We start from the raw sequence: 57,671 nt of genomic DNA, 5'->3' as shown, positions 1-57,671 counted from the left end.
CCGCTTCGATTGCTTTGATTGTCGGCTCAAGCATACCACTATGTCCAACCATATCAGGGTTAGCAAAGTTTAAAATAATTAAGTCCAAGTCACCTTTATTTAACTCTTCTAATAATGCATCTTTAACTTCATAAGCACTCATTTCTGGTTTCAAGTCATACGTTGCAACTTTAGGTGAATCAATTAAACGACGGCGTTCACCTTTAAATTCCTCGTTACGTCCACCACTCATAAAGTAAGTAACGTGAGGGTATTTTTCAGTTTCTGCAATACGTAATTGAGTTAAATTGTTATTTTGTGCAATTTCACCAATTGTATTATTTAAATCAACTTTTTCGAAGACGATAGCCGCATCGATATTGTCATTATACTTAGTGAATGTTGCATAGAATAAGTCTTTAATTTGTTCAACTTTAAAGCCTTCGAATGCTCTGTTCGCAAAAATTTCCGATAATTGCGCTGCTCTATCAGGTCGGAAATTATAGAAGATCACTGCATCTCCATCATTAACACCGTCATTTTGATTCTCAACGATGAATGGTACTACGAATTCGTCAGTTAAGCCCTCATTATAGCTTGCTTCTACACCTTCTTTGGCAGTTGCATAAGTTGGGGCATCAAAATTACGAATAGCATTGTAAGCTTTTTCTTCACGTTCCCAACGTTTGTCACGGTCCATTGCATAATAACGACCAGACACAGATGCAAATTGACCAATGCCTAATTCATTGAATTTAGCTTCAGTCTCTTCGATGTATTTCAAAGCGGATTTTTGATCTACGTCACGACCATCTAAAAATGCGTGTACGTAAACTTTTTCAACACCTTGTTTTTTAGCAAGTTCTAACAAAGCAAATAAATGTTTGTAATGACTGTGCACACCACCGTCAGACAATAAACCAAAGATGTGTAACGCTGAATCATGTGAATTCACGTGTGCAATTGCATTATTTAAAACATCATTTTCAAAGAAATCACCGTCTTCAATTGATTTATTGATTCGAGTTAAACTTTGATAAACGATACGTCCTGCACCGATATTCATATGACCAACTTCTGAGTTACCCATTTGTCCTTCAGGTAGTCCAACATCTAAGCCACTCGCTTCGATTTGAGTCGTTGGATATTTGTTGTAATAACGATCAAAATTAGGCTTGTTTGCTAATTTTACCGCATTACCATGTTCGCTTTCGCGGTTCGCAAAACCATCTAAAATAATTAACGCAGTTGGTTTCTTAGCCATGATTATTTTGCACCTTCTAACAATTGTACGAAATCTTCAACTTTAAGTGATGCGCCACCTACTAATGCCCCATCAATATCAGTTTGTGCCATGTATTCTTTAATGTTGTTAGGTTTAACACTACCACCATATTGAATACGAGTTGCTTCTGATACTTCTTTGCTTGATAAGTCAGCAATAGTTTGACGTACAAATGCACACATTTCATTCGCATCTTCAGATGTTGATGATTTACCAGTTCCGATTGCCCAGATTGGTTCATAAGCAATTACAACTGATTTTAGTTGATTTTCAGATAAACCTGCAACAGCTTTCTTAACTTGCTCACCTACAACATCGTTAGCTTTACCACTTTCACGCTCTTCGTCTGTTTCACCAACACATATAATTGGAGTCATTCCATGTTTGAAAATAGCGTGCGCTTTTTTGTTAATTTCTTCATCTGTTTCGTGGAATAATTCACGACGTTCAGAATGACCGATAACAACGTATTTAACGCCTAAATCTGCTAATGCAACTGGAGACGTTTCACCTGTGAACGCACCATTATCTTCGAAATACGTATTTTGAGCACCGATTTCTAAACCTTGTGCTTTTCCTTCTTTAACTACAGTAGTTAATGCATCTAATTGAATTGCTGGTGCACAAATTACTGATTCTACTTCTTTTGAATCTGGTAATGTTGGCAATGCATTGACGAAGTCTTTTGCTTCTTGTACTGTTTTGTTCATTTTCCAGTTACCAGCTATAATTGGTGTTCTCATTAAAGACACTCCTTGTTTTGTAAATATTTTTGAAAAGTGATGAAACACGATGTCATCTTGTGACTGTTTTCCCGTAACAATTTTAAACAAACATGCCACATCACTTTAAACTATCACTTTATTATTTATTATTGATTGCTTTGATACCAGGCAATTCTTTACCTTCTAGGTACTCTAATGACGCACCGCCACCAGTTGAAATATGAGTGAAGTCATTTTCAAAACCTAAAGAGATTGCTGCTGCAGCTGAATCACCGCCACCGATAATCGTAATTGCATCTTTAAGGTTTGCAATTGCTTTACATACACCAATTGTACCTTGTGCAAAGTTACTGAACTCGAATACACCCATAGGTCCATTCCATACAACAGTGTGCGCACCTTCTAATTCATCTGCAAATAATTTTACAGTGTTTGGTCCAATATCCATACCTTCTTGGTCTGCTGGAATTGAATCAGATGGTACTACAGTAATTTTGGCATCATTAGAAAATTCTTTAGCAACTTTAGTGTCTACTGGTAATACAATTTTATCACCATGTTTTTCTAATAAATCTTTTGCGAAGTCGATTTTATCTTCTTCTAATAATGAAATACCAATTTCTTTACCTTGCGCTTTTAAGAAAGTATAAGCCATACCTCCGCCGATGATAATTTTATCAGCTATGTTAACTAAGTTTTTGATGACATTAATTTTGTCAGATACTTTTGCTCCACCTAAAATAGCAACAACTGGTTTATGTGGATCGTTAACTACGCCACCGATAAACTTAATTTCTTTATCCATTAAGAATCCAGCTGCAGTTTCTAAATGTGTAGAAATACCAACATTAGATGCATGCTCACGATGCGCAGTACCAAAAGCATCATTTACAAACACATCACCTAAAGATGCCCAGTATTTACCTAATTCTGGATCATTTTTAGATTCTTTTTTACCGTCTAAATCTTCATAACGTGTATTTTCAACTAATAATACGTCGCCTTCTTTAAGGTCTTTAATAGCAGCTTCAAGTTTTTCGCCGCGTGTTTCTGGTACGAAAACAACTTCTTTATCTAATTTCTTAGATAAGTCTTCAGCAACTGGGCGTAAAGTTAATTTTGCTTTATCACTTTCTTCTTTTACTTTACCTAAATGTGAAAATAGTACGATTTTACCACCTTGTTCGATGATGTATTGAATTGTAGGTAAAGCTTGAACGATACGGTTGTCATTAGTAATTTCACCGTCTTTTAAAGGTACGTTAAAATCAGCACGTACTAGGACTGTTTTACCTTTAAGATTTAAATCAGAAACAATTTTTTTAGCCATGGTGTTTCCTCCTTGTAATTAGGAAATTTTATATAAAAATAAGCGGAGAAGCGTTTGTGCTCCCCGCTTACTCATAAGCTTTAATTAATGCTAAATAGTTCTGAGCACTAGCGTATTTGAATAAAAACTATACTAAAATTATTTAGAAAGTTCAGCTAAGTATGCTAATGTACGAACTAATTGTGCAGTATATGACATTTCGTTATCATACCAAGCTGCAACTTTAACTAATTGACGGTCGCCAACTGACATTACACGAGTTTGTGTAGCGTCGAATAATGAACCGTAAGTCATACCTACAACGTCTGAAGAAACGATTTCGTCTTCAGTGTAACCGAATGATTCGTTTGAAGCATTTTTCATAGCTTCGTTAACTTGTTCAACTGTTACGTCTTGTTTTTCTAATACTACTGTTAATTCAGTTAATGAACCTGTAGCTACAGGAACACGTTGTGCACCACCATCTAATTTACCATCGATTTCAGGAATAACTTTACCGATAGCTTTAGCAGCACCTGTTGAGTTAGGGATGATGTTTTCTGCCGCTGCACGAGCACGACGTTTGTCACCTTTTCTGTGAGGTGCGTCTTGTGTATTTTGATCACCTGTGTAAGCGTGAATTGTAGTCATTAAACCTTCAACTAAACCAAAGTCATCGTTTAAAACTTTAGCAACTGGTGCTAATGAGTTTGTAGTACATGAAGCACCTGAAACAACTGTTTCAGAACCGTCTAACTCTTGGTGGTTAGTGTTGAATACGATTGTTTTTAAGTCACCAGTAGCTGGTGCTGAGATTAATACTTTTTTAGCGCCTGCTTCAATATGAGCTTGTGCTTTATCTTTATCAGTGTAGAAACCAGTACATTCTAATACTACATCGATATTTAAGTCTTTCCAAGGTAATTTGCTTGCATCTGGTTCACTGAATGATTTAACTTCTTTACCATTTACGCGGAAACCACCATCAACTACCTCTACTTCACCTGTGAAACGACCTTGCATAGTGTCATATTTTAATAAATGCGCTAACATGTCGTCATCTGTTAAGTCGTTTACTGCTACAACTTCAAGACCTTCTACTTCTTGAATTCTTCTGAATGCTAAACGACCAATTCTACCAAAACCATTAATTGCTACTTTTACTGCCATTATAATGGCCTCCTTTAAAATGATATTTAAAAAGTATTAAACTTTTTATCTCTTATTCAAGTATTATCTTTGCTGCGGCTTCATCAGTGATTAACACTGTATTCTTGGGTGCAATCGTCAAGTATGCTTTAATTGCTTCACCTTTCGATTTGCCTCCTGCAACTGCAAAAATAAAGTCTTTTGATTCAAGGTCTTCTAATTGAAGTCCAATTGTTTTAACCTTATGGACAATTTGACCTTGTGTATCAAAATAATAACCAAATGCCTCTCCGACAGCTTGATGATGTTGAAGTTGTTCAATGACCTTTTCAGGTGATTGACGTCGATGCGCCATCTTCAGCGCATCACCAATGCCGTGTAATATAACGTTTGCTTGTTTAATTTTGTCTAAAGTGTTTATGACTGATGGCTCTAACAACAATGTGTTATATGTTGTTTCACTGACATTATCAGGTACATACATCGTCGTATAATAACCGCCAGCTTGTTGTGCCATACTGGCTGCAATTGTGTTTGCCTGAAAGACAACATTTTCGCCTAGTCCACCTCTGGCTGGTACGAAGAATACATTATATGGTAATAAATGAATTGCTTCACTAACACATGCCATCGTGGATCCGCCAGTTACAGCAACTATCGCGTCTTCTTGTAATATGCCTTCAAGTAATTGACCTGCTTGTCTACCTAATTCTGTTTTAACAGATTGACTATTATCAGCATCACCAGGAACAACATGAACTTCCTTAATTTGAAATTTATTCTTAATACCTTCTGACAGACGATTATCATCTGCATAGATATCAAAGTAACCTTTCAATTGCGAAATCAGTTGCTCACCTTCAGCTGTAATTTCCATTCCGGTAGGCTTAACTTTTATCAAATCTTGTTTCTTAAGCATATCTGTTTCAGAACGCAGTACACGTTCAGTCATATCCATATGTTCGCTTAAACTTCGACGTCCGACAGGCTGATTTTTTGAGATAGTAGTAAGAATAGAAAAACGTTTATACATTTTATCTATGAGATCCGGTATAAGCTTTTGCTGTGCTTGCAATAAGTCTTTCACTACTACCTCCTCCTTATATTTATAAATGTAAATAAGGATATGTCACAACCAGTGGTTGCCTTTTTAAGTCCCGCGTGGGACAAAAATTAACCTCTTTACACTTGCAATAGTACTATTCTATTTCAAAAATTGCAAGCATAAAACTTAAATTTTCTAAATAATTTGATAAAGCGCTTGCAATACATTTTTCGATTTGTTATTCAACAAAACGTTTTATTTTATTCGCTGTAGTCAAATGTATACCCTTATACTGACTCGCTAATCATTTGCTTATTATTTGAACTAAGACATAAATCAATGCTCTAGAATCCAAAAAGTTACATTAGTAGTAGTTGACCGAACAAAAATGCACTTGTAACAAGCTTTTTCCAATTAAAGTCAGGGGCCCCAACACAGAAGCTGACGAAAAGTCAGCTTACAATAATGTGCAAGTTGGGGTGTGGGCCCCAACATAGTGAAATTGGCTCCTCCCAATTTCTACAGGCAATGGAAGTTGGGGTGGGACGACGAAATAAATTTTGCGAAAATATCATTTCTGTCCCACCTCACTCAAAATAAATTTCACTATCCGTAAAATAAACAACTAACTATTTAAGTATCATCTCTCCCCTAATTAACAATTATAAAAATAAGAACCAATATTCGAGACAACCTAATTAATTGTGTTGTCTGTCATACTGGTTCATTTTTGTTTGACTAAATACTACTTATCATTAGCATTATTTTGTTTATTTGTTGTTGATTGGCTATTTTGTTGTGGTGCTTGTGGTTTTGCTTGCTGATTTGATTGATTATTTTGTTGATTATTATTTGGCTTTGGTGTTGGTTGTTGCGGCTGTGGTTTAGGCTGAGCTGGTTGTTTATTATCATCAGTTTTCTTCTGATTATCATCTGATTTATCTTGAGATGCATTGTCATCCTTATCTTTCGACTCATCCTTTGATGCTTTATCATCATTCTCTTCTTTAGCAGGACGTTGCTTTGTAGGTGCTTGTTGCTGAGGTGGCACATATTGATATTGATTCTGCTGTGGCAATTGCTGATATTGGTTTGCTTGTGAATCTAGCTCATTCTGCTCTTTTTCCTCTTGTTGCTTTTTCTTTCTCTCTTTTTCTGCATTTTCTTTTTGACGCTTTTCTTTTTGTTCCTGCTTTTGTTCGTTCAACATACGTTCTTTAGCTTTATTCGAATGATCTACATATGCAAAAATTGCAAATACTAATCCTCCGAGTAATAGCAATACCGTCGCAATGCTAACTACTTTCGCTGTTGTACTCATTTTCTTCTTACTTCCATCTTCATTTTTATTGTAGTCGTAATTTTGATTCGACATACTCTCCCTCACTTCAAACTAATTTAAATATAGAAATTATCACGCAACCATTAACATTTTCACAACTAATTTGCTTACCTAGTTTCTACAAATATTAATAAACATTTACTCTTTTTGCCTTCTTCAACTTAAAACTGCCTTCACTATTACTCACTCGTAAATCGGATTCATTTTTACAAAGAAATAGTAGTCTTATATATCTTAACATTTAATAACTAAATCAAACATATTTTGAGCCTTTTTTTGAAAATTAACATTTTAACCTTTTTGATTTTACAACAAATTATAGCTACGTATTGAAAATTAAAGCATTGGTTTAAGTGTTGTGTTAAAAGTTTTTATGTTTAGATTGTTATATTACTATGTATTCTTAAATTTGTTTAAAAAATTAATGCTTTAAATTGATGTATAATGGGAATAAGAAATAAATAAAAACGACCCGCACGATTAACGTACGGGTCCACTACTAAAGGGAGTCAAATTTTTACCTTCGTTTGTATCATGCAGCGTTTTACACATACTTTTAAGAGATGTTTATTCGTTATCGAAGGTACACCTTTATTATAACTTATATCATTTTTATTAAAATACAATTCAAAAAAAGTTATTGACATATTATTGTCTAAATAATGTATAACCTTTGAACAACAATAATGATTATTAAATAGTAACTAAATACAAAATTACATGGGGTGAATGATAATGAAACAATACTTAATTACTGGTGGGACTGGTATGGTTGGATCTCAATTAGTTAATGAAATTAAAAAATCAGATTCACACATCACGATATTAACGCGACACGACCAAATTTCAAATGATAAGAAAATTTCATATGTCAACTGGGCTAAATCTGGGTGGGAACACAAAGTTCCTCAAAATATCGATGTGGTCATCAACTTAGCAGGTGCTACACTGAATAAACGATGGACACCGGAATATAAACAAACGCTAATGCTAAGTAGAATTCAATCTACGCAAGCTTTATATGAATTGTTTAAATCACGTAATAAAGCACCTAAAGTTTTATTTAATGCTAGTGCCACTGGTTACTATCCTCCTGATTTATTTATGAGTTACACAGAAGTTTATAAAACTTTACCATTTGATTTCTTATCAGATATTGTGTATCAATGGGAACGTTTCGCACAACAATTTGAACAATTAGGTACGCGAGTTGTCATCGGTCGTTTCGGTATGATTTTATCGAATGAAGGCGGTGCGTTACAAACAATGAAACTACCATACAAATATTACATTGGTGGTAAATTAGGTTCTGGTCAACAATGGTATTCATGGATTCATATCAATGATTTAATTCAAGCTATTTTATTTTTAATAAATAACGAGTCAGCTAGTGGTCCGTTTAATTTAACTGCACCTATACCTGAGCGTCAAAATTTATTTGGCTACACTTTAGCAAGAGCTATGCATAAGCCCCATGAAACTTGGGCACCAAGTCTTGCAATGCGTCTCATACTTGGTCAAATGTCAACAGTAGTATTGGATACTCAAAAAGTATTACCTAATAAAATTCAAGCATTGGGATTCCAATTTAAATATAGTAATTTAAAAATGGCACTTGAAGATTTAATCAAAGAATAATCAATACCATTAATGAGCATTAGAAACAACATATGTACTAAATGTAATGTCTAGAGCGACTTACAAACAAAGGATTGAAATGTTCCTTTCAATGTCTACTTTGAAGGGAACATTTCATATAGTTACGGTTCAACTAGCTTCATTCAATCATATTTCCGCTCAAAGTATAGTAAACAATTTATTGACACCTCGGTTTACTCATACAAAAAGAGCAGACTGCTTAGTCTACTCTTTACTTTGAATTATTTTGTTTCAGGTACCATCACTTCATCAATTAAGCCATATTCTTTAGCTTCTTCTGCAGTTAAGAAGTTATCACGATCTGTGTCTTTTTGTATTTTTTCAATACTTTGACCAGTACGCTCTGATAAAATGCGGTTTAATTTTTCACGTGTTTTTAAAATGTGATTTGCAGCAATTTCGATTTCAGTTGCTTGTCCTTGAGCACCACCTAATGGTTGGTGAATCATTACTTCTGCATTTGGTAACGCGAAACGTTTACCTTTTGCACCAGCTGCTAATAAGAATGATCCCATTGATGCAGCCATACCGATACAAATTGTTTGAACATCAGGTTTAATGTGTTGAATTGTATCATAAATCGCAAAACCAGCTGTTACACTTCCACCTGGTGAATTAATGTATAAATAAATATCTTTCTCTGAGTCTTGCGCTTGTAAGAATAATAACTGTGATACGATTGAATTTGCTACGTTGTCATCAATTTGTGAACCTAACATAATAATACGGTCTTTTAATAAACGTGAGTATATATCATATGCACGTTCACCGCGGTTTGTTGTTTCAATAACTGTAGGAATTAAATTCATCTATATTTCCTCCTTGTAATAACTGTTACTCATTATTTTACATATTAAGTCAAATTTGGTCAAACACTTTGACTTTAAATAGTTACATTGTTTGACGCTTTTCTCTTTCCTTTGTAAACTGATAATATCTATTTTAGATTGTACTTATTTTACTTCTCATAGTACAGAGATATGATTACATATTTGCTCCTTGTGGTGTAATGGATAACACGTAAGATTCCGGTTCTTAAGATAGGGGTTCAATTCCCTTCAAGGAGGCTGTTTTAATAAAATACAATACTTTTCAATACTGAGAATCCCGCAATGTCGGGATTCTTATTTATGCTGATTTTGTTTTTGTCTATGATCAGGGACTTTCAGGGACTCAATTAATTATCACATTCATATTTTCTTATGACCAAATTGATACATATGATGCTATTTAATGAGAAAATTAGGCATCACTTGGTTATTGAATTTCCTTCATTAAACTTTCCAGCTCAATTTAATAGTTAGTCGACTATTATTCATTAAACACTTTTTAATCATAAAAAAGTGTTTTTGATAATTCACTACCAAAAACACCTTCTTACTTATAATTCTATTTGTTCACCATTTCTAATCTTATCGGCTAAATCATTCAGTTTTCTTAATCGGTGATTTACACCTGATTTTGAAATTGGACCAGTTGATACCATTTCTCCAAGCTCTTTCAACGAAATTTCTTGATGTTCTACTCGAATTCTAGCAATCTCTCTCAACCTGTCTGGTAAATTTTCAATACCAATTTCTTTATCAATCAATTTAATGCTCTCAACTTGTTTCATCGCAGCACTAACTGTTTTATTTAGATTGGCCGTTTCACAATTAACGAGTCGGTTAACAGAATTACGCATATCTCTTACAATACGTACGTCTTCAAATTTTAATAACGCTTGATAGCCACCTATCAAACTAAGAAAATCCGAAATCTTTTCCGCTTCTTTTAAATACGTAATACTTCCTTTTTTTCGCTCTAAATGTTTGGCATTCAACTCATAACTATTCATTAGTTTCGTTAAGCCTTCTGCATGACTCTCATTTTGAGAAAAAATTTCCAAATGGTACGAAGATGTTTCAGGGTTATTCACTGAGCCACCTGCCAGAAAAGCTCCTCTCAAGTAACTGCGTCTCATTTCGTCATCTTGAATCATTGAATGATCAATTTCATGCGTAAAAATGCCGTCTTTTAAAATTCCTAATTCATCAAGAATTTCTTTCGCTTTCATCTTTGTACGACAAATATAAATATTATTTTTTTTAAGTTTCATTTTTTTACGGACTAATATTTCAACTTCCACATTAAAGACACGTTTAATCAACGAATAAATACGTCTTGCCGTTGTTGCATTTTCCGTTTGAACATTTATAACAAATTGTTGATTTGAAAGACTAAGTGCACCATTCATTCGAATCAGTGCACTGAGCTCTGCTTTTGCATTCATTTCATCGACGTCTATTCTAGTTAATTCATTTTTCATTTCTGATGCAAAGCTCATCGTACAGTCATTCCTTTCTTATTTAAAACATGATTCACCTTAGAACCACTGTCTATTTTCATTTTTTTACACAGCTCTATTATCATATCATAATATGATTACGTTCTATATTATTTACGTTTATCACTTGGTACGAAAGGAATAGTACTAATTAATTCTAAAGCTATGTCATAAATCATTGTCGATAACACTTTAGTATTATGTCTTACTAAATGATTTTCAGAAATTTCAACTAAATTTGAAGATGTTTTTACATTTATGCTTTCTTTTTCAAGTTCAGCCTTATTAACTTCAACTGGTTTAGAATGTTTTTCTTCATATTTTTTCAAAACTTGAGCATTGAAAGTTTGTGTACTACAAATGACATAATCAATAAACGGTTGTCCAGCTTGTCTATGAATCGCGTCGATATGATCTTTCACGCTATAACCATCTGTTTCCCCAGGTTGCGTCATCACATTAGAAACATATAGCTTAGGCGCATCAGAATGAATTAACGCATCTGAAATACCATTCACACATAAGTTAGAAATAACGCTCGTATATAATGACCCTGGTCCAAGAACGATTAAATCTGCTTCCCTTAAAGCATCGATTGCTTCTTCCATTGGTTGCACATCGTTAGGTTCTAAAAACACACGATCAATTTTTTTATGTTTTTTAGGAATATTTGTTTCTCCAAAAACAATTTCTCCATCTTCCATAACAGCATTTAATTGCACACTTGTATTTGTAGATGGAATGACTCTACCTTTAATATTTAAAATTTTACTTAATGCTTTAATGGCATGTCCGAAATCATTCGTAATATTAGTCATACCTGCGATTAATAAATTACCTAATGAGTGACCGCTAATTTGATTTTCTTCAAAGCGATACTGAAAAAGTTGGCTTAAAACTGACTCAGAATCACTTAAAGCTGCAATCACATTTCTGATGTCTCCTGGTGCTGGTATATCCATTTCATCTCTGATTTTCCCTGTACTCCCACCATTATCAGCAACTGTTACAATCGCCGTAATATCAATTGGGAATTCTCTTAATCCCCTAGCCATAACTGATAAGCCAGTGCCACCACCGATAAGTACAACTTTTATTTGTCTCATTTTTTCTCGCCACTTTCAATATGTGCGTCCCTATGATGCACATAAACATTATATTCAAATACTTCATTTAGATAATTACCTAGTCGTTCTGCTAATGCTACAGATCGATGTTGTCCACCCGTACAACCGATGGCAATTACTAATTGAGATTTCCCTTCTTTTTTATACCCGGGTATCATAAAATCTAACAAATCAGTTAATTTTTCAAAGAAAATCTCCGTCTCTTTCCATTTCATAACATAATTATAAACGTCTTTATCTAATCCTGTTAAAGGTCTTAAATCTACTACATAATATGGATTTGGTAAAAATCGTACATCAAATACTAAATCTGCATCCATCTGAATCCCATGTTTAAAACCGAAACTTGTGACATTAATTGTAAAAGTTTCAAACTCTTCATCTTCATAGTATCGACGAATGCGTTCTTTTAATTCTTTAGGTGATAACTTTGTAGTATCTATAACAAAATTAGCTATACTTCTAATTTGAGACAAATGCTCTCGCTCATCATTAATTGCATTAATTAAGGATCTTTTACCTTGTTCCATCAAAGGATGTGCACGACGCGTTTCCTTATATCTTGAAATTAATTTTTCAGTACTTGCTTCTAAAAACATAACATCAATGATGACGTCACTTTCACTTTTAACTTTATCCACTACTGCAACTAATGAATTAAATAGTTCCTTACCTCTTAAATCAATTGCAATTGCCACTTTTCTTAAGGATGGATTTCCTTGTTCCATCAACTCTACAAATTTAGGTAATAACACTGGTGGTAGATTATCTACACAAAAATATCCCATGTCTTCTAAACATTGAATAACCAAAGATTTACCTGCGCCAGATAAACCTGTTACAACTAATAGTTCACTTTTACTTTTTTCTTTTTCATTATTATCCATTATTTTTTCACCGCCAAAACGAATTTCATGATGTTAATTTAAATGTTCTATGACAAAATTAAGCAACGATGTTTTATATTTATTTCCAACTATGTCTAGATTAAATTTCTAAAATTATACATCATTTAAAAGGAGCTTGGGACATAAATCAATGTCCTAGGGTCTATAATATTATATTGCTAGTAGTTGACTGAATGAAAACGCGCTTGCAACAAGCTTTTTTCAACTCTAGTCAGGGGCCCCAACACAGAGAAATTGGATTTCCAATTTCTACAGACAATGCAAGTTGGGGTGTGGGCCCCAACACAGAGAAATTGGATTTCCAATTTCTACAGACAATGCAAGTTGGCGGGGCCCCAACACAGAAGCTTACGAAAAGTCAGCTTACGATAATGTGCGAGTTGGGGTGGGACAACGATAAAGAAATACTTTTTCTATAGAAATTAGTATTTCTTATGCATGAGTTTTACTCATGTATTCCTATTTTTAAGTACACATTAGCTGTGGCTAATGTGTAAGAACCACTACATAATAAATCATTAGTGGCTCTTTATCATTTCTGTCTCACTCCCATAAAGTTATAAGTTTAATATAACATATAAAAAAACTAGAACTCATTGAAACGCACAAATGATACGTACTAAGTTCTAGTTTTCTATATAATTTGCTTTAATTTAAAAGTAAGACATTATTTTAACAATGTGATGACACTATTAAAATAAATATCCAAATAACTTACAACTCAACATCTTAATTCGACCTCGAATTAAGCTTGATCGTTTAAATGTTCAATATATTCCGCTGCACTTTGCGCTGCAATACTACCATCGCCAGTAGCAGTGACAATTTGGCGTAAACCTTTGTCACGAACATCTCCTGCTGCAAAAATACCTGGTACTGATGTTGTCATATCATCTTTTGTCACAATATAACCAACATCATTCGTAATACCTAAGTCTTTAAATGGCGCTGTTAATGGTTTCATACCAATATAGATGAATACACCATCAGCCTCGTGTGTTTCTTCTGAACCATCTTTTGTAGACGTTAATGTCACAGAACCCACTTTGCCGTCTTTTTCATTAATTGATTTCAAAGTATGACTCCAAATAAAGTCGATTTTATCATTTTTGAATGCTCTATCTTGTAAAATACGTTGTGCACGTAACTCATCACGACGGTGAACGATTGTTACTTTGTCAGCAAATTTAGTTAAGAATGTTCCCTCTTCTACTGCTGAGTCACCACCACCGATAACGAATAGGCGTTTATTTTTAAAGAATGCACCATCACATACTGCACAATAACTTACACCGCGTCCACCAAGTTCTTGTTCACCCGGAACACCAATTTTCTTGTATTCTGCACCTGTAGCAATAATGACCGCTTTCGCTGTTAATTCTTTATTACCAAAGTTAATCACTTTATATTCGCCTTTATCTTCTACAGATTTAATATCTCCATATTGATAAACTGCACCAAACTTTTTAGCGTGTTCAAACATTTTTGTAGATAAATCTGGACCTGTAATCATTTCGAAACCAGGGAAGTTCTCTACTTCTTCTGTATTAGCCATTTGACCGCCTGGAATACCTCTTTCAATCATAACTGTTTTTAAATTAGCACGTGATGCGTATACTGCAGCAGTCATACCAGCTGGACCTGCACCGATAATTGCTATATCAAAATCTATTTCAGTCATTTTATTAACGCCTCCTCATTATTAATCATTATGCGCATTATATAATAAATCTAACTTTTCATAAATCTATATGCTCAAGAGAAATTCAATCATTTTGTTCAGTTTATATTGTGTTATGCCTAACCATGTTGTAATTTGCTTCTTTGTAACGTTTCGAGGTTGATTTTTAAAATACAAATAAATAAACGCACCGATATATGGCTCAACATCAGTTAAATCTACTTTTTCAGCAATTATGAGTTCACCTTGATTAATCCATGCAACCATTAAATCATTTTCACTTACAAATAATTCATTTTGGTAAAGCGTTAACAAGCCGCGATGAATGAAGTCTAATTTATTGAGCGTTAAACCTTGAACTAAATACGTTAAATACAATTTCTCATAATTATTTAGATTTTCCAGAACCTGCCAAATACTTTCCGTCATCACAATTTCTTTACCATTTAATTGATCCAATAAAAAAATACCATATAAACGATAATGACTGTCATCACTTTGAAGTAATGGCAAAATATGTTGGTCAAAAACTTCTTTGCTATTTTCAATTACCCAAGGCGCATGTCCAATTTCCACTTTAGAAATTTGCTTCAATTTATCCCAGTAGTAATGACTTTCGTCTTCTTCACCTAAATAATAATAATTATATGCTAAAGCATTGTACATTTGAATTGATAAAAATTTCCCTTTTTTATATAAAGGGTACAACAATTGTTGTGATGCACGATACTGCTTTAAATAACTTAATACAATACCTAATTTAAAACTTTCATCGTCATTCATAGGTACAACTTTGTTTAATATTTTTAAATATTTTTGATATTGTTCATTTTCCTTAGTGTTATAAAGTAGCAAAGTATAATGGCATAATGCATATATATCTGTACTATCCTCTTGTAATAGTGCTTCGTACAATGCTTTAGCCGTATCATATTCACCGAGATATAAATAACACATTGCCAATAAATTACGTACGACACGATGATCTTGAACTTCTTGTGGTTGATGTAAGACATAATTCTTTGCATCTTTTAATCGACCTTGAGAAAAAAGATATTGGAATAGTATTTGAACTACAAACAATTGAGCTTCAAGTTCAATTTGTTCTTCGCTTTGATATTTCACATCAAACATTTGATCTAATTCATCTCTATAATCTTGGTCGTCGCTAACAATAACATAATTAATACCAAACAAGAATGCCTTGTTTGGTTCGTTAACTTCAATGTTGAGCTGACTCAATTCATAAAAGCTATCTTCTAGATGCCTATTATAAATAATATTGTCATAAAATAAATGTTCTGCTTTTTTAGCAATACCAAGTTGCACTAGACATTGTGCATAATCAATTTGAATTTCCAGATCATCAGGTGACAATTCTAACACTTTTTCAAAGTATTCAGCAGCTCGTTTATATTCTCTTTGTTTAAACTTCTGTTTAGCCATTTTACGATAAAATGCATCATCAAAAGTCATTGGAATTACATTATTATTCTTTTGCGCCATAAAATTGTCACCTCCTAATCATTTTTATATACATAGGGTTGCCATATGCAAATCCATTATCCGGTATATCTTTTGAAACAACCGTACCAGCTGCAACTTTTACATTGTCACCAATCGTTATACCGGGTAAAATGGTAGCATTTGCACCAATCAAAGTGTTAGATCCTATCGTCACTGGTCCATAACGAAATTCATCAACTAATGCTTCATGCGTCAAAATTGTTACATTGTAACCAATAACACTGTTACTACCAATCGTAATCAGTTCTGGGTAAAAAATATCTAACATTACTTTATAAGCTATCGACGATTGATTACCGATATTAATATTTAAAAGTTGTTTATATATATGTCTTTTCAGTACCATACTTGGAATAAATTTCGAAAATTCAATGATAATTACATTCTTAAAAACTTTCGAAAATTTAACAAGACGGTATACACGCCATAAAGGGTTTGTATGATGATGTGTTTTTGATAAAAATTTTCTCAAAATATCACTACTTCACTTTTTTTGTTGGCCATGGAAGCGCCCCAACTTTGCTATACAACGGTGGATTATACTTAATCCTTCTATATACAATTAAACTTATACTTATTAAAATTAAAAGAATTGATACTAATTGTGCAACTCTAATATTACTTGTGAGCATTAAGCTATCTGTACGTAATCCTTCTATAAAGAATCGACCAATTGAATACCAAGTTAAATATAAAAAGAATGTTTCTCCTAATTTTAAATGTTTACGAATATTAACTAAGATAATAAATCCAGCGACATCCCAAATGGATTCATATAAGAATGTTGGATGATAATATTGGCCGTTAATATACATATTTTCTATTATAAAATTTGGCAAATGTAATTTTTCTAAAAAAGCGCGTGACACAGGTCCACCATGTGCCTCGTGATTCATAAAGTTACCCCAGCGTCCAATTCCTTGCGCTAAAATTATACTTGGCGCAACGATATCACCAATTTGAAATGGGTTTAAATTTTTCACTTTACATACAATAACACCAGCAATAAAGCCACCTATTAAACCACCATGTATTGCTATTCCACCATGCCATATTTTAATAATTTCACTTGGATTTTCCACGTAATATGGCCATTGGAAAATCACAAAATAGATTCGTGCCGCGATAAATCCAAATAGTGCACTATAAAAAATAATATCTACTAAAGTATCTTTATGTAATCCTGCTTTAACTAGTGCACGTTGTGCAACAAAGTAACCAAGTAATATTCCGACAGCAATGATAATTCCATACCATCGTACACTCAGTGGTCCTAAGTTAAATGCCACAGGATCTATATAGTTAAATACAATACCCATTCAACCTACTCCTCACTCTTATGACTGTTCTTGATAATTTCTTCATTTAATCTTTCACTAAATTCTTCGGCAGTGTTAATGCCCATGATATTTAATCGATAGTTCATTGCAGCGACCTCAATAATTACCGCAACATTTCTACCAGGTCTTACAGGTATTGTTTTTTTAGTGATTTCAGTATCTAAAATACTTAGCGTCTCTTCATTAAGACCTACGCGGTCATATAACTTTTGCTTGTTCCAGTTTTCCAAATTAATATTTAATCTAATTCGTTTTTCAGTTAATATTGAACCCGCGCCAAATAAAGTCATAACATTGATAATACCTAGTCCACGTATTTCTAATAGATGTTCTATTAACTTTGGTGGTTTCCCTATTAGTTCATCTTTATTAATTTGACGTATTTCTACATTATCATCTGCTACTAATCTATGCCCACGTTTAACTAATTCCAACGCAGTCTCACTTTTACCTATTCCTGAATCACCGGTAATTAGTACACCAACACCGTAAACATCTACTAAAACACCATGTAAAGATGTCGTCTTTGCAAGTGCATGCTCTAAAAACGTTGTTAAGCGACTCATTAAACTTGTAGTCGCATCTTTAGCAACTATAAGTGGGGTATTTAATTCTTTTGCAGCTTCAACTAATTCTTCTGGTGGCTGCAATCCACGCGTCACAATAATTGCAGGCGTTTCTGGTCTGCATAGTTTACGCATACGACCTGCGCGATCCTTATCTGGTAATAAATTGTAAAACGATAGTTCCGTTGTTCCTAATAGTTGTATTCTATCTGACGCATAATGTGAAAAATAACCTGCCATCTCTAAGCCCGGTCTTGATATATCAGCATTTTTAATTGGCTTCGATAGTCCTTCTTCACCAGCGATTAAATCTAACTTTAATGTTTCAACTAGTTTTTCTGTCGTTAACATGGGTTCACCTCAATTGTATTTATCCCTACTCTTACATCTCTTCTTATCATATCAAAAATATAACACCAATCTACATTGAAAAGCTAAAATAAATATTAATTGTTCATTATTGTTATTATTTTACAAGTCAATATCAATCATTAATTTATTGCTTGCTTAATTTACATGGTTCATATCGCCATAAAAGTCCGAGCCATAAATCAATGACCTAAGCTCTACAATGATATATTGGAATTAGGTGGCGGGGCCCCAACACAGAGAATTTCGAAAAGAAATTCTACAAACAATGCAAGTTGGGGTGGGCCCCAACATAAAGAAATACTTTTTCTTTAGAAATTAGTATTTCTTATGCATGAATTGCACTCCCATTCCTATTTTTAAGTACATAATAGCTGTGGCTAATGACAAAGAACCACTACATAATAAATCGTTAGTGATTCTTTATCATTTCTGTCCCACTCCCATTCCTACGATTAGTCAAGTCTTTATGTTTAGCAACTCTAGATTGACCCTATCTTAACATAATTCTTTTTACGCATCTTTTCTTTCTACTATTCATTACTAAATTAATAAAAAGAAGCAAAGGATAAATTTATAACATCCTTCACTTCTTTTAATCTTATTTATCTTCAGTATTTTGTTTATCTCGTTCAAGTACTTCTTTTAAATACTTTCCTGTATATGATGACTTTGTCTGAGCAATATCTTCGGGTGTGCCAGTCGCAACAATAGTACCACCGCCACTACCACCTTCAGGACCTAAGTCTATAATATAGTCTGCTGTTTTGATAACATCTAGGTTATGTTCAATAATTACAACAGTATCACCATTTTCAACTAATCGGTTTAATACTTTTAATAATCTACTAATATCGTCAACATGTAACCCTGTTGTCGGTTCATCTAGGATATAAATAGATTTACCAGTTGAACGTTTATGAAGTTCAGATGCAAGTTTCACACGTTGAGCCTCACCACCTGATAACGTTGTAGCTTGTTGACCTAATGTGACGTATCCAAGACCAACATCAACTAGTGTTTGTAACTTGCGCTTAATCTTAGGAATATTTTCAAAAAATTGTGTTGCTTCTTCAACAGTCATTTCTAAAATGTCAGCAATATTTTTACCTTTGTAAGTAACCTCTAGTGTCTCACGATTATATCGTTTACCATCACACACTTCACAAGGAACATAAACATCAGGTAAAAAATGCATTTCAATTTTAATAATACCGTCACCTTTACAAGCTTCACAGCGTCCACCTTTTACATTAAAACTAAAACGCCCTTTTTGATATCCTCGAATTTTAGCTTCATTTGTTTGCGCAAACACATCACGTATATCATCAAACACACCAGTATATGTTGCTGGATTAGAGCGTGGCGTTCTACCTATCGGTGATTGATCAATATCAATAATTTTATCAAGTTGATCAATACCTTCAATCTTATCGTACAATCCTGGCTTTACTTTAGATTTATTAATTTTTTGAGCTAATGATTTGTATAATACTTCATTTACTAATGAGCTTTTACCAGAACCTGATACACCTGTAACAACCGTCATGATTGATAGTGGTATGTCCACATCAACCCCTTTAAGATTGTTGCTTCTAGCTCCACGTATAGAAATTTTACGATCTGAAGCCGGTCTGCGATATTCAGGTACTTCAATACGTTTCTTACCACTCAAGTATTGTCCTGTTAATGATTTTTTATCTTTCATTACCTTTTGAGGAGTACCACTAGACACAATCTGTCCTCCATGTTCACCAGCACCAGGACCTATATCCACTAAGTAATCAGCCGCACGCATTGTATCATCATCGTGTTCAACTACAATTAAAGTATTTCCTAAATCTCTCATTTCTTTAAGTGTATTAATTAATCGATCATTATCTCTTTGATGCAGTCCAATTGATGGCTCATCTAATACATATAAGACACCAGTCAAACGCGACCCAATTTGCGTTGCTAATCGAATACGTTGTGCTTCACCACCTGAAAGTGTACCTGAAGCTCTGTTTAACGTTAAATATTCAAGTCCCACATTATTTAAAAAAGTGAGTCGGGAAATAATTTCTTTCAATATTTGATTTGCAATCGCTTGATCTTGTTCTGACAAATCAATGTTTTTATAATAGTTCAGCGCTTGACTGATTGAATATTCGACTACTTCACCAATATTTAAACCACCTACATAAACAGATAACACTTCACGACTCAATCGCTTTCCATGACAAGTTTCGCAAGGTAGTTCAGTCATATATTTACTCATCATTTCACGTGTATATTCTGAAGGAGATTCATGGAATCGTCTACTTATATTAGGAACTACACCCTCGAAAACCATTGTTCGTTTTCTAGTACCACCTTGACGTTGTGTAAATGTAAATTCAATTTCTTTGTCACCAGAACCATACAATAAAATATCACGTTGACGTTCTGTTAACTTTTTAAAAGGTTTATCCATATTGATTTTATAAACTTCACAAACACGTTTTAACAATGTTGGATAAAAATCAGAACTCGTCGGTATCCAAGGTTCTATTGCACCTTCGTTTAGCGTCTTATCTTTGTCGGGAACAACCAAGTCTACATCGACTGTTAACTTTTGGCCTAAGCCATCACATGTCGGACAAGCACCAAAAGGACTGTTAAAGCTAAACATTCTTGGTTCTAACTCTCCGATTGAAAATCCACATATAGGACAAGCATGGCTTTCTGAAAACTTAAGGTCTTCCCCGTCAATGACATCGACTGTTAATTGTCCTTCTGAAAGCTCTAAGGCAGTTTCTATAGAGTCAGCTAGTCGTGTTTCAATTCCATCTTTAACAACTAATCGGTCTACAACAACTTCTATTGTATGATTCTTGTTCTTATCTAAAGTAGGTACATCATTTACATCAACAATTTCGCCATCGATTCTTAAACGTACATAACCTTTTTTACCAATATCTTCGATTAGCTTTTCATGACTACCTTTACGATGAGCGATGACAGGTGCTAATAATTGAATCTTTGTACGTGCCTCTAATTCCATAATGCGGTCAACCATTTGTTGTACTGTTTGCGATTCAATTTCTATATTGTGATTTGGACAGTAAGGTTTACCAACACGTGCATATAACAAACGTATATAATCATATATTTCTGTTACTGTTGCTACAGTTGATCTTGGATTTTTACTTGTTGTTTTTTGATCTATTGAAATTGCTGGCGATAATCCTTCAATTGTATCAACATCTGGTTTGTCCATTTGGCCTAAAAATTGACGCGCATAGGCACTTAATGATTCAACATAACGTCGTTGTCCTTCAGCATATATAGTATCGAATGCTAATGACGATTTACCTGACCCAGATAAACCTGTCATAACAATTAATTTATTTTTAGGTAGTTCAATATCAATATCTTTCAAGTTATGCGCACGAGCACCTTTTACTACTATGGATGGTTCTTTCATTTACTTGTCACCCTTCTGCTTTTAATTCAAATAACATATCTCTTAATTCTGTAGCTTTCTCGAAATCTAAATCTTTCGCTGCTTGTTTCATTTCTTTTTCTATATTGTCGATTGTCTTTTGACGTTCTTTTTTCGTCATCTTCTTAGGTATCACAGTTTGTGCTTTGTCATTATTTTCGTCATTTTCAACAGTAGCACTAATTAAATCATGTATTTTTTTATTAATTGTTTTAGGTGTAATACCATGTTTTTCATTATGTTTCATCTGTATTTCTCGACGACGTTGTGTCTCATCAATTGCATACTTCATCGAATCAGTCATTTTATCGGCATACATAATGACTTCACCTTTATCGTTACGCGCAGCTCTACCTATTGTTTGAATTAATGAGCGGTTAGAACGTAAAAATCCTTCTTTATCTGCATCTAATATGACAACTAGAGAAACTTCTGGTATATCAATACCCTCTCTTAATAAATTAATACCTACGATAACATCATATGTACCCATTCGTAAGTCTCTAATTATTTCGATTCGTTCTAATGTCTTGATTTCTGAATGCAGATAATTAACTTTAATACCCGCTTCTTTCATGTATGTGGTTAAATCTTCACTCATCTTTTTAGTGAGCGTTGTAACAAGTACGCGTTCATTACGCTCAACCCTTATTTGAATTTCACTTAATAAATCGTCAATTTGATTTTCAGTAGGTCTAACCTCAATCTTAGGATCCAGTAAACCAGTAGGACGAATAATTTGTTCAACCATCTTATCCGTATGTTCAATTTCGTATGGTCCAGGCGTTGCAGATACATACACAAGTTGTTTTGTCTTTTCTTCAAATTCTTCAAATTTAAGTGGACGGTTATCTAATGCACTCGGTAATCTAAACCCATGATCCACCAAAACTTGTTTACGCGCTCTGTCTCCGTTATACATGCCTCGAACTTGCGGTAATGTCACATGTGATTCATCAATCATTACTAACCAATCATCGCCAAAGTAATCCAATAAAGTATATGGTGTCGAACCCAGTGGTCGCAAAGTTAAATGTACGGAATAGTTTTCAATTCCTGAACAGAATCCCATCTCTCGCATCATTTCTAAATCATAGTTGGTACGCTGTTCTAACCTTTGTGCTTCTAGTAATTTATTCTCATCTCGTAATTCTTTCAATCGTTCTTCCAATTCTTTTTCAATACGTTCAATCGCAACTTTCAACTTTTCTTCACGTGTTACGAAGTGAGAAGCTGGGAATATCGCAAAATGTTCTCTTTCTTTCAACACTTCACCTGTTAGGTAGTTAACTTCTCGGATACGGTCAATCTCATCGCCGAAAAACTCAACCCTTATACAAAGTTCTTCTTTAGAGGCTGGGAATATTTCAACTACATCACCACGCACTCGAAACGTTCCTCGTTGGAAATCGATGTCATTTCGTGTATATTGCACATCTACAAGTTTTCTAAGTAATTCACTTCTATCCATTTCCATACCAACTCGAACACTTACTACTAAATCTTTATATTCTTCAGGATTACCTAAACCATATATACAACTTACACTAGCAATAATAATTACATCATCGCGTTCAAATAATGCACTTGTAGCAGAATGTCGTAGTTGATCAATTTCATCATTGATTGAGGCATCTTTTTCAATAAAAGTGTCAGTAGACGGTACGTATGCCTCTGGTTGATAATAATCATAGTAACTTACAAAGTATTCCACCCTGTTTTCAGGAAAAAATTCTTTAAACTCACTATATAATTGTCCTGCTAATGTTTTGTTATGCGCGATAATTAACGTTGGTTTCCCAACTTCTTTAATAACATTACTCATCGTAAATGTTTTCCCTGTGCCAGTAGCACCTAATAAAGTTTGATGTCTTTTCCCCGCTTTAATACCTTCCACGATTTCTTCAATTGCTTGCGGTTGGTCACCTTGAGGCTCAAAATCAGAATGTATTTTAAAAGGATAATGTTCAACCATTGTCACATATGCCTCCTCTTTCAACGTATTATTTATATTTCCGCTCAACTCTTTGCTTTCTCATTACATATTTTAGCAAAGTAGTCACACAAAAAGCAAACGTTTGTTCGTAAAAATATCGAACAAAGAAAAACAAACATAGTTGTGCTAACTATGCTTGCCTTAAATCAAATCGTTTATCTTGTTATTTTTAGTATGTAAATACACATTATATTAATCATCATTTTGTTTCAACAAATTTGTTTGAAACATTATTTTAAAGTTAATCTTAGCGATCTTCATCTTGATGTTTATGAAATTCGAGTTGATCTATAATTAAATAACCAGCTAATAATGACACTACATCAATAAAAATAATCCACTCGTTATGGAAATACTCTTTATAGATTGAGGCACCAATTAAAATTAATGTCAGAATAGTACCGACCCATTTACTTCTTGTTATTACACTAAATAATACTACCAAGACACATGGAAAGAATGCTGCGCTAAAATACCATATCATTCATTTTCCTCTTTTCTTTTATTTAAAATGTTCATGGTTGTTTCTCTTAATTCTGTTCTAGGTATAAAGTTTTCAGTCAACATTTCTGGAATGATATTATTAATAAAATCTTGTACAGATGCTAAATGGTCAAATTGAATAATTGTTTCTAGACTCATTTCATAAATTTCGAAAAATAATTCTTCGGGATTACGTTTTTGTATTTCTCCAAATGTTTCATAAAGCAAATCAATTTTATCAGCAACTGAAAGTATTTGGCCTTCTAATGAATCATCTTTACCTTCTTGCAGTCGTTGCTTATAAACATCTCTATATTGTAATGGAATTTCTTCTTCAATAAAGGTCTCTACCATTTCTTCTTCAACTTGCGAAAATAATTTTTTTAATTCACTACTCGCATATTTAACAGGTGTTTTTATATCACCAGTAAACACTTCGGCGAAATCATGATTTAATGCTTTTTCATATAAGCTTTTCCAATTAATCTTTCGTCCATGATATTCTTCAACTGTTGCTAGATATTGAGCAATTTTAGTTACTTTAAAGGAGTGTGCTGCAACATTGTGTTCAAAATATTTAAATTTTCCAGGTAATCTTATAAGTCTTTCCATATCTGATAATCTTTTAAAATATTGATGTACACCCATTTCAATTACCTCCTCCATTAATTAATCATAAATTATACTTTCTTTTTACATATCAATCAATTAAATATCATTTAAATATCTTCTTTATATAACTCTGATTAAATGATACCAAAAAATCCTCTCAACCTGTTACTTAAACAGGCTAAGAGGATAGTCTTGTCTTGATATATTACTTAGTGGATGTAATTATATTTTCCTGGATTTAAAATTGTTCTTGAAGATTTAACATTAAATCCAGCATAGTTCATTTCAGAAACAGTAATTGTTCCATTAGGGTTTACAGATTCAACAACACCAACATGTCCATATGGGCCAGCAGCTGTTTGGAAAATAGCGCCAACTTCTGGTGTTTTATCTACTTTAAATCCTGCAACTTTTGCTGCGTAATTCCAGTTATTTGCATTGCCCCATAAACTTCCTATACTTCTACCTAATTGTGCACGACGATCGAAAGCATAATATGTGCAGTTTCCATAAGCATATAAGTTCCCTCTGTTAGCAACTGATTTATTGTAGTTATGTGCAACAGGTACAGTTGGTACTGATTTTTGTACTTGAGCAGGTTTGTATGCTACATTAACTGTCTTAGCTACTGCTTGCTTAGGTGCTTGCTTAACTACTACTTTTTTAGACGCTTGTTGTACAGGTTGTTTTACTACCTTTTTAGCTTGGCTTGCTTTTCTTACTGGTGTTTTAACCGCTTTAGTTTGTTTCACTTTATTTTGAGGCACAAGTGAAATCACGTCACCAGGAAAAATTAAAGGTGTTACACCAGGATTGTATGAATATAATTGATTCAACGTTAAGTGATGCTCTAAAGCAATCTTATATAATGAATCGCCAGCAACTACTGTATAAGTTGTCGGTGATTGCGTTTGTGCTTGAACATTTGATACATAATTATGTTGAACAGGTGTTTTTACTTGTGTGCCATGTTGTTGTGCATGTGCTGCATTATTTAAAGCTAAAAAAGCTAACACTGACGAAACCGTCACTGTAAGAGATTTTTTCATCTTGCTGTCATTCCTTTGCTGTTAGTATTTTAAGTATGCAAATACTATAGCACAATACATTTTGTCAAAAGCTATTGTTATAACGATGTAATCAAATGGTTAACAATTTAAAAAGAATACAACCTTTTATCATAGTGTAAAATGTATTCATACCATGTAATTGAGAACGTTTTCAATAATTAATTCAATACCTTGAAAATCGTCATAGGTAATATTACTAAATGCACACTGCATATGTTGTTTTAACAAACACAACTTTTAAAAAATATATTCTAACCCTATCTACCGAATTGTACTTAAATATTCATAAACAAATCATATTCCAAAATCTAATTTACAATTTATTTAGCTACCTTTAAAAAAACCAAAAACCGATGCCCTTTTAGAGCCTCGGTTTTAAAATATATATTAATCGTGCGACATTGTCTGTCTTAAATATGATTCGATAAATGGTCCAATGTCTCCATCCATCACTGCATCAACCTTACCTGTTTCTTCGTTCGTACGATGATCTTTCACCATTGAGTATGGATGGAAAACATATGATCTAATTTGGCTTCCCCAGCCGATTTCTTTTTGTTCGCCACGAATTTCAGCCATTTCACGTGCCTGCTCTTCCAATTTTAATTGATATAATTTAGACTTTAACATTTTCATAGCTGCTTCACGGTTTTTAATTTGAGAACGTTCATTTTGGTTATTAACAACTATACCTGAGGGGTGGTGGGTAATTCGTATTGCCGATTCAGTTTTGTTAATATGCTGACCACCTGCACCAGAAGCTCTGAATGTATCAACTGTAATATCATCCGGATTGATTTCAATCTCTATTTCATCATTATTAAAATCTGGAATCACGTCGCATGATGCAAATGATGTATGACGACGTCCTGATGAATCAAATGGAGAAATTCGTACTAGTCGGTGTACACCTTTTTCAGCTTTTAAATAACCATAAGCATTATGCCCTTTGATGAGCAATGTTACACTTTTAATCCCCGCTTCATCCCCAGGTAGATAATCAACAGTTTCAACTTTAAAGCCTTTCTTCTCACAATAACGTTGATACATTCTAAATAGCATATTAGCCCAATCTTGAGACTCCGTGCCACCTGCACCAGGATGTAACTCTAGAATTGCGTTATTGGCATCGTGAGGCCCATCTAATAATAATTGCAATTCGTATTCATCCACTTTAGCCTTAAAATAAATGACCTCTTGCTCTAAGTCTTCTTTCATTTCTTCATCAAATTCTTCTTGTAATAAATCCCAAGTAGCATCCATGTCATCTACTTCTGCTTGTAGTGTTTTATAACCATTAACTATTGCTTTTAACGCATTATTTTTATCTATAATATCTTGCGCTTTCGTTTGGTTATCCCAAAAATTAGGTTCTGCCATCATTTCTTCATATTCTTGAATATTAGTTTCTTTGTTCTCTAAGTCAAAGAGACCCCCTAATTTGTGTTAAATCTTGATTATACTTATCTATATTTCGTTTGATTTCTGATAATTCCATAGCATTCGCTCCTATTTATATTTCAATTCAAGTCATTGATTTGCATCTTTTATAATGCTAAATTTTAACATAATTTTGTTAAATAACAATGTTAAGAAATATAAGCACACTGACAATTAGTTTATGCATTTATTGTTAAAAATCAGTACATTTATCATCGACATATGCCTAAACCGATTTTTTAAAACTAAGTACATAACAACGTTTAACAACTTCTTCACATTTTTTAAAGTATTTAACGCTTGTAAAATAAAAAGACTCCTCCCATAACACAAACTATAGGTGTTTAATTGGAAGGAGTTATTTTATATCATTTATTTTCCATGGCAATTTTTGAATTTTTTACCACTACCACATGGACAATCATCGTTACGACCAACTTGATCGCCTTTAACGATTGGTTTCGGTTTCACTTTTTCTTTACCATCTTCAGCTGAAACGTGCTTCGCTTCACCAAACTCTGTTGTTTTTTCACGTTCAATATTATCTTCAACTTGTACTACAGATTTTAAAATGAATTTACAAGTATCTTCTTCAATATTTTGCATCATGATATCAAATAATTCATGACCTTCATTTTGATAGTCACGTAATGGATTTTGCTGTGCATAAGAACGTAAGTGAATACCTTGACGTAATTGATCCATTGTGTCGATATGATCAGTCCAATGGCTATCAATAGAACGAAGTAAAATCATACGCTCAAACTCATTCATTTGTTCTTCTAAGATATCTTTTTGACTTTGATATGCTGCTTCAATCTTAGCCCAAACGACTTCGAAAATATCTTCAGCATCTTTACCTTTGATATCATCCTCTGTAATGTCACCTTCTTGTAAGAAGATGTCATTAATGTAGTCGATGAATGGTTGATATTCAGGCTCGTCATCTGCTGTATTAATATAGTAATTGATACTACGTTGTAACGTTGAACGTAGCATTGCATCTACAACTTGAGAGCTGTCTTCTTCATCAATAATACTATTTCTTTCGTTATAGATAATTTCACGTTGTTTACGTAATACTTCATCGTATTCTAAGATACGTTTACGCGCGTCGAAGTTATTACCTTCTACACGTTTTTGTGCTGATTCTACAGCTCTTGATACCATTTTTGATTCAATTGGTGTAGAGTCATCTAAACCTAGTCGGCTCATCATTTTCTGTAAACGTTCAGAACCAAAACGAATCATTAATTCATCTTGTAATGATAAATAGAAGCGACTATCCCCTTTATCACCTTGACGTCCAGAACGACCACGTAACTGGTCATCAATACGACGAGATTCATGTCGCTCTGTACCTATTACTGCTAAACCGCCTAATTCCTCTACGCCTTCACCTAATTTGATATCTGTACCACGACCAGCCATGTTAGTGGCAATAGTAACGGCACCTTTTTGTCCAGCGCCTGCAACAATTTCAGCTTCACGTTCATGATTTTTCGCATTTAACACATCATGACGGATACCACGTTTTTTAAGTAAATTTGAAATATATTCAGAAGTCTCAACTGCAACAGTACCTAATAGCACTGGTTGCCCTGCCTTGTGTTTTTCAACAACATCTTCTACTACTGCATCAAATTTACCTTTTTGGCTAATGTAAATTAAATCAGACTTATCGTTACGTTGCACAGGTTTATTTGTCGGAATTTGAGTTACTGTCATGTTATAAATATTTCTAAATTCTTCTTCTTCAGTTTTAGCTGTACCTGTCATACCCGCAAGTTTATTGTACATTCTGAAATAGTTTTGGAATGTAATAGACGCCATAGTTTTAGATTCATTTTGAATTTGAACGCCTTCCTTCGCTTCAATAGCTTGGTGTAAACCTTCCGAGAAACGACGGCCTGACATTGTACGTCCTGTAAATTGATCGACAATTAATACTTCGCCATCAACAACCATATAGTCTACGTCACGTTGTAATGTAACGTGCGCACGTAAAGCTGTGTTGATATGACTAATAACATCAACATTTTGTACATCATATAAGTTTTCAACTTTGAACATACGTTCAGCTTTATCCGCACCTTGTTCTGTTAAATGTACAGCTTTCGTTTTTTCATCGTATTTATAATCTTCGTCCTGTTTTAACATTTTCGCAAAAACATTTGCTTGTGTATAAAGTGACGTCGACTTTTCAGCTTCACCAGAAATAATTAATGGCGTACGTGCCTCGTCGATTAAAATTGAGTCAACCTCATCAATGATTGCAAAATGTAATGGACGCATTACTCTATCTTCAGAATAATTCACCATGTTATCTCGTAAGTAATCAAAACCTAGCTCATTATTAGTACTGTAAGTAATGTCTTGTGCGTATGCTTCACGTTTTTCTTCTGTCGTCTTACTGTTTAAGTTTAATCCGACAGTCAAACCTAAGAAGTTATATAACTCAGCCATTTCTTCACTTTGAACACTTGATAAGTATTCATTGACTGTAATAACATGAACACCTCTACCAGCTAATGCATTTAAGTATGTTGGCATTGTCGCTGTTAATGTTTTACCTTCACCTGTTCTCATCTCAGCGATATCACCTTTATGAATTGCAATACCACCCATAATTTGAACTTTATATGGTGTCATATTGAATACACGTTTAGAGCCTTCTCTAACAAGTGCATATGCTTCTGGTAAAATTTTATCTAAATAATCATTTTGCTTTTTGACATTATCAATGTCAGCTAATTCTGTTTGGAATTGTTTCGTTTTATTACGAATTTCTTCATCAGTTAAAATTGCCGTTTTTTCTTCTAAAGCGATTACTTTATCAGCAAGTTTACCTAACTGTTTAATTTCTTTATTATTGCCATCAAGAATTTTTGATAAAAATCCCATTTCGTTCGCTCCTTTAGCTAAAAAACTGTTTGGCCTACAACAATATATCTTATCATTTATAGTTAGAAAATTATACTTATTTACTCATTTGTAGAATCAATATAAATATATTTATGACATACTTCATTCACATTCTGTTGTCAACAAGTTTATCACTAATAAATATATTCTCAATACGCAATTATACTTCCTAATAAATTATATTATAAATATTTTACGATTTTCGACTCGGACTATACAATAGACTGACATACTATTATTAACTTAACATTCAAATATATACATCCATTAACATTAGCATAGTCACTATGTTTCATTCAACAAATTACATTATCGAACTATGAAATAGTCATAATTTGCTTTTGGAGTATAAAAAAGCACTTGTGCAAAAACACAAGTGCTTTAAACTTAATTTATTGTTCACTAGTTTGAATCAAGCCATATTTACCGTCTTTACGGCGGTAAACGATACTTGTTCCATCAGTTTCTCTGTCTGTGAATACAAAGAAGTCATGACCTAATAGATTCATTTGTAATACCGCTTCTTCTGAATCCATTGGTTTTAAGCTGAATTCTTTTGAACGAATAATTTCTATCTCGTTATCATCGTAAGCGTCATTATCAACTTGTGTTTCTTGCATTTCTTGTAATTCGGCAACAAACACTTCTTGATCTCCTCGATCACGGCTCTTACGATTAATACGTGTTTTATATTTTCGAACTTGTCTTTCAAGTTTATTATTAATTAAATCAATACCTGCGTATAAATCATCGTTTCGCTCTTCAGCTCTTAACGTAACATTTTTCAATGGAATTGTTACTTCAATTTTAGTAGCTGAATTTGAATAAGTTTTAACTTTAACATGCGCCACTGCATTTGGTACGTCATTAAAATAACGTTCCAACTTACCAATTTTTTCCTCAATATAGTTGCGAATAGAATCTGTGATAGTGAGGTTATCTCCATGAATTTCAAATCTAATCATAGTAATCTCTCCTTAAACCTCTTTATTGGTAACTCTTTATTATATTTTAACATTTTTACGCTATCGTGCAAACGCAAACACTTTGAATTTTCTGATATTTTTAGCATATAATTTACACCCTGCACGATGAATTGTTAATCCAGTTGTATAAATATCGTCAACGAGTAATATTTCCTTGCCATTTAAATCTAATTCCGTATCAATAATAAATGGATTTTCATCTGCCAGACGCTCTTTCTTAGTTAAATGAGACTGTTTTGGTCTATTTGACATCTTTAAAATCTTATCAAAGCGAATCCCTTTAGCTTTTAGTACTGCTTCTACCGGGTTAAATGTTCTAGATAAATCATGTGCCGGCGAAGAAGGAATTGGCACAATATAGTCATAAGATGTTTGTGGTATTTCAATCAAATGTGCCAATAATTCACATAAATAATAGTCTTTCAAAAATTTATACTGATGTATCATCTCTTTCATTAAACCGTCATATTGAAATTGACAATATAATTGTTCCATTAAATTAAAGTGTGCCGATAGAAACTTGCAGTCTAAACAATACGCTTCATCTTGATTTAAGTGTTTTAAGCACCTTGAACATCGCCTTGCTTTAATATCAAGTTTAATATTGTCCCAATTCTCTTTGCATCTGTCACATAATCTATTAGGTTTCTTGAACAAATTATAAATGGTTATATTTTCATATAACTTAGCACCACAACTCAAACAATTATTCATCAATCCAACCTCTTTTTAATGCTAATTTGTTCATCCTTTGAATCTCTTTTTTAGCTTGAATCATATTCATACTTACTCCTTCATGGAAAAACAATACTTTTCCAGTAGGACATTCTAATTTTCGTCCAACACGTCCAGCAATTTGTATTAAAGCCTCTTGAGTATATTGATGTGCATCGATAACAACAACATCCAAATTTGCCATTGTAAATCCACGTTCTAATATTGTCGTAGTAAAAATGACATCGAAATGTCCATTCCTTAATTGTTCAACTTTTTCAAAGCGAAAAACATCCTCGCTATGGACGTATGTTAATTTAGTAATTTTCTGCTTATAAACCGAAAATGTTTTAATCATTGTTTCTATATTGTTAAAAAACACCAGTGTATAACGTTGATTATTAATTTGATCTTGTAAAATTCGGTATAACATTTTCTGAATCTTCTTATTATTAAGTTTGAAATAACGATATTTAGGAACTGGAAGTGATTTTTTATGAAAGCGAGCTGGCAATTTAATTATATTTTCGTGGGGAATCTCTGACAGAAGTTGTTTCGGTGGTGTTGCTGTCATATAAATTGTTGCATGTTCAACTTTAGAAGATGACTTCAATGCTTGTTGTAGATTTTTATCCATTGATAAAGGAAAGGCATCGACTTCATCAATAAAAATAGTATCAAAGTGCTGTTTGAATCGGTAAAGTTGATGCACTGTGCATACAACAAAATGCCCTTCAAATTGTTGTCTTGATTGCTGGTGTAGTATGTCTATATCTTCATTAAGAAATGCGTCTTTAATACGTTTACTAATTTCTACAACAACATCTACACGCGGTGACACAATAGCTATATTATCTCCCTGTATTCTTGCATATTGAATGCCTTGAAACATCATTTCTGTCTTACCTGCACCTGTTACGGCATATAACAAAATCGTTTGTCTCTTTCTAATGGCTCGAACAATATGTTCTGAGGCATAAGACTGCTGTTCCGACAATTCAAATGAGAGATGATAATATGCTTGTGATGAACTTTGCGAACTCTCTGTTATTTTATATCTTGTTACATTATCCATTCGACCCAGTGATATACAATTTCTGCAATATACAATTTTCTTGGAATGTACTGAGGAATCATACTGATAAAAATGCTTTGGATTTGTACTTTCACATTGAACACAATAATAGTTTGAATTTTGTTTGATGACACCTATTACTTCTTTTTTAATTTTTTCATTAGTAAGTGAAGTATGAGGATGAATTAATTTCCCGTAATGTTTAATGCTTAAGACCTCATTTCAACGTAAAAAAGAGCCTAATATTATAATGATTTTCTTATATCTTTAGCATTTTGACTTTCAAATGATGAACATTTAAAGCCATGTATACGAGAGATAATTTCCAATTACAATATAGACTCTTTTATTAAAATTTTATAATTATGTTAATCTTATTTTTCTGCCAACATAGCCTAAACCTAATCCACCAGAACCTAAATGCGCTGCAACAACTGGACCAAACTCAGAGTATGCTACTTGATAACCTGAAGGACAATCTTCTTGTAACTTTTTGTATAACGCTTGACCATCTTCAAAATGATCTCCATTTATGACAAATAAAGTTACTTCTTCAAAGTCTTTTACAATATCTAATACTTTCTTTTCTAATGTTTGAATGGCACGCTTTTTAGTACGAACTTTTTCTTCTGGTATAATCTTGCCATCTTCAAACTTAAGAACTGGCTTCATTTTCAATAATGTTCCAACCCATGCTTGAGCACCAGTAATTCGACCACTTTTTTGTAAATTCTTTAAGTCATCAACAATTAAATATGCACCTGTGTGTTCACGCATATTAGTTAAATCATCAATAATTTGCTGTGGCTCGTATCCTTCTTCAACCATTTCAATAGCACGTAATACATAACATCCTTCAATCATTGCTGCAAGCTTACTATCAAATGCATGTACATTAACACCTTCAACCATTTCCCCTGCTTGATAACTAGATTGATAACTTCCACTAATCCCACTTGATAAGCAAATGACAATGATATCTGTGTAACCTTGATCTCTTAACATTTCATATTTAGTAATCCATTCGCCAATTGCTGGTTGGCTTGTTGTTGGAATCGTTTGAGACGATGCCATTTTATTATAAAATTCTTCAATTGCTATTTCATTACTTTCTGTAAAGTTCTTCCCATCATCAAAAGTCACACTTAATGGCGCTATTTGAATATTATATTTATCGATTAAGTCCTGCGACAGATAACTTGTAGAATCGGTCATCACAGCAATTTTCATAGTCGTCCTCCTAAAATATACTCATAGCAATGATACAATATTTCAGTTAAAAAGAAAATGGCAATCAAACGATTTATAGTCATGTCATTTTCAGTGTATAATGAAGATTAAATAATCTTAAGCTTATGAATTAAGGAGTTATTATGACACAAAATATCATTACTGTTAAAAAAGAACACATTATTGAAAATGTGATTAGTAAATCAAGATTCATTGCTCATATCAAACCTGTTCAAAATGAAGAAGAAGCTAAAGCATTTATTGCTGCAATAAAAAAAGAACATAAAGATGCCACTCATAATTGTTCTGCATATACTATTGGACCTGAAATGAATATTCAAAAAGCGAATGATGACGGTGAACCGACAGGAACTGCCGGTGTCCCAATGTTAGACATATTAAAAAAGCTCGATGTTCATAATGCGTGTGTCGTAGTAACAAGATATTTTGGTGGTATTAAATTAGGTGGTGGCGGTTTAATTCGCGCCTATAGCGGTGCTGTTAGAGACGTCATTTATGATGTCGGACGTGTCGAACTACGAGAAGCAGTACCATGTATAGTAACACTGAATTATGATCAAACTGGTAAATTTGAATATGAATTAGCTTCAACTCATTTTATGTTAAGAAACCAAACTTACACTGATAAGGTAAGCTACTATATCGATGTCGTTAAAAGTGACTATGAAGCGTTTATTAACTTTTTAAATCAAATGACTGCTGGAAATTTCGATTTGACTGAAGAAACTCCAAAGCAGTTGCCTTTCGATATACCAACTGAATAAAAATAAAAAGCACTATCATAAGACGGTAAATATCAATTGCGTATTATTAAACGACAATTGAAGTACACGTTTATGGCAGTGCTTTTTTATATTTGAAATTTAATACATAAAAAATTGCAAAGAGTAAAGCCATATAATACAAATTATCCCATACAGCTATGCTTTCATTCCCTATTCCTCTTTGTGTGACGATTTCCGACTAATTAAATTTAATATTGGTCGGTAGTTGTTATCTATTAATCCTGTAAATTCAACAATTAATTCAATACTAAATATGATTAATACAAACATTAATACAACACCTAATGGTGGCGATACATACAAAATAATGCTCGAAAGACTAAATAAAATAGAGATTGAATAGATTAATAATACTGTTTGTCTATGTGTGTAGCCTAAAGCTAATAGTTTATGATGCAAATGCGATTTATCAGCTTGCATTATATGCTGCCCTTTTTTCACACGTCGAATCATTGCGAACAAAGTATCAATGAATGGAACTGCTAAGATAACAATTGGGAAGAACAATGCAATAATTGTAATATTTTTGAATCCGAGTAAAGAAAGGAATCCGATGATAAATCCAATCATTAAAGCCCCACTATCACCTAAAAATATTTTGGCAGGATGGAAATTGTAAAATAAAAACCCAATTAAAGAGCCTAATAAAACACAACAAATCATCGTTATGAAAATATTAGCTTGTAAAATTGCAATGAATCCTATTGTAATGAGTCCGATTGCAGAAACACCCGACGCCAAACCATCGAGTCCATCAATTAAGTTAATTGCATTTGTAATAGCAACAATCCAAATCACAGTAATTGGAATACTAAGAAATCCAAAATGAATCGTTGTACCCATTGGCAACGAAATAAAATCAATAGTCACACCATAAAAAGCAACTACTAAGGCAGCGGCAATTTGACCAGCCAATTTTATATACGGTTTCAAATCGTAGATATCATCTACAAGCCCAAGTACGTACATAATAATCGCACCAATAATAAGTGGTTTGATTTCTGTTTCAATAGGATGACCAATCCAAATACCTATTAAAAATGAAAAGAGAATCACTGTACCACCCATAACTGAAATAGGTTTAGTGTGTACTTTTCTAAAATTTGGTTTATCAACTAAATTTAATCTTTTCGATATTGCAATAACAATTGGTGTTATCGTCAAACTGACAATCATTGTTACTGCAACTAGTAATAATGTAACCATTTATTCACCTTCATCGATATTAATTGTTTTTAACGTTATATTTATTTAATATTGTCTTTATAGAATGATATATCTATTTTCTACGTATATCTTATAGCTTTATTATAAATTAATTCGCTCAATCAATGATATCATATTTACAACTATACGATTCATTTCTTATATATCGCCTATTATTCATTTTTTCATCATATCATTTAAGGCAACATTTTAACATCAAAGTCTATATCATACATTAATTTTATATGTAAACTAATGACAAATTGTAAGTTTTCACTTACAATAGCTAGTGGTCAATTAAAGGAGTCGATTCAGACATGTTCGAAGCATTTATATACAATATATCTGTTATAGTCGCTGGAATCTATTTATTCCATCGCTTACAGTATTCAGAAAACAAACGTATGGTTTTTTCTAAGGCTTATGTCACTGTTTTAATGACAATCGTATCATTATTATTATCTGTCTACCCTATCCCTTATCGTGAAGATTATTTAATTCACTTAACATTCGTTCCTTTATTGTTTTTAGGTAGATTTACAAATATGGTCTATACATTATCTGCCACAGTAATTGTAGCAATTGTTGAAATTGTAGTATTTAACAACTCGATTATGTACGGTGTTACGTTGATTGTTATTGCCGCAGTAACAAGTGCTATTGGACCATTTTTAAAACAAAATGATGTGCTATCATTATTAATACTTAATGTTGTTACAATAATCATTTTATTTGGTGTCGCGTTAGTGAGTCCTATTTACACACTATCGGAAGTTATCATTTTAATACCAATTTCATTAATTATCACTTTAGCTTCAGCGATAACATTTGTCGATATTTGGCATTTCTTCTCACTCGTAAATCGTTATGAAAACGAAGATAAATATGATTACTTAACAGGCTTAGGTAATGTAAAAGAATTTGATAGACATTTAAATGAAATTTCACGAAAAGCCGAAAAAGAACATCAAAGTATCGCATTATTATTAATCGATATCGATGGCTTTAAAGATGTCAATGATACCTACTCACACAAATCAGGTGATGCTGTATTAAAACAAATGTCTCAATTACTTAAAAACTATGTGCCGAATCAATTTAAAATTTTTAGAAATGGTGGCGAAGAGTTCTCAGTTGTCATTCACAACTATTCACTTGATCAAAGTGTTAAATTGGCTGAAAATATTCGTTCGGGTGTTGAAAAATCATCATTCCATTTACCAAACAAAGAAGTTATTAAATTGTCAGTGTCTATCGGTGTTGGATATTTAACAGATGACGATCCAAAATCACAGCGTAAAGTGTTTAAAGATGCAGACGATATGGTGCATGTAGCCAAAAATCAAGGGCGAAACAAAGTAATGTTTAACCCTATTATCAATTTATAACAACGACAAAACTGTTAATCCTTTGCTATTATTAAATCATAGTATAATAGCAAAGATTAACAGTTTTTCTTATTTAAATTTGAACCATACAAGTTCATCATACTAACACAAAGTCTCACTATTGAAAGTTGCAACAACAAGTTGTAAACTTCAATTGTTCAAATAAATAACACATATCATTGGAGGTGAATTGATATGCCAGATTCAATCACAATTATAGATGAAAACAAAGTGATTGATGTTGTATTAATTGCAGGTAGAATTTTACTTGAATCAGGTGCTGAAACATATCGAGTTGAAGATACAATGAACCGTATCGCACATAGTTATGGTCTTCATAATACATATAGTTTTGTCAGTTCAACTGCAATTATTTTTTCATTAAATGATCGAACAAGTACAAGATTAATTCGTGTACAAGAGCGTACAACAGATTTAGAGAAAATCGCTTTAACGAATAGTCTTTCACGTAAAATATCAAATAAGGAACTCACAATTGATGAAGCTAAATCTGAATTTATTCATTTACAGCATGCATCATTACAATATTCTTTTTTAACGAATTTCTTTGCAGCTGCCATTGCATGTGGCTTCTTCCTATTTATGTTTGGAGGTGTCGCATCAGATTGTTGGATTGCAGTCATTGCTGGTGGATCCGCATTTTTAACATTCAGCTTTGTGCAACGCTATATACAAATTAAATTTTTCTCAGAGTTTGTTGCAGCTGCTGTGGTCATATCCATTGCAGCCACATTTACTAAATTAGGCATTGCAACCAATCAAGATATCATTACTATAGCCAGTGTCATGCCACTTGTCCCTGGTATATTAATTACCAATGCCATTCGAGATTTATTAGCGGGTGAATTACTTGCAGGTATGTCTCGCGGTGTTGAAGCTGCATTAACAGCATTCGCAATCGGTGCTGGTGTCGCAATCGTTTTATTAATCATTTAAGGAAGGACTGTTAAAGCATGCTATTTTATTTATTTCATTTTACAATCAGCTTTATATCAACAGTACTTTTCTCTATCATTTTCAATGCACCCAAACGCCTCTTAGTAGCATGTGGATTTGTAGGTGCCATTGCATGGACGATTTACCAATTAACGGTAGATTTAGAGTTTGGAAAAGTTGGCGCTTCATTTTTGGGAAGCTTAATTTTAGGCTTAATGAGTCATACTATGAGTCGCAGATATAAACGACCGGTAATTATATTCATAGTGCCAGGCATTATACCATTAGTACCTGGTGGTGCAGCTTATCAAGCGACTCGTTTTTTAGTATCGAATGATTATACAAGTGCTGTAAATACATTTTTAGAAGTTACACTGATTTCAGGTGCGATTGCTTTCGGTATATTAGTTTCTGAAATTCTATATTACCTATACACACGTATCAAACAACTGTATGGTAAAATCAAAGGTAAGACATATAAAAAATCTTACAACATGAATAATAGAGTTTAAGGGGTCGAATATAATGAAGAACCAATTGATAGATAGATTAACAAGATATACGACAATTGATACGCAATCTGATCCAAAATCTACAACAACACCTTCAACTGAGAAGCAATGGGATTTGTTACATTTATTAGAAAAAGAATTACAACAATTAGGATTGCCAACTGATTTAGATGAAAATGGCTACTTATTTGCTACATTAGAAAGTAACATCGATGTCGACGTCCCAACAGTTGGATTTTTGGCGCATGTTGATACATCACCTGATTTCAATGCTTCAAATGTTAAACCGCAAATTATTGAAAACTATGATGGTAAGCTATACAAACTAGGCAATACTAAACGTGTCTTAGATCCTAAAGTATTTCCAGAACTTAACAGTTTAGTTGGTCATACATTAATGGTAACTGATGGTACATCGTTACTAGGTGCAGACGATAAAGCGGGTATTGTGGAAATTATGGAAGCTATTTGTTATTTACAAGAACATCCAGAAATTAAACATGGTACCATTCGCATTGGATTTACACCAGACGAAGAAATCGGTCGTGGTCCACATAAATTTGATGTTGACCGCTTCAATGCTGATTTTGCTTATACTATGGATGGTAGTCAATATGGAGAATTACAATATGAAAGCTTTAACGCTGCTGAAGCGGTTATTACATGCCACGGTGTAAATGTTCATCCTGGTTCAGCTAAAAATGCAATGGTAAACGCAATACGTTTAGGTGAACAATTCGATAGTTTGCTACCTGATAGTGAAGTTCCGGAGCGAACAGAAGGATACGAAGGCTTTTATCACTTAATGAACTTTGAAGGAACTGTTGAAAAAGCAACTTTGCAATACATTATTCGTGATCATGATAAAAAACAATTCGAATTGCGTAAGAAACGTATTTTAGAAATACGTGACGATATCAATGCCCATTTTGAAAATTATCCAGTTAAAGTTGATATATCGGATCAATATTTCAATATGGCAGAAAAAATATTACCATTGCCTCATATTATTGATATACCTAAACGTGTCTTTGCCAAATTAGATATTCCAGCAAACACTGAACCTATTCGTGGTGGTACAGATGGTTCACAATTGTCATTTATGGGGTTACCAACTCCAAACATCTTTACAGGTTGCGGTAACTTCCACGGCCCATATGAATATGCATCCATTGATGTTATGGAAAAAGCAGTACAAGTAATCATTGGAATTGTAGAAGATATCGCTGAAAATCACTAAAAACAAACGATTATATACTAGTTCAACTCAGGCTTAATTAATAAAAAATCACGCTAACATTCAGTGCAATGATAGCGTGATTTTTTATATTCATTACGTATACTTTTGATCTTATAATTCGTTTTGCTAACCATCATAAATGTTATTAACCATCATGACAGCATCACCAATTTAGTCCTTCTTTACTAAACCTCAACATTAAAATGTGTTTTCAACAGTTTTAAAGACTGAACCGTATAATGCCTAATTTGTAATCCCATTTTAAAGTCAGTATAAGTTTCTGGCATATCGATAAATGTATTAAACATTGCTGTAACCCCTTGTGATTCAAATAAATCAAACTTTTCAGCAGTTGCACAAATTGCAATGGCAACCTTTTGATGTTTATGACAAAGTTCTGCAATACGCAATGTTGTCGTTTCTAGCAACTGATCATTTTCATTTAACCCTTCTCCAAAAATAATTAAATCCGCTTGTTCAACTAAATTTTCTAAATGTGTTAGTTGGTCTACTAATGCATGACTGGTTAATATTTCAGCTTGATACAGTCCATTCAAGACTGCTGCAATTCCACCACCAGCACCACCACGTTCAACTGGACCAATTGCAATTTTCAATTCACTTTTAAATAACTCACTAAAATACCAAATTAAATTATCGATTTCTGCTGCTTGATTATGATTCAACTGATGCGCATCATAAGTTTGCATGATTTCACTTTGCTTACCATATAATCGACTTGAAAAATCCGACATTACTTGAATTCTTGCTGTTTCCATTTTAGGGTGTAAGTTCGACATATCCATACGACGAATATATTTAATTACACCAGCACCTTGTCTCATATCTACGACACGCCCTTCGTCATCATAGAATTGAGCACCTAATGCTTGTAACATACCTGCACCAGCGTCAAAACTATCAATCCCACCTAGTGAAATTACAACATGTTTTGCGTCATTATCTAATGCATGTTTAATCATTTCTCCTAAACCATAACTTGTTCGTTCAACAATTGGTTTTTTACCTTTTAAAAATAAATTCCCCTCGATAACGGTCATCCCTGTATCAGTTTGTCCGTAAACACCTTCAACTTCATTCATATCTGCATCATGTACTGGTATACGATACTTTTGCCCAGATTGCCATAAAAATACAGAATCTAATAATTCATGTCTTCCATTAAACAATGGTACTTGAACTACATCTGCAGTTTCAATTTGGCTTGCAACTGCCTCTTCAACATATCTATTAGCTTGATAACTCGAAATAATTCCATGAAACTCATCCATGGCTACTAATACTTTCATAACCTTGACCACCTTACTTTATTATTTGTTGTGATACGTTTTTTATTCATAAAAGATTAATCTTAAATTTTAGATTTTATCTCGTGATTATATGCGAACATTTAACATGACATGATTATTAATTATTCCAGTAAATAACAATATGCTTCTTTTGGTTTAGCATATATTTCCTATTAAACTAACTTACAAATCATGTTTAAATTTTCTTATTGGATTCGTCGTTTTCCAAAATATTTTCAATAAAAATACTCGAATATATTATACATATGTTTGTAAAAAAGTACTAACTTAACTGCTTCTAAAGGTGACATAAAATAAAAGGTCAGAACATCATTATAGCCAAACTACTCTGATTCACACGAATTTAAGTTGTGCTATTCACGTCTAGTAGTGTAAGGCAAAATGTTCCAACCCTATAGTTTCATTATTCTTCTGCTTGTGCTAATGACGACACATTGATATCACCGTGGTCTCGATTCCAAACCATTTCACCATTTACAAAATAAAATGCTTGAGGTGATTCATGTTTAACGTTCGTTTTTTTAGCAATATAATCTGACAAATCGCGTTCTTGTTGGACAATCAAATAATAACCGTCCATATCGCGTTCATATAAAAATTTATTAAATTGATCGTACGCATTTGCCGATATTGGACAAGTTTCACTATGTTTTAATACAAAAACATATTTATTTTCCTCAATAACCTGTTCAAATTGGTCAATTGAACTTAGCTTTATAGCCACTCTATTCACCTCTAAAAATATTTATCACATTTAAATAGCATCTGCGTGACATTTTTATACATATAGTTAATATCAATGTTTACCATTATACACATAGTAAGTTGACATGTTAACCATAAATTCAAAATTTTTAACTTTGAAAAATGATTATAGTTATTTTTCTTCTAATTTTTCAAGCTTTTTTTCAAAGGCTTTATCGCCGTGAGTTATATCTATACCCTTTTTCGGCAACTTATCTACATCGACTTTTGATAACTTCTCACTAACCTTTATTGTTTCAATACGTGTATTATAATAGTTCTGCAGACTGTAATACATTTCTATTGCGTTTTTCCTTGCATTATTAACATGCTTATCACTAATATTAGTTTGGTTAATATCGGTAATTTGCTTTTCAATCATTGGCATAATGTGATTTTTAATCGCGCCTTTTACTTCATTTTCTTTACTATCATCTAGGTTCTTCTTCGCAGTATCTCTTAACGCTTTATTATTATGTTCTAATTTTGTCGTAAGATTAGTTGCTTCACTTTTATTATCAGCTAATTTAATTTCTGATTCAACTTTGTATCTATTTTTTTCAAATTGTTTCGTATAATCTAAAATGTCTTCGTTATACTTGATAGATTGATTACATAAACCTATGAATTTTTTTAATTGATATATCGCATCCTTCTTCTCATTTGCAAGCGTCATATATTCTTTTTTTAATTTCTTAACTTTCATTGTATCATCAGGCAAATTTTTTGCTGACTTATAATATGCTTCAAATTTAGGTATGAGATGGTTTTTAACATCTTCTTGTAGTGCCTTAAATTCTTTACTATTTTTATCAGTTGTATCAGTTTTACTTAGATGATCAATTTCTTTCAAATGTATATTATCCATGACATGTTGTAATTCTTTTTGTTTTTGCTCAACATCTTTAAATTGCTTAGTAAATTGATGTTGTGCCTCTTTTTCTTTATTACCACAAGCACTTATTACTACAAATAAAATCGCTAAAACAGCGATAATAACAATTTTTTTCATGATTGCACTCCTTAACAGATTCATTATACAAAAACATGTTTATTATGAAAATGAATTATGTTATAGTATTCCAGACTTTATCGTGATTAAATTAATTTTCAATATCAAAGGAGTTTATCATGTATTCAAATGTTCAACCATACATTAATAGTGATTTAACTAATTGTTTTCAATCACAATACACTGAAATTGAATCATTATTATTCAACCTCTTAGACAGCCCAGTAAAATATACAAAACATATTGGCGGTACGCATCATTTTAAATATTCAACAGAGCCGATTTTAGATATTTTAGTAGGTGTAGAAAATTTGCATGATATTACTTCCTTAGATGAAAAACGTTTAAATTATGTTGGGTTTTATCGCTTGCATCATAAATATAATAAGAAAGTTATGATGGCGAAGTTTAACAATTTTCATGAACTAAAACAACAGGTGCGTCTACATATCATTCAAATGAATACCCAAACATTTGAATCTTATCTTGCACTTGATTACCTCTTATCAACTAATGATGATATTGCTTTGCAATTCCATACAAAAAAGCACCAAATATTGCAACATAGCTTAACAATTAGACAATATGAGATGCAAAAGCAACAATACTTTGAAAAACTATGTAAAAAATACTTATAACGACAATAATGCCGTATTTTATAATTATACTAATTCTAATACTTTCTTTTCAATTTTCGCAAATGAATTTTAAAATTGGTATAATACTATATGATATTAAAGACATGAGAAAGGATGTACTGAGAAGTGATAAATAAAGACATCTATCAAGCTTTACAACAACTTATCCCAAATGAAAAAATTAAAGTTGATGAACCTTTAAAACGATACACTTATACTAAAACAGGTGGTAATGCCGACTTTTACATTACCCCTACTAAAAATGAAGAAGTACAAGCAGTTGTTAAATATGCCTATCAAAATGAGATTCCTGTTACATATTTAGGAAATGGCTCAAATATTATTATCCGTGAAGGTGGTATTCGCGGCATTGTAATTAGTTTATTATCACTAGATCATATCGAAGTATCTGATGATGCGATAATAGCCGGTAGCGGCGCTGCAATTATTGATGTCTCACGTGTTGCTCGTGATTACGCACTTACTGGCCTTGAATTTGCATGTGGTATTCCAGGTTCAATTGGTGGTGCAGTGTATATGAATGCTGGCGCTTATGGTGGCGAAGTTAAAGATTGTATAGACTATGCGCTTTGCGTAAACGAACAAGGCTCGTTAATTAAACTTACAACAAAAGAATTAGAGTTAGATTATCGTAATAGCATTATTCAAAAAGAACACTTAGTTGTATTAGAAGCTGCATTTACTTTAGCTCCTGGTAAAATGACTGAAATACAAGCTAAAATGGATGATTTAACAGAACGTAGAGAATCTAAACAACCTTTAGAGTATCCTTCATGTGGTAGTGTATTCCAAAGACCGCCTGGTCATTTTGCAGGTAAATTGATACAAGATTCTAATTTGCAAGGTCACCGTATTGGCGGCGTTGAAGTTTCAACTAAACACGCTGGTTTTATGGTAAATGTAGACAATGGAACTGCTACAGATTATGAAAACCTTATTCATTATGTACAAAAGACCGTCAAAGAAAAATTTGGCATTGAATTAAATCGTGAAGTTCGCATTATTGGTGAACATCCAAAGGAATCGTAAGTTAAGGAGCTTTGTCTATGCCTAAAGTTTATGGTTCATTAATCGATACTGAAACACGCTGTCGCCATTATTTTACCGAAGAAGATATTATTGCTATTAAATTTAAATGTTGTAATAAATACTATCCATGCTATAAGTGCCATAATGAGTTTGAAAAGCACGCCATTAAGCGTTGGTCTGAGCCTTCATTTAACGAAAAAGCAATCTTATGCGGTGTATGCAAACACGAATTAACAATCAATGAATATATGATGGTAGAGCGTTGTCCAAATTGCCAATCTCGGTTTAACAATCGCTGTAAATATCACTATCATATTTATTTTGAAATTTAAACAACATAGTCAAAACATTATAGGGAGTGGGTCAGACATGATAAAGCACCACTTCTGTAGAATTCCTTTTTGAAATTCTCTATGTTTGGGCCCCGCCAACTTGCATTGTCAGTAGAAATTGAAAATCAAATTTCTCTATGTTTGGAGCCCACTAGTATTGAAATGAACTTGTTACAAGTACATGTTCATTCAACCAACGACTGACAACAGAACATTTTAGAGTCTAGGACATTGATTGACGTCCCAGATTTCCTTTTTTAAAGAAAAGAGGGGAGCAATGATTAAGACCTTTAACCATTGTTCCCCTCTTTTAAAATTATTTTACAACTTTATCAAGTTCCTCAATTTGTTTAATTGTAGTTGTAGTTGATCCAGCTGCAAAGTACCATAATTTAGGATCTAAATTATATACTTTGTCTTCTTTAATTGCTTTAACATTTTTTAATACAGGATTATTTAATGCTTGTTTCGCAGTTGATTTACCACTTATCGCTTGACCTCTATCCATCGCTAAAATAACATCTGGATTTTCTTTATTAACATATTCGTTAGAAACATTTTGTCCATGATTGCTATTACTTACTTTTTTATCAACTGCATTGAATCCTAATGTATCGTAAACTAATCCACCAAAACGACCTTTAGGTCCAAATGTTGATAATTCACCTTCGTTAACTAGTAAATACATAACAGTTTTATTGAAGTTTTTCGTTTTATCTTTCATTGAAGCAATTTTGTTATCTAAATCTTTATTTAATTCTTTAGCTTTATCTTCTTTATCGTAAATTTTTCCGATATTTTCAGTGTTTTGTTTCATTGAACCAATTAAGTTCTTTTCATCTGCACCAACATAAACAATTTTCGCTTTAGGTGCAGCTTTTTTGAATTCATCTAAATTCTTTTGATTAGCTGTACGTCCAGAGATAAAGATTACTTCGGGTTTCGTCGCAGCAATTTTATCAAAATTCACTTCTTTTAAATTACCAACGTTTGTATATTTATCATCTTTAAATGATTCTAAGAAATTCGGTAATGACTTACCGCCTTCCCCTTTAGGTAATGCTTTTACTTTATCTGATAAGCCCATTTCTTTCATTACATCTAATGCGCCATAGTCTAACACAACTGCATTTTTAGGATTTTTTGGTACTTCAACAGTTTCTTTAACTTTTTTAGCGTCACTACCATCTTTTTTCTCGCCACGCATTTTATAGTTATTTTCAATTTTTACTGTATCTTTAGAACCTTTAGTTTCTGATTTTGATTGTTCTTTATCAGAATTGTTACCGCATGCCGCTAATAAAAACATTACTGCTAATACTAAATATAAGACTGTTTTCTTCATAATATAATATTCTCCTCTTTTGGCTTAATCTGTGTGCTTGATGTGAAATATAAATAAATGCTTTACGTTTAACCCTTCTTTAATTGGCGCATCCCCCCTTTAAAGTGTCTCCAAATTATCAATCCTTAAAATATAAACAAATCCTTTGATTTCTTATATGTTCAATTTGAATATTCATGTCATATAAATCACTTAAAACACTACTTTGAATGACATTATCTTTCAAATCTGACTTAACTAGTTGTCCGTTTTTCAATGCTACAATCTGATCTGAATAACAGGACGCAAAGTTAATATCATGTAACACAATGACAATCGCTTTATTCATTTTATGCGCTAACATTTTTAACGTTTGCATAATTTGAACAGCATGCTTCATATCTAAATTATTTAATGGTTCATCTAGCAAAATATATTCAGTATCTTGTGCTATTGTCATTGCAATGTATGCACGCTGACGTTGTCCACCAGATAATGACTTAATATTACGATTTCTGATATCTTGTAGTTGCAACAAATCTAGCGCATCATTGACAATATCATGATCCTCTTTCGTCAAACGACCTTTAGAATAAGGGAATCGTCCAAAGTTTACCAACTGCTCTACCGTAATATTCATTTCAGTATGGTTTGTTTGTTTTAATATAGATATTTTTTTCGACAAGTCATTATTTTTATAATCAGACATGAGCTGTCCATCTATTTTCACTTCACCGTTCTCAAAACGAATTAACCTACATATCGCTGAAAGTAAAGTACTCTTACCCGCACCATTAGGTCCAATTAAAGAAGTCAATTTACCTTTTTCGATATCTATGCTAATATCTTCCAATATCATTTGATTATTTATAGTTTTAGTTAAATTTTCAACTTGAATCATTGCGCATTTCTCCTTCTAACTAATAGATAAATGAAATAACTTCCACCAATCAAATCAATAAGTATACTCATTTCTGTCGTAGCTTCAAACACATTTTCAACTACCCATTGCGCACTAAATAAACTAATCCAACTCAAGCAAATTGTCGCAATTAAAATATACTTATGTTCATACGTCTTCATTAGTTCATGCGCTAGATTTACAGTTAATAAACCTAAAAATGTAATTGGTCCTACTAATGCAGTTGACACAGAAACTAAAACTGAGACTATTACAAGTAGAATTCGCGTTAATTTTTCATACGATATCCCAAGATTAATTGCTTCAGCACGACCTAAAAGCAATACATCTAAATAAGGCAATAGTAAAATTGTAATGACTAATAAGATTACTAATAGCACTGCTGAGAAAGTAACTAAATTCGAATTAGAAGCATTAAAATTAGCAAACATACTACTTTGTATTGCTAAAAATGACTCAGGATCCATAATCAGTTGAATAAAACCTGTTATGCTTCTAAAAAATGTTCCTAAAAGGACACCAATAAGTAAGATAAAATAAATTGAAAAATGTCCGATTTTAAAGATACCTTGGAATAGGATTAGTGCGAATAACACCATCGTTATAAGTGTTAATATAAAGTTCAAATATACATTAGTAACCCATACCGATTGAATTCCAAATAAAAAGACTGGCAATACTTTGATAAATAAATAAACTGCATCTAACCCCATTATTGATGGTGTCAATAGACGGTTATTTGTAATCGCTTGAAAAATCACCACTGAAGTTGCAATGGCAGCACCTACTAAAATAATTAATATGAACTTTCTTAAACGACTTGAAAATTGATATTCAAATATTTCAAAATCAATACCTACAAATAAGTACAGCATACTAATTAATAACGTTACTGCAATTAAAAGCATTATTTTTTTATTATTGTTGCGCATAATTTTTCCTACCTTTCATAAGCAAGATAAGGAAAATGATTGTTCCAAATACACCTATTGTTAAACCAATATTTATTTCATATGGATAAACAACAATTCTGCCAACTATATCAGAAAATAATACAAAGATGGCACCTAACATCATCGTATGAGGGATAGCATTTTTCAAATGATCACCTCGATAAATTGAAATAATATTTGGTATTACTAGTCCTAAGAACGGTAATGTTCCAACAGTCACCACTACCAATGCTGTAATAGTTGCAGTAATAAACAATGCGATGTTAATTAATTTTTCGTAACTCAAACCTAAATTATTAGTAAAGTCTTTACCCATTCCTACAATCGTGAAATGATTAGCAAAAAGATATGTCAATGCTAAAAGAGGAATACTTAAATATAAAATTTCATAGCGTCCACTTGTGATAATGGCAAAGTTCCCGTTAAGCCAGTTACCAATGCTTTGAACAGCATTCGTGCGCAATGAGATGAAGGTTGTGAAACTTGCAACAATCCCACCCATCATAATTCCTAAAAGCGGTACAAAAATGACATCTTTCACTTTTATAAAATCAATGATTTTAACAAATAAAAACGTACCGCAAATACTGCAAATAACAGCAAATACTAGTTTTAATAAAATATGACCGGTTGGAAAGAACAATAAAGCAATTAAAATACCTAGTTTAGCCCATTCCATCGTTCCAGCTGTAGTCGGACTAACAAACTTATTTTGCATCATTTGTTGCATTATCAAGCCTGCTAAAGCCAACGAACTTCCAGCAATTAAAATACTCATCGTCCTTGGTATTCGGCTTGAGAATAAAATATTCCGCTGTGACTCAGTTAAATGTAGTAAATCTTTAATTGATAGTTCACTCACACCTATGAACAACGAAATAATTGTCAACAATATTAGTAATAGAAGCAAAATATTTCCCTTTAATAAATACTTCATTACAAATTTTTCTCCCTTTAAATTAATGATAATCATTATCATTGATAATATTTCTCATTAATAGTAGCGTTTTTTGACCATAATTTCAATAGCCTTTCAAATAATTTAGTGTCAATTTTATTGATATTTGCAATTAAACTGAAATTTAATTTTTCGGAATGTGTATTTTGTTTACTTAAAGTAAAATAGAACACTTAAGATTTTGATGTCTGGGAATAGTGGAAATGATAAAAACTACTAATGATTGATTAAGTAGTGGTTCTTAACATTAGCCTCAGCTAATGTGTACTTAAAAATAGGAATACATGAGTAAAACTCATGTGGAAGTGATAATTTCTAAAGGAAAAAGTTTTTCTTTATGTTGGGGCCCCGCCCGAACTTGCACAATATTGTTAGCTGACTTTCCGCCTGCTTTTATGTTGGGGCCCCGCCAACTTGCACAATATTGTTAGCTGACTTTCCGCCTGCTTCTATGTTGGGGCCCCGCCAACTTGCACAATATTGTTAGCTGACTTTCCGCCTGCTTCTGTGTTGGGGCCCCGCCAACTACTGCCAATATAAATAGCATTGTACATCTTAGAGCATTGATTTCTTACTCAGACTCATAATGAGTTAGATACACATAAAAAAAGACCTTCAACATGTAGGAGACAAGACGAAACGAATCGCTATTTCCCTTTACATGTGAAGGTCTTTTAATTTAATTGTTATTTGTTGTCAAATACAAAGTCATCATCTTGTAATGCTTCTACGTTTAATGCTAATACATAACCATCACCTTTTACTGAGAAGAAGTCATGGTTTTTAGTTGTTGTATCTAAGGCATTCTCAATGATTGGGTTAAATTCACGTTCCTCAAAATAAGGTTCAAAGCCTAAGTTTGAAAGTGCTTTGTTTCCATTATATTTAACATAGTTTAGCACATCTTCAGTGATTCCAAGATCATCGTATAACATTTTTGTGTATGACTCTTCATTTAAATACAAGTCATTTAGCAATTTATACATTTCTTGATCTGCTTTTTGTTTCTCACTTTCAGATAGTTCATTTCGTAAATGCTGTGCATCTAAACCGGTAAATACACCATGAATAGATTCATCTAAAAGAATTTTACGAATGATTTCACCTGATGTCGTCATTTTCCCTTGACCAGCAAGATATAGTGGATAATAGAAACCTGAGAAGAATAAGAATGTTTCTAAAAATACACTCGTAACTCTGGCCATATATTGGTCGTATATCGAAGCTTCTTTACCCCAAAGTTTGTGATAATTAGCAACAATTTTATCAGATTTATATTTTAAATGGGGTTCCTCTAAAACCCATTCATCTAATAGGTAGTTTGTTTCACTAGATGGTAATAGTGTTGTGAAAATATGTGAATAGCTTTTCGCGTGTATTTGCTCCATCATCGCCATAAATGAATAAACTGCTTTTTTCCTTAAGTCAGTCGTATGTAGCATAACTAAAGGCATGCCATCATCTGCTTGATGTGTATCTAAGCCTGTTAAACCAGCTAATGCTTTTTTAAATGTGTCTTGTTCAGCTTCAGATAAAGTCTTCCAACTTGCAATGTCTTTTGATACTTTAAATTCTGTTTCAACCCACATTTGAGATATATTTTGTCTCCAAAACATATTCGTCATATCTTCTTGTGTGTTCCAATTAACAGCTATCATGAATATAATTTCCTCCTGTAATGTTACTCAATAATTGACAAATACAGACATAGCAGTCTAATCATCTGCTAATTCAGACCAGATGATTAGCTGTTTGTCATTTTCAACATTTAATTGTTAGATAGAACAACTTGTACATTCTTCTACACTTAATAATTTATTTCTAGTATAGTAAAGTGATTTTAATCCTTTATAGTGCGCATATACATATAATCTTGCTAACTCACGTGTAGAAATTTCAGAATTAACATAAAGGATTGTTGAGATACCTTGGTCAATATGCGTTTGAATTGTCGCAATTAAATCGATTAATTTCATCTGATCAGTATTGAATGCTGATTTGTAGTACCACATTGTTTGTGGTGATAAGAATGGCATAGGGTAAAATGTTTCCGCATTACCATAAGTACGACGTTCAATTTGGTCAACGATTGGCATTACAGAACTTGTTGCATTTTGAACATAAGAAATACTTTGTGTTGGAGCAATTGCTAATCTATATGCATGATATAAACCATATTGTTCAACATCTTGTTGTAGTTTCTTCCAATCCTCAGAAGTAGGAATAGCCATACCATCGAATAATTCACGTACTTTTTCGAATTGAGGTTCAAATTCTTGAGTTGTATAGAACTCGAAATATTTGCCATTAGCATAATCAGACTTTTCAAAGTCTTGATATTTGATACCACGCTCTTTAGCGATTTCCATTGAACGTTCGATTGAGTAGAAATTCATCATCATAAAGAAGATATTTGCAAAATCTTTTGCTTCTTCTGACTCATAACCAATTTTATTTTTTGCTAGGTAACCGTGTAAATTCATCACACCAAGACCAACTGAATGTAATTCACTGTTAGCTTTTCTAACTCCTGGTGCATTTTGAATATTTGCTACATCACTCACAACAGTTAATGCGTCCATACCAGAGTGAACTGAATCTCTGAATTTTCCGCTTTCCATTACATTAACAATATTTAATGAGCCCAAGTTACAAGAAATATCACGTTTAATTTCGTCTTCAATACCATAGTCATTAATAATTGAAGTTTCTTGTAGTTGGAAAATTTCCGTACATAAGTTACTCATTTTAATTTGTCCAATGTTTGAATTCGGATGCACTCTGTTAGCATTATCTTTAAACATTAAATATGGATAACCTGATTGTAATTGTGTTTGCGCAATTAAATTCAACATTTCACGCGCATTCTTTTTCTTTTTCTCAACATTTGGGTTTGCAACCATGTCATCATAATATTTTTCTAAATCGATATCGTCTAATGTCACACCATATTCTTCTTTAACTGTATGAGGTGCAAACATATAAAAGTCCTTACCTTCTTTAGCTAAATCGAAGAATTTAGATGGAACAATTAAACCAGTTGATATTGTAGATAAACGTAAATCTTCATCCGCATTTACTTTTTTAGTATCTAAAAATTCTTCTACATCATAATGGAAGATATTTAAGTACACAGCACCAGCACCAGGGCGTTGACCAAGTTGATCTGCATAGCTAAAGCCACCTTCAAGTGACTTAGCAATAGGTAAAACGCCTTTCGCTACGCCTTTAATTCCTTTAATTGCTTCACCACGTGCACGCAATTTAGATAAGTTAATTGCAACGCCGCCCCCAATTTTACTTAATTGTTTTGCAGTTGAATCAATAAAGTTAATTGAATTTAAGCTGTCATCCACTTCTAATAAGAAACATGACACTAGCTCACCACGACGCGCACGGCCTGCGTTTAAAAATGTTGGTGTCGCTGGTTGATATCTTTGTTCAACCATAGCAGAAATAAATTGTTTAGCTTGTGCTTTATTACCATTTGCTAGGTATAAAGCAACAATGGCAACGTGTTGATTATAGTCTTCTAAGTATTGACTTTTATCATTTGTTTTCAAAGCGTAATCTTTGAAAAATTTACTAGCTGACATATAACTTGCAAAATTAAACGGGATTGATTTTGCATAATCAGTGATTTCAATTAGATCCGCTTCACTATAAATATCAAACACATTGAAATAAAAATCGTTGTCTACTAAATAACGTAAACGCTCGATTTCAGTGTCGAAGAAGATTGTTTTGTCTTTTACTTCTTCTAAATAAGCTACTAAAGCTTCTTGGTCTTTTTCTAAACTAAAGAATCCATCTTCTCTTCGTTTAGTGACCTCATTATTTAATTCAATATGATTGTACTTTTTCTCTTCCATGGTTTTCATTAAAATTACCCACCTTGTTCTTAAATTCAATAACGTCTTTGTTTTTTCCATGTAACTCAAACTTCATTAATAAAGGGACATTATACTCTTCTGATATCGTGCGACCCGCTTTTGCGAAATTTAGTCCCCAATTTCGATTACCGCTAGCTGCCACACCTCTGATGTATTGATGATTAACTTCTAAAAAAGATTGAACGGGTTCTGGTACTTCTCCAAATCCAATAGTGCCAGTAACGATAATAAACGGTTCATGAACTGGTTCCATACAATTTTCTGCTGTAATCTCAAGCGTATTTTCAAGTTCTGTTCTCTTAATAAAACGACGGACATTTCCAGTAAATGAAAAATATATTATTTTCATTGGATCACCTTCTTTCTTCAACCCTTTTAAATAAAGTAGTCATTCCAATTAAAAAATGCTTTAACAACATGGTTACTATGGTTATCTCAGCATTGTATTAACTATAATGAAGCTACTTATTTTCTCAAATGTAAACCAATTGCATAGATTTATATTTGAGAAAATAGTAGCTTATATGGGTTGAATGTATAAAAATCACTATATGTAGTGTTTACATCATTGGATATCTTCCATTTGCTCAGTACATTTTCTAAAAATATGACTATTAATTGATAATAACTATTAAATTTCTGTGTTAAATTACTTTTAAATGTAATTTCTTCATAAATAAAGCATTTGCATACAAAACACAAGATATTGTGTCTTTTTCGTTTCACCAACACTATATTATGTGTTTCATTATACATAAGACACACTATGATTTAAAGTGCCATTTTCTAATCGAATGTTCGTAAAACGTTCCAACTAGGCACCAATACTAAATTAGAAAAACTTGAACAAATTTAAAAAAATTTTTTAGTAGATATCACTTGATTTTTTTAAATCTGTGTCAATCTCAATTGTATCAACAGAAATCAAGAAAAAGCTTATTAGCTTGATACTGAATTGATATTTGTTTTATGTAATAACACAAACATTCATAAAAGTGTAATGCCCTATTATTCCGACAAATAAACACAGAACGTTTGTTCGGTACAGTCTATTATAGTCTTTTTATAGTAAATTTCAACTATTTATGCACAACATGTTGTTTTATGCTAATATAAATACGTTAATTTTATATAAAAGAGGCGATAAAATTGAATCCTAAAGTAAAAGGTATCATTGCCATTTTAATTTCGGCTATTGGTTTCAGTTTTATGTCAGTGTTTTTCAGACTTGCAGGTGACCTTCCTGTTTTTCAAAAATCATTAGCACGAAACTTAGTAGCAATGTTTATTCCATTATTTTTTATATATAAATACCATCAGCCAATGTTTGGCAGACTTTCAAGTCAACCCTTATTAATAACACGATCAACACTTGGACTTATTGGTGTATTGTTAAATATTTATGCCATTGATCATATGGTACTTAGTGATGCCGATTCATTAATGAAACTCAATCCTTTCTGGACGATTTTATTAAGCATTGTTTTCTTACATGAAAAGGTAAGGAAGTATCAAATTACAGCAATGATAATTGCTATTTTAGGTATGCTTTTAATAGTGAAACCTGAATTTTCATCATCTATGATTCCATCATTAGCTGGCTTATTCTCAGGTATTTTTGCAGCATCAGCATATACATGTGTTCGAGCACTTAGTACAAGAGAAGCACCATATACTATAGTATTTTACTTCTCCTTATTTTCTGTCATCGTTTTAATACCTTTCACTGCATATACCTATGAACCAATGAGTCAGATGCAAATACTTTATCTATTAGGGGCTGGCTTAGCTGCCGCTGTGGGTCAAATTGGTGTTACATTAGCATATAGTTTTGCAGCAGCAAAAGATATTTCTATTTTCACGTATGCATCTATAATTTTCACAGCAATACTTGGATTTATTCTATTCGGAGAATCTCCAGATTTCTATGCAACATTAGGTTACGTCGTTATTATCGGTGCAAGTTATTACATGTTTGAAAAAGCACGCCGAGACGCCAAAATAATAAAAAAATAAATTTAAAGGAGCGCTTTATATGGCACATGGCCGTCAACAAGATGAATTACAAGATATAACTTTATTAGGAAATCAAGACAATACTTACAATTTTGACTATCGTCCTGATGTATTAGAATCGTTTGATAATAAGCATCAAGGTCGTGACTATTTCGTAAAATTCAACTGTCCAGAATTTACATCATTATGTCCAATTACTGGGCAACCAGATTTTGCAACTATCTATATTTCATATATTCCAAATGTTAAAATGGTTGAATCAAAATCTTTGAAATTATACTTATTTAGTTTCAGAAATCACGGTGATTTTCACGAAGATTGTATGAATATTATTATGAATGATTTGATAGAGCTTATGGACCCACATTATATTGAAGTCTGGGGCAAGTTCACACCACGTGGTGGAATTTCTATTGATCCTTATACAAACTATGGACGTCCAAATTCTAAATATGAAAAAATGGCTGAGCATCGTTTGATGAATCATGATTTATATCCCGAAAAAATAGATAATCGTTAAATGTATCATTTAATAAACACACCAATAAGTTGATTTTCCTAACTTATTGGTGTGTTTTTCATTTAGCATACATAATAGGTTACATTAAAATAACATTTTATACCAAAGTACACCAAAAGAATATTAGTACACGAATTAAACAACATTTTTATAGAAACCTATTGCACTTTAACGTCAATAAGTATATTTTTATATTATCTCTAATTAATTGTGCGCGCTTAATAACAGAATATTCTCAATATTTTTATTTTTTTGTGATTTGTTGGAATATTTAGTTGATAAGGCACAATCAAATTTACTTAAACTATTGTATTAGGGGAAGAAAGGATGGGATGTATACATGACACAACAAAACTCCCATGGAAATCAAATTCAAGACATACCTCAAACAGGATTTTTCGGGCATCCTCGAGGACTAGGCGTACTCTTCTTTGTAGAGTTCTGGGAAAGGTTTAGTTATTATGGCATGCGTGCCCTACTCATTTTCTACATGTACTTTGCCGTAACAGATAATGGCCTTGGAATTGATAAAACAACAGCTATGTCAATTATGTCAGTTTATGGTTCATTAATCTATATGACATCAATACCAGGCGGATGGATTGCTGACAGAATTACAGGTACTAGAGGCGCTACTTTATTAGGTGCAGTCTTTATTATTATCGGACATATTTGTTTAAGCTTACCATTTGCATTAATCGGCTTATTCACATCAATGTTCTTCATCATTATTGGTTCAGGTTTAATGAAGCCAAACATTTCAAATATCGTTGGCCGTTTATATCCTGAAAATGATAGACGTATGGATGCAGGTTTTGTTATTTTCTATATGTCAGTTAATATGGGTGCATTATTATCACCTATTATTTTGCAACACTTTGTTAATGTTAAAAACTTCCACGGCGGATTCTTGATTGCAGCAGTTGGTATGGCATTAGGTTTAGTATGGTATGTACTTTTCAACCGCAAAAACTTAGGTAGCGTTGGTATGAAACCTACTAACCCATTGACACCAGCTGAAAAGAAAAAGTATGGTCTTATTATCGGAAGTGTTGTTTTAGCAATTGTATTAATTATCGTTATTGGTGCATTAACTAATTCATTATCATTTAACTTAGTTAGTAATACTGTTTTAGTATTAGGTATTGCATTACCAATCATTTACTTCACTTTAATTATTAGAAGTAAAGATGTCACTGATACTGAACGTTCTCGTGTTAAAGCATTTATTCCATTATTTATTCTTGGAATGGTGTTCTGGGCTATTCAAGAACAAGGGTCTAATGTATTAAACATATATGGAATTGAACATTCAGATATGAAATTAAACTTATTTGGTTGGAAAACAAACTTTGGTGAAGCGATCTTCCAATCAATTAACCCATTATTTATTTTATTACTAGCTCCAATTATTTCACTTTTATGGCAAAAGCTTGGAACTAAACAACCTAGCCTGCCAGTAAAATTTGCAATTGGTACGTTCTTAGCAGGTGCGTCATACATACTAATTGGTATTGTAGGTTATGCATCAGGTT

General features: G+C 32.7%; 53 protein-coding genes (2 of these 53 running past the window's edge). 13 read left to right on the top strand and 40 right to left on the bottom strand.

All coding sequences use genetic code 11. The annotated features are described in order from the left end of the window. From gpmI to JQN76_RS07880, 6 genes are all read right to left on the bottom strand, one after another. Positions 1-1,243, bottom strand: partial view of a 2,3-bisphosphoglycerate-independent phosphoglycerate mutase gene (gpmI, locus tag JQN76_RS07905; protein WP_001836968.1) — the 5' portion only. The gene continues 275 nt to the left of window position 1, outside the view; 1,243 of the gene's 1,518 nt are visible here — the first part of the coding sequence; its start codon is at positions 1,241-1,243; its stop codon lies beyond the left edge, outside the window. Between the two features lie 2 nt (positions 1,244-1,245). Beyond that, entirely contained in the window at positions 1,246-2,007 is a 762-nt protein-coding gene (gene tpiA / locus JQN76_RS07900; protein WP_001260101.1) for a triose-phosphate isomerase, read from the bottom strand. A gap of 121 nt (positions 2,008-2,128) precedes the next feature. Beyond that, entirely contained in the window at positions 2,129-3,319 is a 1,191-nt protein-coding gene (locus JQN76_RS07895; protein ID WP_001074757.1) for a phosphoglycerate kinase, read from the bottom strand. Between the two features lie 138 nt (positions 3,320-3,457). Next, complete coding sequence (gene gap, locus JQN76_RS07890; protein ID WP_000279414.1) at positions 3,458-4,468, bottom strand: type I glyceraldehyde-3-phosphate dehydrogenase; 1,011 nt, start codon at positions 4,466-4,468, stop codon at positions 3,458-3,460. Positions 4,469-4,520: 52 nt separating this feature from the next. Then, the gene (locus JQN76_RS07885; protein WP_000654030.1) at positions 4,521-5,534 is read right to left on the bottom strand and encodes a sugar-binding transcriptional regulator; all 1,014 of its coding nucleotides are present in this window, start codon (positions 5,532-5,534) and stop codon (positions 4,521-4,523) included. A gap of 703 nt (positions 5,535-6,237) precedes the next feature. After that, positions 6,238-6,867: a DUF4887 domain-containing protein gene (locus JQN76_RS07880; RefSeq protein WP_000070831.1), complete on the bottom strand. Its 630-nt coding sequence runs from the start codon at positions 6,865-6,867 to the stop codon at positions 6,238-6,240. A 702-nt stretch (positions 6,868-7,569) separates the two neighbouring features. On the opposite strand from JQN76_RS07880, the gene JQN76_RS07875 reads away from it, so the two are divergent. Next, a complete protein-coding gene (locus JQN76_RS07875; RefSeq protein ID WP_000816304.1) occupies positions 7,570-8,472 on the top strand; it encodes a TIGR01777 family oxidoreductase in 903 nt (300 codons plus the stop codon). A gap of 242 nt (positions 8,473-8,714) precedes the next feature. On the opposite strand, the gene clpP is transcribed toward JQN76_RS07875, so the two are convergent. The 22 genes from clpP to fakB1 all read right to left on the bottom strand — a co-directional run bounded on the left by clpP (position 8,715) and on the right by fakB1 (position 34,334). Beyond that, entirely contained in the window at positions 8,715-9,302 is a 588-nt protein-coding gene (clpP, locus tag JQN76_RS07870) for an ATP-dependent Clp endopeptidase proteolytic subunit ClpP (RefSeq protein WP_001049165.1), read from the bottom strand. Positions 9,303-9,874: 572 nt separating this feature from the next. Then, positions 9,875-10,819 carry a DNA-binding protein WhiA gene (gene whiA, locus JQN76_RS07865; protein WP_000006551.1) on the bottom strand — a complete coding sequence of 315 codons (945 nt, stop codon included), beginning with the start codon at positions 10,817-10,819 and terminating at the stop codon, positions 9,875-9,877. 110 nt (positions 10,820-10,929) lie between these two features. After that, the gene (locus tag JQN76_RS07860) at positions 10,930-11,925 is read right to left on the bottom strand and encodes a YvcK family protein (RefSeq protein WP_001248939.1); all 996 of its coding nucleotides are present in this window, start codon (positions 11,923-11,925) and stop codon (positions 10,930-10,932) included. Continuing rightward, on the bottom strand, positions 11,922-12,833 hold the full coding sequence (rapZ, locus tag JQN76_RS07855) for an RNase adapter RapZ (RefSeq protein ID WP_000369722.1): 912 nt from the start codon (positions 12,831-12,833) through the stop codon (positions 11,922-11,924). The genes JQN76_RS07860 and rapZ overlap by 4 nt, the downstream gene beginning before the upstream one ends. 766 nt (positions 12,834-13,599) lie before the next feature. Further along, positions 13,600-14,535, bottom strand: coding sequence for a thioredoxin-disulfide reductase (trxB, locus tag JQN76_RS07850; RefSeq protein ID WP_000134963.1), 936 nt, complete (start codon positions 14,533-14,535; stop codon positions 13,600-13,602). A 66-nt stretch (positions 14,536-14,601) separates the two neighbouring features. Continuing rightward, positions 14,602-16,041, bottom strand: coding sequence for a tetratricopeptide repeat protein (locus JQN76_RS07845; RefSeq protein WP_000057543.1), 1,440 nt, complete (start codon positions 16,039-16,041; stop codon positions 14,602-14,604). Positions 16,042-16,048: 7 nt separating this feature from the next. Further along, positions 16,049-16,534 (bottom strand): acyltransferase, encoded by a 486-nt coding sequence (locus JQN76_RS07840; protein WP_001224793.1) that lies wholly within the window; start codon positions 16,532-16,534, stop codon positions 16,049-16,051. Positions 16,535-16,541: 7 nt separating this feature from the next. Further along, a complete protein-coding gene (lgt, locus tag JQN76_RS07835) occupies positions 16,542-17,381 on the bottom strand; it encodes a prolipoprotein diacylglyceryl transferase (RefSeq protein ID WP_000513312.1) in 840 nt (279 codons plus the stop codon). Between the two features lie 5 nt (positions 17,382-17,386). Next, on the bottom strand, positions 17,387-18,319 hold the full coding sequence (gene hprK / locus JQN76_RS07830; protein ID WP_000958224.1) for an HPr(Ser) kinase/phosphatase: 933 nt from the start codon (positions 18,317-18,319) through the stop codon (positions 17,387-17,389). Between the two features lie 619 nt (positions 18,320-18,938). Further along, positions 18,939-21,785, bottom strand: a complete 2,847-nt coding sequence (gene uvrA / locus JQN76_RS07825; RefSeq protein WP_001836960.1) for an excinuclease ABC subunit UvrA — start codon at positions 21,783-21,785, stop codon at positions 18,939-18,941. 7 nt (positions 21,786-21,792) lie between these two features. Then, positions 21,793-23,778 (bottom strand): excinuclease ABC subunit UvrB, encoded by a 1,986-nt coding sequence (gene uvrB, locus JQN76_RS07820; RefSeq protein ID WP_000229236.1) that lies wholly within the window; start codon positions 23,776-23,778, stop codon positions 21,793-21,795. Between the two features lie 268 nt (positions 23,779-24,046). Further along, positions 24,047-24,283, bottom strand: coding sequence for a CsbA family protein (locus JQN76_RS07815; RefSeq protein WP_000638419.1), 237 nt, complete (start codon positions 24,281-24,283; stop codon positions 24,047-24,049). Continuing rightward, positions 24,280-24,930: a YfbR-like 5'-deoxynucleotidase gene (locus tag JQN76_RS07810; protein ID WP_000538141.1), complete on the bottom strand. Its 651-nt coding sequence runs from the start codon at positions 24,928-24,930 to the stop codon at positions 24,280-24,282. Before JQN76_RS07810 ends, JQN76_RS07815 begins: the two co-directional genes overlap by 4 nt. Before the next feature lie 173 nt (positions 24,931-25,103). Further along, a complete protein-coding gene (locus tag JQN76_RS07805) occupies positions 25,104-25,943 on the bottom strand; it encodes a CHAP domain-containing protein (protein ID WP_000749383.1) in 840 nt (279 codons plus the stop codon). Positions 25,944-26,090: 147 nt separating this feature from the next. Then, the gene (locus tag JQN76_RS07800) at positions 26,091-26,198 is read right to left on the bottom strand and encodes a hypothetical protein (protein WP_072384807.1); all 108 of its coding nucleotides are present in this window, start codon (positions 26,196-26,198) and stop codon (positions 26,091-26,093) included. Positions 26,199-26,351: 153 nt separating this feature from the next. Next, positions 26,352-27,462 (bottom strand): peptide chain release factor 2 gene (gene prfB / locus JQN76_RS07795; protein ID WP_014667688.1). Its coding sequence is split into 2 segments (ribosomal slippage): positions 26,352-27,389 and positions 27,391-27,462, totalling 1,110 coding nucleotides; the frame shifts between segments, so codons are not numbered across the junction. 168 nt (positions 27,463-27,630) lie between these two features. After that, positions 27,631-27,735: a hypothetical protein gene (locus JQN76_RS07790; RefSeq protein WP_001790092.1), complete on the bottom strand. Its 105-nt coding sequence runs from the start codon at positions 27,733-27,735 to the stop codon at positions 27,631-27,633. 41 nt (positions 27,736-27,776) lie between these two features. Then, a complete protein-coding gene (gene secA, locus JQN76_RS07785) occupies positions 27,777-30,308 on the bottom strand; it encodes a preprotein translocase subunit SecA (RefSeq protein ID WP_000506535.1) in 2,532 nt (843 codons plus the stop codon). A 413-nt stretch (positions 30,309-30,721) separates the two neighbouring features. Next, positions 30,722-31,294 carry a ribosome hibernation-promoting factor, HPF/YfiA family gene (gene hpf / locus JQN76_RS07780; RefSeq protein WP_205397763.1) on the bottom strand — a complete coding sequence of 191 codons (573 nt, stop codon included), beginning with the start codon at positions 31,292-31,294 and terminating at the stop codon, positions 30,722-30,724. Positions 31,295-31,354: 60 nt separating this feature from the next. Continuing rightward, on the bottom strand, positions 31,355-32,029 hold the full coding sequence (locus tag JQN76_RS07775; protein ID WP_001057965.1) for a ComF family protein: 675 nt from the start codon (positions 32,027-32,029) through the stop codon (positions 31,355-31,357). After that, positions 32,022-33,104, bottom strand: coding sequence for an ATP-dependent helicase ComFA (locus JQN76_RS07770; protein WP_001548033.1), 1,083 nt, complete (start codon positions 33,102-33,104; stop codon positions 32,022-32,024). The genes JQN76_RS07775 and JQN76_RS07770 overlap by 8 nt, the downstream gene beginning before the upstream one ends. A gap of 363 nt (positions 33,105-33,467) precedes the next feature. Next, positions 33,468-34,334, bottom strand: coding sequence for a fatty acid kinase binding subunit FakB1 (gene fakB1 / locus JQN76_RS07765; protein ID WP_000686344.1), 867 nt, complete (start codon positions 34,332-34,334; stop codon positions 33,468-33,470). A 143-nt stretch (positions 34,335-34,477) separates the two neighbouring features. Here fakB1 and JQN76_RS07760 point away from each other — a divergent pair, with 143 nt between their 5' ends. Then, the gene (locus tag JQN76_RS07760; protein WP_000192957.1) at positions 34,478-35,119 is read left to right on the top strand and encodes a YigZ family protein; all 642 of its coding nucleotides are present in this window, start codon (positions 34,478-34,480) and stop codon (positions 35,117-35,119) included. Between the two features lie 171 nt (positions 35,120-35,290). On the opposite strand, the gene JQN76_RS07755 is transcribed toward JQN76_RS07760, so the two are convergent. Then, positions 35,291-36,346: a glycosyltransferase family 4 protein gene (locus JQN76_RS07755; RefSeq protein ID WP_000258151.1), complete on the bottom strand. Its 1,056-nt coding sequence runs from the start codon at positions 36,344-36,346 to the stop codon at positions 35,291-35,293. 317 nt (positions 36,347-36,663) lie between these two features. Between JQN76_RS07755 and gdpS the strand changes: the two genes are divergently transcribed. From gdpS to pepT, 4 genes are all read left to right on the top strand, one after another. After that, positions 36,664-37,734, top strand: a complete 1,071-nt coding sequence (gdpS, locus tag JQN76_RS07750) for a GGDEF domain-containing protein GdpS (RefSeq protein WP_000460983.1) — start codon at positions 36,664-36,666, stop codon at positions 37,732-37,734. A gap of 195 nt (positions 37,735-37,929) precedes the next feature. Further along, positions 37,930-38,691 (top strand): threonine/serine exporter family protein, encoded by a 762-nt coding sequence (locus JQN76_RS07745; protein ID WP_001113406.1) that lies wholly within the window; start codon positions 37,930-37,932, stop codon positions 38,689-38,691. Positions 38,692-38,708: 17 nt separating this feature from the next. Continuing rightward, positions 38,709-39,203 carry a threonine/serine exporter family protein gene (locus tag JQN76_RS07740; protein ID WP_000899890.1) on the top strand — a complete coding sequence of 165 codons (495 nt, stop codon included), beginning with the start codon at positions 38,709-38,711 and terminating at the stop codon, positions 39,201-39,203. A gap of 13 nt (positions 39,204-39,216) precedes the next feature. Continuing rightward, positions 39,217-40,443 carry a peptidase T gene (gene pepT / locus JQN76_RS07735; RefSeq protein WP_000795820.1) on the top strand — a complete coding sequence of 409 codons (1,227 nt, stop codon included), beginning with the start codon at positions 39,217-39,219 and terminating at the stop codon, positions 40,441-40,443. Positions 40,444-40,628: 185 nt separating this feature from the next. Here the strand turns inward: pepT and JQN76_RS07730 are convergent, their stop codons facing one another. From JQN76_RS07730 to JQN76_RS07720, 3 genes are all read right to left on the bottom strand, one after another. Then, positions 40,629-41,753, bottom strand: a complete 1,125-nt coding sequence (locus tag JQN76_RS07730) for a glycerate kinase (RefSeq protein ID WP_000866742.1) — start codon at positions 41,751-41,753, stop codon at positions 40,629-40,631. Between the two features lie 424 nt (positions 41,754-42,177). After that, entirely contained in the window at positions 42,178-42,498 is a 321-nt protein-coding gene (gene ytxJ / locus JQN76_RS07725) for a bacillithiol system redox-active protein YtxJ (protein ID WP_000985617.1), read from the bottom strand. A 153-nt stretch (positions 42,499-42,651) separates the two neighbouring features. Next, a complete protein-coding gene (locus tag JQN76_RS07720) occupies positions 42,652-43,530 on the bottom strand; it encodes an EMYY motif lipoprotein (RefSeq protein ID WP_000724887.1) in 879 nt (292 codons plus the stop codon). A 119-nt stretch (positions 43,531-43,649) separates the two neighbouring features. Here JQN76_RS07720 and JQN76_RS07715 point away from each other — a divergent pair, with 119 nt between their 5' ends. The 3 genes from JQN76_RS07715 (at position 43,650) to JQN76_RS07705 (ending at position 45,550) form a co-directional block, all read left to right on the top strand. Next, entirely contained in the window at positions 43,650-44,168 is a 519-nt protein-coding gene (locus tag JQN76_RS07715) for a GrpB family protein (RefSeq protein ID WP_000287210.1), read from the top strand. Between the two features lie 126 nt (positions 44,169-44,294). Next, positions 44,295-45,218 carry a UDP-N-acetylmuramate dehydrogenase gene (gene murB / locus JQN76_RS07710; protein WP_000608440.1) on the top strand — a complete coding sequence of 308 codons (924 nt, stop codon included), beginning with the start codon at positions 44,295-44,297 and terminating at the stop codon, positions 45,216-45,218. A 17-nt stretch (positions 45,219-45,235) separates the two neighbouring features. Next, positions 45,236-45,550: a CHY zinc finger protein gene (locus JQN76_RS07705; RefSeq protein ID WP_001127269.1), complete on the top strand. Its 315-nt coding sequence runs from the start codon at positions 45,236-45,238 to the stop codon at positions 45,548-45,550. Between the two features lie 316 nt (positions 45,551-45,866). Here the strand turns inward: JQN76_RS07705 and JQN76_RS07700 are convergent, their stop codons facing one another. The 8 genes from JQN76_RS07700 to nrdI all read right to left on the bottom strand — a co-directional run bounded on the left by JQN76_RS07700 (position 45,867) and on the right by nrdI (position 53,949). After that, positions 45,867-46,895, bottom strand: a complete 1,029-nt coding sequence (locus JQN76_RS07700) for a ferrated catecholamine ABC transporter substrate-binding lipoprotein SstD (protein ID WP_000754443.1) — start codon at positions 46,893-46,895, stop codon at positions 45,867-45,869. A 118-nt stretch (positions 46,896-47,013) separates the two neighbouring features. Beyond that, positions 47,014-47,775: an iron ABC transporter ATP-binding protein gene (locus JQN76_RS07695; protein ID WP_000616842.1), complete on the bottom strand. Its 762-nt coding sequence runs from the start codon at positions 47,773-47,775 to the stop codon at positions 47,014-47,016. After that, positions 47,772-48,728: an iron chelate uptake ABC transporter family permease subunit gene (locus tag JQN76_RS07690; protein WP_001245577.1), complete on the bottom strand. Its 957-nt coding sequence runs from the start codon at positions 48,726-48,728 to the stop codon at positions 47,772-47,774. The genes JQN76_RS07695 and JQN76_RS07690 overlap by 4 nt, the downstream gene beginning before the upstream one ends. Further along, positions 48,715-49,686, bottom strand: coding sequence for an ABC transporter permease (locus tag JQN76_RS07685; RefSeq protein WP_000876318.1), 972 nt, complete (start codon positions 49,684-49,686; stop codon positions 48,715-48,717). The genes JQN76_RS07690 and JQN76_RS07685 overlap by 14 nt, the downstream gene beginning before the upstream one ends. Positions 49,687-49,724: 38 nt before the next feature. After that, a complete protein-coding gene (locus JQN76_RS07680) occupies positions 49,725-49,880 on the bottom strand; it encodes a hypothetical protein (protein WP_000499195.1) in 156 nt (51 codons plus the stop codon). Positions 49,881-50,393: 513 nt separating this feature from the next. After that, the gene (gene nrdF / locus JQN76_RS07675) at positions 50,394-51,365 is read right to left on the bottom strand and encodes a class 1b ribonucleoside-diphosphate reductase subunit beta (RefSeq protein ID WP_000562498.1); all 972 of its coding nucleotides are present in this window, start codon (positions 51,363-51,365) and stop codon (positions 50,394-50,396) included. Positions 51,366-51,482: 117 nt separating this feature from the next. Then, positions 51,483-53,588, bottom strand: coding sequence for a class 1b ribonucleoside-diphosphate reductase subunit alpha (nrdE, locus tag JQN76_RS07670; protein ID WP_000855505.1), 2,106 nt, complete (start codon positions 53,586-53,588; stop codon positions 51,483-51,485). Next, positions 53,551-53,949: a class Ib ribonucleoside-diphosphate reductase assembly flavoprotein NrdI gene (gene nrdI, locus JQN76_RS07665; RefSeq protein WP_000692521.1), complete on the bottom strand. Its 399-nt coding sequence runs from the start codon at positions 53,947-53,949 to the stop codon at positions 53,551-53,553. Before nrdI ends, nrdE begins: the two co-directional genes overlap by 38 nt. A gap of 800 nt (positions 53,950-54,749) precedes the next feature. On the opposite strand from nrdI, the gene JQN76_RS07660 reads away from it, so the two are divergent. The 4 genes from JQN76_RS07660 to JQN76_RS07650 form a co-directional block, all read left to right on the top strand. After that, positions 54,750-55,616, top strand: a complete 867-nt coding sequence (locus JQN76_RS07660) for a DMT family transporter (protein WP_001068497.1) — start codon at positions 54,750-54,752, stop codon at positions 55,614-55,616. Between the two features lie 19 nt (positions 55,617-55,635). Next, positions 55,636-56,136, top strand: coding sequence for a preQ(1) synthase (queF, locus tag JQN76_RS07655; RefSeq protein WP_000930014.1), 501 nt, complete (start codon positions 55,636-55,638; stop codon positions 56,134-56,136). 29 nt (positions 56,137-56,165) lie between these two features. Continuing rightward, positions 56,166-56,411 (top strand): hypothetical protein, encoded by a 246-nt coding sequence (locus JQN76_RS14200; RefSeq protein ID WP_001788366.1) that lies wholly within the window; start codon positions 56,166-56,168, stop codon positions 56,409-56,411. Positions 56,412-56,476: 65 nt separating this feature from the next. Next, a protein-coding gene (locus tag JQN76_RS07650) for a peptide MFS transporter (protein ID WP_000193751.1) crosses the window boundary here: on the top strand, positions 56,477-57,671 show its 5' portion. Its footprint extends 311 nt past the window's final position; 1,195 of the gene's 1,506 nt are visible here — the first part of the coding sequence; the start codon lies at positions 56,477-56,479; the stop codon falls past the right edge of the window.

Source organism: Staphylococcus sp. SM3655 (genome assembly GCF_016917315.1).
Taxonomy (GTDB): Bacteria; Bacillota; Bacilli; order Staphylococcales; family Staphylococcaceae; genus Staphylococcus; species Staphylococcus aureus.
This window is presented reverse-complemented; position numbering and strand designations above follow the sequence as displayed.

Coding starts and splice junctions, on each gene's coding strand:
- tpiA (WP_001260101.1), bottom strand. CDS start 2,007: ATGAGAACACCAATTATAGCTGGTAACTGGAAAATGAACAAAACAGTA.
- JQN76_RS07895 (WP_001074757.1), bottom strand. CDS start 3,319: ATGGCTAAAAAAATTGTTTCTGATTTAAATCTTAAAGGTAAAACAGTC.
- gap (WP_000279414.1), bottom strand. CDS start 4,468: ATGGCAGTAAAAGTAGCAATTAATGGTTTTGGTAGAATTGGTCGTTTA.
- JQN76_RS07880 (WP_000070831.1), bottom strand. CDS start 6,867: ATGTCGAATCAAAATTACGACTACAATAAAAATGAAGATGGAAGTAAG.
- JQN76_RS07875 (WP_000816304.1), top strand. CDS start 7,570: ATGAAACAATACTTAATTACTGGTGGGACTGGTATGGTTGGATCTCAA.
- clpP (WP_001049165.1), bottom strand. CDS start 9,302: ATGAATTTAATTCCTACAGTTATTGAAACAACAAACCGCGGTGAACGT.
- whiA (WP_000006551.1), bottom strand. CDS start 10,819: ATGAGCTTTGCATCAGAAATGAAAAATGAATTAACTAGAATAGACGTC.
- JQN76_RS07860 (WP_001248939.1), bottom strand. CDS start 11,925: ATGAGACAAATAAAAGTTGTACTTATCGGTGGTGGCACTGGCTTATCA.
- rapZ (WP_000369722.1), bottom strand. CDS start 12,833: ATGGATAATAATGAAAAAGAAAAAAGTAAAAGTGAACTATTAGTTGTA.
- trxB (WP_000134963.1), bottom strand. CDS start 14,535: ATGACTGAAATAGATTTTGATATAGCAATTATCGGTGCAGGTCCAGCT.
- JQN76_RS07845 (WP_000057543.1), bottom strand. CDS start 16,041: ATGGCGCAAAAGAATAATAATGTAATTCCAATGACTTTTGATGATGCA.
- lgt (WP_000513312.1), bottom strand. CDS start 17,381: ATGGGTATTGTATTTAACTATATAGATCCTGTGGCATTTAACTTAGGA.
- hprK (WP_000958224.1), bottom strand. CDS start 18,319: ATGTTAACGACAGAAAAACTAGTTGAAACATTAAAGTTAGATTTAATC.
- uvrA (WP_001836960.1), bottom strand. CDS start 21,785: ATGAAAGAACCATCCATAGTAGTAAAAGGTGCTCGTGCGCATAACTTG.
- uvrB (WP_000229236.1), bottom strand. CDS start 23,778: ATGGTTGAACATTATCCTTTTAAAATACATTCTGATTTTGAGCCTCAA.
- JQN76_RS07815 (WP_000638419.1), bottom strand. CDS start 24,283: ATGATATGGTATTTTAGCGCAGCATTCTTTCCATGTGTCTTGGTAGTA.
- JQN76_RS07810 (WP_000538141.1), bottom strand. CDS start 24,930: ATGGGTGTACATCAATATTTTAAAAGATTATCAGATATGGAAAGACTT.
- JQN76_RS07805 (WP_000749383.1), bottom strand. CDS start 25,943: ATGAAAAAATCTCTTACAGTGACGGTTTCGTCAGTGTTAGCTTTTTTA.
- secA (WP_000506535.1), bottom strand. CDS start 30,308: ATGGGATTTTTATCAAAAATTCTTGATGGCAATAATAAAGAAATTAAA.
- hpf (WP_205397763.1), bottom strand. CDS start 31,294: ATGATTAGATTTGAAATTCATGGAGATAACCTCACTATCACAGATTCT.
- JQN76_RS07775 (WP_001057965.1), bottom strand. CDS start 32,029: ATGAATAATTGTTTGAGTTGTGGTGCTAAGTTATATGAAAATATAACC.
- JQN76_RS07770 (WP_001548033.1), bottom strand. CDS start 33,104: ATGGATAATGTAACAAGATATAAAATAACAGAGAGTTCGCAAAGTTCA.
- fakB1 (WP_000686344.1), bottom strand. CDS start 34,334: ATGAAAATTGCTGTGATGACCGATTCTACAAGTTATCTGTCGCAGGAC.
- JQN76_RS07760 (WP_000192957.1), top strand. CDS start 34,478: ATGACACAAAATATCATTACTGTTAAAAAAGAACACATTATTGAAAAT.
- JQN76_RS07755 (WP_000258151.1), bottom strand. CDS start 36,346: ATGGTTACATTATTACTAGTTGCAGTAACAATGATTGTCAGTTTGACG.
- gdpS (WP_000460983.1), top strand. CDS start 36,664: ATGTTCGAAGCATTTATATACAATATATCTGTTATAGTCGCTGGAATC.
- JQN76_RS07745 (WP_001113406.1), top strand. CDS start 37,930: ATGCCAGATTCAATCACAATTATAGATGAAAACAAAGTGATTGATGTT.
- JQN76_RS07740 (WP_000899890.1), top strand. CDS start 38,709: ATGCTATTTTATTTATTTCATTTTACAATCAGCTTTATATCAACAGTA.
- pepT (WP_000795820.1), top strand. CDS start 39,217: ATGAAGAACCAATTGATAGATAGATTAACAAGATATACGACAATTGAT.
- JQN76_RS07730 (WP_000866742.1), bottom strand. CDS start 41,753: ATGAAAGTATTAGTAGCCATGGATGAGTTTCATGGAATTATTTCGAGT.
- JQN76_RS07720 (WP_000724887.1), bottom strand. CDS start 43,530: ATGAAAAAAATTGTTATTATCGCTGTTTTAGCGATTTTATTTGTAGTA.
- JQN76_RS07715 (WP_000287210.1), top strand. CDS start 43,650: ATGTATTCAAATGTTCAACCATACATTAATAGTGATTTAACTAATTGT.
- JQN76_RS07705 (WP_001127269.1), top strand. CDS start 45,236: ATGCCTAAAGTTTATGGTTCATTAATCGATACTGAAACACGCTGTCGC.
- JQN76_RS07700 (WP_000754443.1), bottom strand. CDS start 46,895: ATGAAGAAAACAGTCTTATATTTAGTATTAGCAGTAATGTTTTTATTA.
- JQN76_RS07695 (WP_000616842.1), bottom strand. CDS start 47,775: ATGATTCAAGTTGAAAATTTAACTAAAACTATAAATAATCAAATGATA.
- JQN76_RS07690 (WP_001245577.1), bottom strand. CDS start 48,728: ATGCGCAACAATAATAAAAAAATAATGCTTTTAATTGCAGTAACGTTA.
- JQN76_RS07685 (WP_000876318.1), bottom strand. CDS start 49,686: ATGAAGTATTTATTAAAGGGAAATATTTTGCTTCTATTACTAATATTG.
- nrdF (WP_000562498.1), bottom strand. CDS start 51,365: ATGATAGCTGTTAATTGGAACACACAAGAAGATATGACGAATATGTTT.
- nrdE (WP_000855505.1), bottom strand. CDS start 53,588: ATGAAAACCATGGAAGAGAAAAAGTACAATCATATTGAATTAAATAAT.
- nrdI (WP_000692521.1), bottom strand. CDS start 53,949: ATGAAAATAATATATTTTTCATTTACTGGAAATGTCCGTCGTTTTATT.
- queF (WP_000930014.1), top strand. CDS start 55,636: ATGGCACATGGCCGTCAACAAGATGAATTACAAGATATAACTTTATTA.